General features: G+C 64.7%; 54 protein-coding genes and 1 pseudogene (2 of these 55 running past the window's edge). 12 read left to right on the top strand and 43 right to left on the bottom strand.

What is annotated here, in order from left to right; genetic code table 11:
• Positions 1-995, top strand: the 3' portion of a protein-coding gene (locus tag W911_RS18135; protein WP_023786928.1) for a DedA family protein. It extends 25 nt beyond the left edge of the window; the window shows 995 of its 1020 coding nt (coding positions 26-1020); the start codon falls outside the window, past its left edge; its stop codon occupies positions 993-995.
• Here W911_RS18135 and W911_RS07450 read toward each other — a convergent pair.
• The gene (locus W911_RS07450) at positions 992-1654 is read right to left on the bottom strand and encodes a class I SAM-dependent methyltransferase (protein ID WP_244438634.1); all 663 of its coding nucleotides are present in this window, start codon (positions 1652-1654) and stop codon (positions 992-994) included. The genes W911_RS18135 and W911_RS07450 overlap by 4 nt on opposite strands.
• A 4-nt stretch (positions 1655-1658) precedes the next feature.
• Positions 1659-2915 carry a BtaA family protein gene (locus W911_RS07445; protein WP_023786926.1) on the bottom strand — a complete coding sequence of 419 codons (1257 nt, stop codon included), beginning with the start codon at positions 2913-2915 and terminating at the stop codon, positions 1659-1661.
• A 197-nt stretch (positions 2916-3112) separates the two neighbouring features.
• Between W911_RS07445 and W911_RS18460 the strand changes: the two genes are divergently transcribed.
• Positions 3113-3280 carry a hypothetical protein gene (locus W911_RS18460; RefSeq protein ID WP_023786925.1) on the top strand — a complete coding sequence of 56 codons (168 nt, stop codon included), beginning with the start codon at positions 3113-3115 and terminating at the stop codon, positions 3278-3280.
• A 48-nt stretch (positions 3281-3328) separates the two neighbouring features.
• On the opposite strand, the gene W911_RS07440 is transcribed toward W911_RS18460, so the two are convergent.
• Together W911_RS07440 and W911_RS07435 are read right to left on the bottom strand one after the other, a co-directional pair.
• The gene (locus W911_RS07440) at positions 3329-4555 is read right to left on the bottom strand and encodes a class I SAM-dependent RNA methyltransferase (RefSeq protein WP_023786924.1); all 1227 of its coding nucleotides are present in this window, start codon (positions 4553-4555) and stop codon (positions 3329-3331) included.
• Positions 4548-5282, bottom strand: a complete 735-nt coding sequence (locus tag W911_RS07435; RefSeq protein ID WP_023786923.1) for a TlyA family RNA methyltransferase — start codon at positions 5280-5282, stop codon at positions 4548-4550. Before W911_RS07435 ends, W911_RS07440 begins: the two co-directional genes overlap by 8 nt.
• Positions 5283-5406: 124 nt before the next feature.
• On the opposite strand from W911_RS07435, the gene W911_RS07430 reads away from it, so the two are divergent.
• From W911_RS07430 to W911_RS07415, 4 genes are all read left to right on the top strand, one after another.
• Positions 5407-6147, top strand: a complete 741-nt coding sequence (locus W911_RS07430) for a superoxide dismutase (protein ID WP_023786922.1) — start codon at positions 5407-5409, stop codon at positions 6145-6147.
• A gap of 155 nt (positions 6148-6302) precedes the next feature.
• Positions 6303-6620 (top strand): DMT family protein, encoded by a 318-nt coding sequence (locus tag W911_RS07425; RefSeq protein ID WP_041317903.1) that lies wholly within the window; start codon positions 6303-6305, stop codon positions 6618-6620.
• A gap of 9 nt (positions 6621-6629) precedes the next feature.
• Complete coding sequence (locus W911_RS07420; RefSeq protein WP_023786920.1) at positions 6630-7226, top strand: DUF4202 domain-containing protein; 597 nt, start codon at positions 6630-6632, stop codon at positions 7224-7226.
• Entirely contained in the window at positions 7223-7960 is a 738-nt protein-coding gene (locus W911_RS07415; protein WP_023786919.1) for a sirohydrochlorin chelatase, read from the top strand. Before W911_RS07420 ends, W911_RS07415 begins: the two co-directional genes overlap by 4 nt.
• Here the strand turns inward: W911_RS07415 and W911_RS07410 are convergent.
• The 28 genes and pseudogenes from W911_RS07410 to W911_RS07275 form a co-directional block, all read right to left on the bottom strand.
• Positions 7948-8466 (bottom strand): GrpB family protein, encoded by a 519-nt coding sequence (locus W911_RS07410; protein ID WP_023786918.1) that lies wholly within the window; start codon positions 8464-8466, stop codon positions 7948-7950. The genes W911_RS07415 and W911_RS07410 overlap by 13 nt on opposite strands.
• A 65-nt stretch (positions 8467-8531) precedes the next feature.
• Positions 8532-10721: a polyribonucleotide nucleotidyltransferase gene (gene pnp, locus W911_RS07405; protein ID WP_023786917.1), complete on the bottom strand. Its 2190-nt coding sequence runs from the start codon at positions 10719-10721 to the stop codon at positions 8532-8534.
• Between the two features lie 157 nt (positions 10722-10878).
• Positions 10879-11148: a 30S ribosomal protein S15 gene (rpsO, locus tag W911_RS07400; RefSeq protein WP_023786916.1), complete on the bottom strand. Its 270-nt coding sequence runs from the start codon at positions 11146-11148 to the stop codon at positions 10879-10881.
• 245 nt (positions 11149-11393) lie between these two features.
• A pseudogene (gene truB, locus W911_RS07395) lies at positions 11394-12310 on the bottom strand (tRNA pseudouridine(55) synthase TruB).
• Position 12311: 1 nt separating this feature from the next.
• On the bottom strand, positions 12312-12899 hold the full coding sequence (locus W911_RS07390) for a hypothetical protein (protein ID WP_023786915.1): 588 nt from the start codon (positions 12897-12899) through the stop codon (positions 12312-12314).
• Between the two features lie 6 nt (positions 12900-12905).
• A complete protein-coding gene (gene rbfA, locus W911_RS07385) occupies positions 12906-13307 on the bottom strand; it encodes a 30S ribosome-binding factor RbfA (protein ID WP_023786914.1) in 402 nt (133 codons plus the stop codon).
• A 209-nt stretch (positions 13308-13516) separates the two neighbouring features.
• A complete protein-coding gene (gene infB, locus W911_RS07380) occupies positions 13517-16228 on the bottom strand; it encodes a translation initiation factor IF-2 (protein WP_023786913.1) in 2712 nt (903 codons plus the stop codon).
• 11 nt (positions 16229-16239) lie between these two features.
• Positions 16240-16956 carry an RNA-binding protein gene (locus W911_RS07375; RefSeq protein WP_023786912.1) on the bottom strand — a complete coding sequence of 239 codons (717 nt, stop codon included), beginning with the start codon at positions 16954-16956 and terminating at the stop codon, positions 16240-16242.
• A gap of 40 nt (positions 16957-16996) precedes the next feature.
• Complete coding sequence (gene nusA, locus W911_RS07370; protein WP_023786911.1) at positions 16997-18652, bottom strand: transcription termination factor NusA; 1656 nt, start codon at positions 18650-18652, stop codon at positions 16997-16999.
• 2 nt (positions 18653-18654) lie between these two features.
• Positions 18655-19284, bottom strand: a complete 630-nt coding sequence (rimP, locus tag W911_RS07365) for a ribosome maturation factor RimP (RefSeq protein ID WP_041316408.1) — start codon at positions 19282-19284, stop codon at positions 18655-18657.
• 215 nt (positions 19285-19499) lie between these two features.
• A complete protein-coding gene (gene trmB, locus W911_RS07360; RefSeq protein ID WP_144083554.1) occupies positions 19500-20210 on the bottom strand; it encodes a tRNA (guanosine(46)-N7)-methyltransferase TrmB in 711 nt (236 codons plus the stop codon).
• Between the two features lie 110 nt (positions 20211-20320).
• Entirely contained in the window at positions 20321-21523 is a 1203-nt protein-coding gene (gene metK / locus W911_RS07355) for a methionine adenosyltransferase (protein WP_023786908.1), read from the bottom strand.
• A 154-nt stretch (positions 21524-21677) separates the two neighbouring features.
• Complete coding sequence (locus tag W911_RS07350) at positions 21678-22142, bottom strand: helix-turn-helix domain-containing protein (protein ID WP_023786907.1); 465 nt, start codon at positions 22140-22142, stop codon at positions 21678-21680.
• Between the two features lie 212 nt (positions 22143-22354).
• The gene (lnt, locus tag W911_RS07345) at positions 22355-24025 is read right to left on the bottom strand and encodes an apolipoprotein N-acyltransferase (protein WP_023786906.1); all 1671 of its coding nucleotides are present in this window, start codon (positions 24023-24025) and stop codon (positions 22355-22357) included.
• Entirely contained in the window at positions 24012-25112 is a 1101-nt protein-coding gene (locus W911_RS07340) for a CBS domain-containing protein (RefSeq protein ID WP_023786905.1), read from the bottom strand. The genes lnt and W911_RS07340 overlap by 14 nt, the downstream gene beginning before the upstream one ends.
• Complete coding sequence (gene ybeY / locus W911_RS07335) at positions 25109-25669, bottom strand: rRNA maturation RNase YbeY (RefSeq protein ID WP_023786904.1); 561 nt, start codon at positions 25667-25669, stop codon at positions 25109-25111. Before ybeY ends, W911_RS07340 begins: the two co-directional genes overlap by 4 nt.
• Positions 25662-26669 (bottom strand): PhoH family protein, encoded by a 1008-nt coding sequence (locus W911_RS07330; protein ID WP_023786903.1) that lies wholly within the window; start codon positions 26667-26669, stop codon positions 25662-25664. The genes ybeY and W911_RS07330 overlap by 8 nt, the downstream gene beginning before the upstream one ends.
• A 130-nt stretch (positions 26670-26799) precedes the next feature.
• Positions 26800-28212, bottom strand: coding sequence for a tRNA (N6-isopentenyl adenosine(37)-C2)-methylthiotransferase MiaB (gene miaB / locus W911_RS07325; RefSeq protein WP_023786902.1), 1413 nt, complete (start codon positions 28210-28212; stop codon positions 26800-26802).
• 218 nt (positions 28213-28430) lie between these two features.
• Positions 28431-29318, bottom strand: coding sequence for a lyso-ornithine lipid O-acyltransferase (olsA, locus tag W911_RS07320; RefSeq protein WP_041316403.1), 888 nt, complete (start codon positions 29316-29318; stop codon positions 28431-28433).
• A gap of 107 nt (positions 29319-29425) precedes the next feature.
• Positions 29426-29911, bottom strand: a complete 486-nt coding sequence (rimI, locus tag W911_RS07315; RefSeq protein ID WP_023786900.1) for a ribosomal protein S18-alanine N-acetyltransferase — start codon at positions 29909-29911, stop codon at positions 29426-29428.
• The gene (gene tsaB, locus W911_RS07310; protein WP_023786899.1) at positions 29908-30606 is read right to left on the bottom strand and encodes a tRNA (adenosine(37)-N6)-threonylcarbamoyltransferase complex dimerization subunit type 1 TsaB; all 699 of its coding nucleotides are present in this window, start codon (positions 30604-30606) and stop codon (positions 29908-29910) included. The genes rimI and tsaB overlap by 4 nt, the downstream gene beginning before the upstream one ends.
• 153 nt (positions 30607-30759) lie before the next feature.
• Entirely contained in the window at positions 30760-31350 is a 591-nt protein-coding gene (locus W911_RS07305; protein WP_023786898.1) for a malonic semialdehyde reductase, read from the bottom strand.
• Between the two features lie 112 nt (positions 31351-31462).
• Positions 31463-32017, bottom strand: a complete 555-nt coding sequence (locus tag W911_RS07300) for a NifU family protein (RefSeq protein WP_023786897.1) — start codon at positions 32015-32017, stop codon at positions 31463-31465.
• Between the two features lie 154 nt (positions 32018-32171).
• On the bottom strand, positions 32172-32684 hold the full coding sequence (locus tag W911_RS07295; protein ID WP_023786896.1) for a universal stress protein: 513 nt from the start codon (positions 32682-32684) through the stop codon (positions 32172-32174).
• A 67-nt stretch (positions 32685-32751) separates the two neighbouring features.
• A complete protein-coding gene (trpS, locus tag W911_RS07290) occupies positions 32752-33810 on the bottom strand; it encodes a tryptophan--tRNA ligase (protein ID WP_023786895.1) in 1059 nt (352 codons plus the stop codon).
• An 87-nt stretch (positions 33811-33897) separates the two neighbouring features.
• A complete protein-coding gene (gene murJ, locus W911_RS07285) occupies positions 33898-35475 on the bottom strand; it encodes a murein biosynthesis integral membrane protein MurJ (protein ID WP_023786894.1) in 1578 nt (525 codons plus the stop codon).
• 82 nt (positions 35476-35557) lie between these two features.
• A complete protein-coding gene (locus W911_RS07280) occupies positions 35558-36682 on the bottom strand; it encodes a nickel/cobalt transporter (RefSeq protein ID WP_023786893.1) in 1125 nt (374 codons plus the stop codon).
• Complete coding sequence (locus tag W911_RS07275; protein WP_023786892.1) at positions 36682-37353, bottom strand: DUF1007 family protein; 672 nt, start codon at positions 37351-37353, stop codon at positions 36682-36684. Before W911_RS07275 ends, W911_RS07280 begins: the two co-directional genes overlap by 1 nt.
• Positions 37354-37608: 255 nt before the next feature.
• Between W911_RS07275 and W911_RS07270 the strand changes: the two genes are divergently transcribed.
• Positions 37609-38739 carry a zinc ABC transporter substrate-binding protein gene (locus W911_RS07270; RefSeq protein WP_023786891.1) on the top strand — a complete coding sequence of 377 codons (1131 nt, stop codon included), beginning with the start codon at positions 37609-37611 and terminating at the stop codon, positions 38737-38739.
• A 112-nt stretch (positions 38740-38851) separates the two neighbouring features.
• Here the strand turns inward: W911_RS07270 and W911_RS07265 are convergent, their stop codons facing one another.
• Entirely contained in the window at positions 38852-39739 is an 888-nt protein-coding gene (locus tag W911_RS07265) for a L,D-transpeptidase (RefSeq protein ID WP_023786890.1), read from the bottom strand.
• 810 nt (positions 39740-40549) lie between these two features.
• On the opposite strand from W911_RS07265, the gene ggt reads away from it, so the two are divergent.
• The 3 genes from ggt to ubiE all read left to right on the top strand — a co-directional run bounded on the left by ggt (position 40550) and on the right by ubiE (position 44206).
• Positions 40550-42325 (top strand): gamma-glutamyltransferase, encoded by a 1776-nt coding sequence (gene ggt / locus W911_RS07260; RefSeq protein ID WP_244438632.1) that lies wholly within the window; start codon positions 40550-40552, stop codon positions 42323-42325.
• Positions 42315-43349, top strand: coding sequence for an FAD-dependent oxidoreductase (locus W911_RS07255; RefSeq protein WP_244438630.1), 1035 nt, complete (start codon positions 42315-42317; stop codon positions 43347-43349). Before ggt ends, W911_RS07255 begins: the two co-directional genes overlap by 11 nt.
• Positions 43350-43423: 74 nt before the next feature.
• Complete coding sequence (gene ubiE, locus W911_RS07250) at positions 43424-44206, top strand: bifunctional demethylmenaquinone methyltransferase/2-methoxy-6-polyprenyl-1,4-benzoquinol methylase UbiE (RefSeq protein ID WP_023786887.1); 783 nt, start codon at positions 43424-43426, stop codon at positions 44204-44206.
• A 12-nt stretch (positions 44207-44218) separates the two neighbouring features.
• On the opposite strand, the gene W911_RS18330 is transcribed toward ubiE, so the two are convergent.
• Together W911_RS18330 and W911_RS18725 are read right to left on the bottom strand one after the other, a co-directional pair.
• Positions 44219-46159: a hypothetical protein gene (locus tag W911_RS18330; protein WP_023786886.1), complete on the bottom strand. Its 1941-nt coding sequence runs from the start codon at positions 46157-46159 to the stop codon at positions 44219-44221.
• Between the two features lie 175 nt (positions 46160-46334).
• Positions 46335-47936 (bottom strand): OmpA family protein, encoded by a 1602-nt coding sequence (locus tag W911_RS18725; RefSeq protein WP_023786884.1) that lies wholly within the window; start codon positions 47934-47936, stop codon positions 46335-46337.
• 362 nt (positions 47937-48298) lie between these two features.
• On the opposite strand from W911_RS18725, the gene W911_RS07235 reads away from it, so the two are divergent.
• Positions 48299-48988 (top strand): response regulator, encoded by a 690-nt coding sequence (locus tag W911_RS07235; RefSeq protein WP_023786883.1) that lies wholly within the window; start codon positions 48299-48301, stop codon positions 48986-48988.
• Between the two features lie 30 nt (positions 48989-49018).
• On the opposite strand, the gene W911_RS07230 is transcribed toward W911_RS07235, so the two are convergent.
• Positions 49019-50434: a hybrid sensor histidine kinase/response regulator gene (locus W911_RS07230; RefSeq protein ID WP_023786882.1), complete on the bottom strand. Its 1416-nt coding sequence runs from the start codon at positions 50432-50434 to the stop codon at positions 49019-49021.
• Positions 50431-51519, bottom strand: coding sequence for an FIST N-terminal domain-containing protein (locus tag W911_RS07225; RefSeq protein WP_244438628.1), 1089 nt, complete (start codon positions 51517-51519; stop codon positions 50431-50433). Before W911_RS07225 ends, W911_RS07230 begins: the two co-directional genes overlap by 4 nt.
• 225 nt (positions 51520-51744) lie before the next feature.
• Between W911_RS07225 and W911_RS07220 the strand changes: the two genes are divergently transcribed.
• A complete protein-coding gene (locus W911_RS07220; protein ID WP_023786880.1) occupies positions 51745-52737 on the top strand; it encodes a catalase family peroxidase in 993 nt (330 codons plus the stop codon).
• 20 nt (positions 52738-52757) lie between these two features.
• Here the strand turns inward: W911_RS07220 and W911_RS07215 are convergent, their stop codons facing one another.
• The 6 genes from W911_RS07215 to W911_RS07190 all read right to left on the bottom strand — a co-directional run.
• On the bottom strand, positions 52758-53441 hold the full coding sequence (locus W911_RS07215; protein ID WP_023786879.1) for a YiiX/YebB-like N1pC/P60 family cysteine hydrolase: 684 nt from the start codon (positions 53439-53441) through the stop codon (positions 52758-52760).
• Between the two features lie 153 nt (positions 53442-53594).
• Positions 53595-53849: a hypothetical protein gene (locus W911_RS07210; RefSeq protein WP_023786878.1), complete on the bottom strand. Its 255-nt coding sequence runs from the start codon at positions 53847-53849 to the stop codon at positions 53595-53597.
• A 2-nt stretch (positions 53850-53851) separates the two neighbouring features.
• The gene (locus W911_RS18555) at positions 53852-54115 is read right to left on the bottom strand and encodes a hypothetical protein (protein ID WP_023786877.1); all 264 of its coding nucleotides are present in this window, start codon (positions 54113-54115) and stop codon (positions 53852-53854) included.
• A gap of 4 nt (positions 54116-54119) precedes the next feature.
• Positions 54120-54698 (bottom strand): cytochrome c oxidase subunit 3, encoded by a 579-nt coding sequence (locus tag W911_RS07200; protein ID WP_023786876.1) that lies wholly within the window; start codon positions 54696-54698, stop codon positions 54120-54122.
• Positions 54695-56656 (bottom strand): nitric oxide reductase activation protein NorD, encoded by a 1962-nt coding sequence (locus W911_RS07195; RefSeq protein WP_023786875.1) that lies wholly within the window; start codon positions 56654-56656, stop codon positions 54695-54697. The genes W911_RS07200 and W911_RS07195 overlap by 4 nt, the downstream gene beginning before the upstream one ends.
• Positions 56657-56666: 10 nt before the next feature.
• Positions 56667-56753, bottom strand: the 3' portion of a protein-coding gene (locus tag W911_RS07190) for a CbbQ/NirQ/NorQ/GpvN family protein (RefSeq protein WP_023786874.1). Its footprint extends 720 nt past the window's final position; the window shows 87 of its 807 coding nt (coding positions 721-807); its start codon lies beyond the right edge, outside the window — the gene reads right to left on this strand; its stop codon occupies positions 56667-56669.

The following is a 56753-nucleotide window of genomic DNA, read 5'->3' as shown; positions in this document are numbered from 1 at the left end:
CCATCGTGACGTTCGTCCGCGATCACGAGGAGTGGACACCTTTCGTCGTGTTTCTGGTCGCCTTCGGGGAAAGCTTCGCATTCCTGTCGCTGATCGTGCCCGGCACGGCGATCCTGGCCGGTGTCGCAGCCCTGCTCGCGGCCAGCGGCGTCGAGATGCATATCGTTCTCCCCGCAATCCTCGCCGCCGGCTTCGGCGGCACGCTCGGCTACGCAATCTCGTTCTGGCTCGGACGCTATTTCAAAGACAGCGTTCCCCACATCTGGCCCTTCAAGACCCGGCCGCACCTCATCGCGCAGGGCGAAAAATTCTTCGAAACCTACGGCGCGCTCGGTGTGTTTTTCGGCCACTTCTTCGGCCCCGTGCGCGCCGTGATCCCGGTCGTCGCCGGTATGTTCCGGATGCGGGAAATCCCCTTCCAAATCGCCAACGTCGCCTCGGCATTCGTCTGGGCGGCGGGCGTCATCGCGCCTGCCTTCTTTCTCGTAACCTTCAAGGACGAAGTGCTCGGCTTCCTCGCCACGCACCACTATTGGGTCGCAGGTCTTCTGTTCCTGCTGGCATTGGCCAACAGCATTCCTCGTCCCATTATGTTCTGGCCGACGCTGATCCTCGTGATCGGCCTCGGCTCGATGATGGTGCTGGCCAACGGACATTTCACGTCGATCTGGCTCGCCGCCGCGGCGGGCGCCTTCGCGGGCGATCTCTACGCCTACTACAAGGGCGTCACCCACAAGCAGGATCGCTTGGCCACCTGGCCGTTCTCGGCCTCGCCCGAGCAGCACACCGAAGCCCTCGCGCTCGTCGAACGCCACGGGGCCCTGAGCCTGATCGTCAGCAAGTTCCAGGGCTTCAACCGCGGCCTCGTCCCGCTCGAAATCGGCATCCTCGAACGCCCGTTCGCGCCGTTCGCGATCCAGAGCGCGGCCTCGACGGTGGCCTGGGGCCTCGCCATTCTTCTGCCCGCTCTGATCCTTGGGCTCTTCCTGAATTAAGCGGCTGCCTGCCGCTTCAGAACGGCCCGGCACGCATAGTCCCGGAACGGCCGCGAAAACGTCAGCGCCGCCCCGCTCTCGGCCGCAAGCCGCCGAAGCTCGTCCTCAAGATCCGCCCGCGGCTCGACCGAGAATTTCGCGAGCCACGCCCGAAGGCCGGCACGGAACACCTGCGGCAATCCCTCCTGCTCGCCGAAATCGACGATGTAGAGCGCGCCACCGGGAGCCACCGCGGCGAACGCATGCGCAAGCGCCTCCCGCCATGGCGGGATCATCGAGAGCGCGTAAGAAACGAACACGCGGTCGAACGATGCGGCGCCGAACAACGCCTCCGTGTCGAGCCGAGCCGCATCCGCCTGCCCAAACTGGATACAGTGACCGAGCCCTGCCTTTTCGACGGAGGCTTGAGCCGTCTCCAGCATGGCGGCCGACACGTCGACCCCGTAAAACATCGCCGACGGATAGCGATGCGCGGCGCAGATCAGATTGCGCCCCGTCCCGCATCCGATTTCCAGCACCGTCTCGCCCGCCATCGGCTGAAGCGCATCGATCAATCCATCGCGCCCCAGCAGGTAGTATTTGCGCGACGCATCGTAGATGTGACGCTGCACGCGATAGATGCTGTCCATGTGCTGGGCGGGGTCGTGCTCCACCGTCACGGTGTCACCCTTCGAGCGTGTAGAGATGGAAGCCGCCGTACACCGACGAGCGATCCCGCGCCGCAAACGCGCGCCCCTCGTCGGCATCGTAGCGGAAGCGGCTGAGGATGGTCTCCGGCAGACGGCCCGGCAGAATGGTGTCCTCGCCTGCCGTGCGGAAAATAACGCGCGCACCCGGCTTTGCGGTTGCCAGGATGCCGTCCCACAGCGCCGTCAACTGCGCATCCGTCATCCAATCCTGCGCATCGAGCAGCACGTAAGCGTCATAGGTCGGCGCACCGAGGCTCGGCAGATGCTCCGTGAACGAGGCGTGGACCACATCGACATTCTGCGCGCGCTGCTGAAGAACGTCCCAGTTGCTCCGTTCCAGATACGGCGGCAACGCGCCCTTGTCTCCATACGACCGGCCGAACGCCTGCCGGGCGAAATAATTGTCATCGAGATCGAAACCGTACGCGAGCTTGCCAAGACGCGCCTTCAGCACGTCCGCCATATGCTGTTGCCCCTTGAGTTCGTCGAACTGCGACGGCGGAATGCCGAGACCGAACAGCGAAGCTGGCCGCTCCATCATCCAGCGCAAATGGCGCATCTCGAACAGCGGCGCCAGCTCTTCGTTGAAGATCCGCTCCTGCTCCGCCTGCGAGCGCGCGTGAAGCATCTTTGCGGGATTGCGCCCGTGCAGCCGCGCAACGAGGTGGCCTGCGGTGATAAAGCGGCCGAGCAGGCCCTGCCGGTAGAAATTGCGGCGAAAGCGCGAGATGCGCCTGCGGCCCAGCGCATCCCGTCCGTCCCAGTAAGCGCGCGTGGCGCTGTCGAGGTGCGGCGCGACGAGATCGTCGTAGATTTCGACAGCCCGGCGATCACTGATCGAGAGAAACAGCCGCGCGAAAGTCTCGTAGTCCGGCAAGCGCTGCGCCGCCGTCACCTTGAGCTTGTTGAGCGCCACATGCGCCGGGTTGAGGTCGATGGCCGTCACCCCGACGTCTTCCGAAGCTACATAGGAGAGAACGTTGCAGCCGCCGGACGCGATTGCGGCCACCCGCTCGCCGGGCTTCAATGCCATCGCTTCGAGGTCGACAATTGGATCTTCCCAGATCTGCGGATAAACCAGCCCCGAAAAAACGAGCGTGAAAAAGCGCTCCTCAAGCCCCTTGCGGCTCACCGCCCCATACCGATGAACCGCCTCGGCAAGGCGCCGATTCCGGCTGGCGCCGAGATACGCGCTCTCTTCCTCGACGCACGCCTCAGTCGCTCGGCTCATTGGGTCCTCCCGGAATATGCTTATGCATCCGGGCCCACCTAACGAGTTCGTGTTGCGGTCCTGTGACAGTCTCCACGACGAGGGGCGTGCGGCTTGCCACCGGGCGCAAGATCGCCTAGACGAGGCGGCACGGATCAAAAAACGAGCGGGCCCAGCGCCGGCTTTAGCGTGCCCCGCTCCCAAAGGATGTTTTAACCATGGCCGCCCTCCATCACCGCAAGGTCGAGACGAAGAAGAAGAAAGCCCGCCGCGCCATTCCGCGCCCGGCCGTCACACGCAACCAGGGCAACACGGCTGCGGCCCGCACGCGCCTGAAGAAGGCGTCCGGCCAGGCCCGCACCGCGAAGGCCAAGGCCTCCGCTTAAGCGAAAAGACGGCCCCGCGGCCGTCCCAGCCTGAAAGCCTTGAGCGTCCTAGCGCCTGAACACGGCGACGGCCTCGACGTGCGCCGAATAGAGGAACTGATCGACCGGCGTCACCTGCCCCATGGTGTATCCGCCGTCGATCAGCGTCCGCGCATCCCGCGCCAGCGTCGCCGGGCTGCACGAGACCGCAATCACAACAGGCACCTTCGAAGCAGCCAGCCGCTCCGCCTGATCGGCCGCACCGGCGCGCGGCGGATCGAACACCGCCGCATCGAAACCTTGCAGCTCCCTCGCCGAGAGCGGCTCGCGAAAGAGATCGCGGACGCGCGCCGTCACCGGCTTGATGCCCTGCGCATGGCGCACCGCATTGGATAGCGCCGCAATCGCCCGCTTGTCGCTATCGAGCGCCATAACCTGTACCCGCCGCGCCAACGGGAACGTCAGCGTCCCCACGCCCGAGAAGAGATCGACGACGGTCTTCGCCCGCCTGGGCAGCGAGTTGACACAGAGATCGGCAATAACGCGCTCGGCTTCCGGCACCGCCTGCAGGAAAATGCCGGGCTCGACCGCAATCGCAACGCCGCCGAGGGTGACGGTCGCGGTCCCTGCGGACGCAATCGGCTCTTTGCCGACCGTGAGCCGCAACAAGCCCATCTCGCGCGCCTGACGCGCAAGCTCCGCCCGCTCGTCCGCCGAGAAATCGCGCCGCTCGGCGTCGAGCGAAACGTCGAGCCCGTGATCCAACCGGGTGACCACCAGCCGCCCCGTCTCGCCCTCCTTCAGCACAAGACGAGCAAGCGTCCTCAGACCGGGGAACGCGGCAACGATGACGGGATCCAGCACCGGGCATTCGGCAAGATCCACGAGCTTGTGCTGCCCTTCCTCGCGAAACCCGAGCGTAACCTCGCCCCCACGCCGCACGACGCCCAGCACCGCACGCCGCCGTGACCCTGCAGCCACGACCACGACCGGCGCCACATCGGCTTCGATGCCCCGATGGCCGAACGCCTCCACCACAAGCCCGCGTTTCCAGGCGCGATAGACGTCGCCTGGCATGTGCTGCGCAACACAGCCGCCGCAGCGGAGGAAATGACGGCAGATCGGCTCGGCCCGCGCCGGACCATCGGCCACGCGCGCCGCCCCATCTTCGCCGTCGAGACGCCACCGCTCGCCCGGCAGCGCGAACGGCACGTAAACCGGCGCGCCGTCGCGCATCGCCACGCCGTCGCCACGAGCGCCGATGCGCGCGATCTCGACTTCCACGCCGTCAACCATCGAACACTGCCCCGATCAAAAATTCCCGGTTGCCTGAGCCCCCTGCGACCGGCGATGGGATGACGCCCACCACCCGCCATCCCGCAAGCCCTGCGATCCACATCGCGATCTTGTCCGCTTGTGCGTCGCGCACCGCCGCGTCCCGCACAATGCCGCCTTTGCCCACGGAATCGCGCCCAGCCTCGAACTGCGGCTTGATGAGCGCCGCGAGCCAGGCTCCTGGCGCGGCCAGCGCAAGCGCGGCCGGGAGCGCCTTTTCGAGCGAAATGAAACTCACGTCCGCCACGATGGCCTCGACGGGTGCACCAACGTCTTCCGGCCCGAGCGTCCGCGCATCGCGCCCCTCGTGCTGCGTGACGCGCGGATCGTCCGCCAACTTCGGATGGAGTTGCCCATGCCCCACGTCCACGGCCGTCACATGCGCGGCCCCCCGCCGCAGAAGAACCTCGGTGAACCCGCCCGTCGAAGCGCCGACGTCCAAAGCGCCACGTCCGGCGGGATCGAACCCGAATGCATCGAGGGCAGCGATAAGCTTGAGGCTCCCCCGCGAGACGTAGTCGGCATCCTCCGAAAGTGCGATTGGCGCGTCCTCGCGGATCAGTGTCCCCGGCTTCGTCTCGACCGCGCCATCGACGGTCACGACTCCGCGCACGATGAGATCCCGCGCCCGCGAGCGGGTGCCCACGAGCCGTCGCGAAACAAGCACTTTGTCGAGCCGGAGCCCCATGCACGCGATCCCTGCCGAACCTTCTCATGGCCCTTAGCGTTGCCGTAGCCAGACGCTATATATCGTTTCGCCCCCACGATCCGAGGCGACAACAGTTTTTTCCAATCTACGACGGAGACCGCCGATGCTCACACCCAATCGCCGAGGCTTCCTTTTCGCGGCCGGCGCCGCCACGATCGCGACCGCCGTATCGGCGGGGCCGTTTTTCGGCCAGGTCTTCGCGGACACGCCGGCAGGCCCGTTTGAGCTTCCGGCTCTCCCCTACGACCCTGCGGCGCTGGAGCCGCATATCGACGCCGCCACGATGAACCTGCATCACGGCAAGCACCATCAGGCCTATGTCACCAACCTGAACAAGGCCCTCGCCGACCACGGCGACCTCGCCAAGCAGCCCCTTGAGGAACTTCTGGCCAAACTCAACGATGTGCCGGAGAGCATCCGCACGACCGTTCGCAACAACGGCGGCGGCCACGCCAATCACTCCATGTTCTGGCAGATCATGGGCGCACCCGGTGGCACCAGCCCCGAGGGCGAGTTGAAGGATGCCATCGACCGGGACCTCGGCGGTCTCGACAAACTCCAGACGGATTTCAACGCCGCTGGCGGCCGTGTGTTCGGCTCCGGCTGGGTGTTCGTCACCGTCGACAAGGACGGTAAGCTCGCGCTCACATCCAAGCCGAACCAGGACACCCCGCTCATGGACGGCGGCCGCGTTCTCTTCGGCAACGACGTCTGGGAACATGCCTATTACCTGAAATACCAGAACAAGCGCGCCGATTACCTGAAAGCCTGGTGGAACGTGGTGAACTGGAACGCCGTGGCCGAGCGCTACGCGGCCGCAAAGGCCGGCACGCTGAAGATCTAGTCGGACCGACAAACAGGCGTCCCGCAGCGATGCGGGTGCGCGAACGTTACCGGCGGCGGGCAGAAGCTCGCCGCCGTTCTCTATGTCCAAGCCATCGGTCGGAGGACGCCCCCGTGTCGAGCGTCACGTCGCCCACCTTTTTCCTACCCATTCTGATGCTGTTCGTGTCGAACATCTTCATGACGTTTGCCTGGTACGGGCATCTCAATTACAAATCCACGCCACTCTGGATCGCCGTCCTGGTCAGCTGGGGCATCGCGTTTTTCGAGTATTGCCTCGTCGTCCCCGCCAATCGTATGGGCCATTCCGTTTACTCGGCGGCGGAGCTGAAGACGATCCAGGAGGTCGTCACACTGATCGTGTTCGCAGGCTTTTCCATTTGGTTCTTGAAAGAACCACTCACGATCAACCACGCGATAGGCTTTCTGCTCATCCTCGCGGGCGCCTATTTCATCTTCAAAGGGCCGCTGTAGAATGCGCTCATGACACGCTTGAGCACAGCCCTCGCAGGCATAGACGCCGCCAACGGCGACGATCCGAACACGATCGAAGTGGACGGCGCACACGTCCCCGCCGAACTCCTCTACGGAGAGCGCATGTCGGCCATGCTGGCGCGCGTTTATCCGGACGCATCCGAGCTTCTTCAACTTGCCGTGCGCGCCCAGCACATCCGCCGCTGGGAAATCCCGCGCGACAGCTATCCGATGGACCGCCCCGGCTATCTGCGCTGGCGCAAGGAACTCGGCCGCAAGCACGCCGAATGGGCGGGAGAGATCCTCGAAACCGCAGGCTACGACAAAGAAGAGATCGCGCGCGTCGGCGCGCTTCTGCGCAAGGAAAACCTGCGCCGAGACGCCGAGACGCAAGCGCTAGAAGACGTGGCGGCTCTCGTCTTCCTCGCGCACTACGCGGACGATTTCGCAGCCAAGCATCCGCCCGAGAAAGTCGTCGCGATCCTCGTCAAGACTCTCGCCAAGATGTCTGCGCACGGCCAGGAAGCAGCCGGATCTCTCAGTCTTTCGCCGGGCGTGCAGGCGGCCCTCGAAGCTGCCATCGCCCAAGCATCCGCCACGTCATGACAGACCACAAAACGCACGCCGCCGTCCTCGTCGCACACGGCGACCGTGGCGGCCCTGCGCCAAACGCAGCCCTCCGCGCCCAGGCGGAAGCCGTGCGTGCCTTGATCGGCCTCCCCATCGTCGCGCCAGGCGTCCTCAAGGGCCAGCCCACGCTGGAAGACGCTCTGGCGCAAGCCGCAGCCACCGGCGCAACACGGATCGCCGTCTATCCGCTCTTCATGGCGGACGGCTATTTCATGCGCAAAGTCCGCGAGCGCGTCGAAGCCACTGGCATCTCGCCCGCGCCAAGCATCCTCGCTCCCCTGGGCCTCGATGCGGCCTTGCCGGAGATTCTCGTTCGAGAAGCCGCGAGCACGGCGGAGACGAGGGAATTCGAACCCATTACCTCCCGCCTCCTCATCGTCGGCCACGGCTCGAAGCTCGGCCCCGCGTCCGCAACCGCAACGCGCAAGGCCGCCGCCCGCGCCGCCCTTGCGCGGCGCTTCGCCAGCGTCACCACCGCGTTCCTGGAAGAAGAACCCTTCTTGGACGATGCCCTTGCCGCAGGCCGGCAAACGCCAACCGTCGTCGCAGGCTTCTTCTTCGGCGATGGAATGCACGGCGGAGAAGACGTGCCGGACGCCATCGCGGAAACGGGCGCGAACGCCATCTACACCGGCGCCATCGGAAACAGCGCAGCCGTCGCGCCGCTCATCGCAGCCGCCCTCACCGCGAGCTTCGCTCAAATCCCCTGATCGGCAAGCACATCGCGAATGAACGCGCCCTTCGCCTCGCGATAAGCTTCCATCGGCTCCCCATCGAACCGCCGCTTGAGCGCGTTGTACGCTTCGACCAGCGCAGGATCTGCGCTCAGCGCATCGGTCAGCAAATGAAAACAGTCGTCCGCGCCGCCTTGCACCGTGAGCTGGATGCCGAGATGCGGAACCGTCCCGCTATCTTCAAAAGAGGAAAAGCACGCCGTGCGTTTCGACCCCTCGTTGCGCGCAAACCTCGCAGCCAGCGCGCGGTCCGCATCCGCGAATGCATCCGCTTCCACGCGCACGACCACATCGAGATCGCCCTTCGTCAGGCAAGCGGCCACAGCCGTCGCACCGACGTGACGGACGTCGGCGGACGCAGGCAACAACGCTCTCAAATCCTTCTCGACGCACTCGAAAAGACGCACGGCCGCATGCCGCGCCACACCCTGATCCGGATGCAGCCGGAACACCACTTGGCCAGGAAGATCCGGACGCTCCATCGCATCCCTCCAAAGAGAAACGGCGGCGAAAGGTTCGCCGCCGTTCCAAATGTCAACGCAGAGAATTAATCCCGGCGGCGGCGAGGACCGCCCTCGCGGTCGCGGCGCGGCGGACGCTCGGCCGAGAACACTTCCTCGGGCTCGCCTTCCGCACGCGGGATTTCCTTGCCCGTCTCCTGATCGACGATCTTCATCGAGAGGCGAACCTTGCCGCGGTCGTCGAAGCCGAGAAGCTTCACGAACACTTCCTGCCCTTCCTTCACGACCTCGCCGACCGTCTGCGGACGGCCCTGCGAAAGCTGCGAGATATGCACCAGGCCGTCCTTCGCGCCGAAGAAGTTCACGAACGCGCCGAACTCCATGATCTTCACGACCTTGCCCTTGTAGATCTGGCCGACCTCGGGCTCCGTCGTGATGGAGCGGATACGCTCAAGCGCTGCTTCGATGCTCTCGCGCTTGGCGGCAGCGACCTTCACCGTGCCGTCGTCGTTGATGTCGATCTTGGCACCGCTCTCTTCCACGATCGAGCGGATGACCGAGCCGCCCGAACCGATCACTTCCCGGATCTTGTCGGTCGGAATCTTGATCGTCTCGATGCGCGGCGCATACTCGCCAAGCTCTTCGCGGGCGCCCGTCAGCGCCTTCGACATCTCGCCGAGGATGTGCAGACGGCCCTTGTTCGCCTGCGCGAGGGCGATCTTCATGATCTCCTCGGTGATGCCGGTGATCTTGATGTCCATCTGCAGCGCGGTGACGCCGTTCTCGGTGCCCGCAACCTTGAAGTCCATGTCGCCGAGGTGATCCTCGTCACCGAGAATGTCGGAGAGAACGGCGAAGTCGTCGCCCTCCTTGATGAGGCCCATCGCGATGCCCGCAACCGGCGACTTCAAGGGAACGCCGGCGTCCATCAGCGCAAGCGAGGTGCCGCACACCGTCGCCATCGACGACGAGCCGTTGCTCTCGGTGATCTCCGAGACCACGCGCAGCGTGTACGGGAACTCGTCGTTCTTCGGCAGCAGCGGACGCACGGCGCGCCAGGCAAGCTTGCCGTGGCCGATCTCGCGGCGGCCGGGCGAACCCATGCGGCCCGTCTCGCCGACCGAGTAGGGCGGGAAGTTGTAGTGCAGCAGGAAGCGTTCCTTGCGGGTGCCTTCCAGCGCATCGACGTACTGCTCGTCCTCGCCCGTGCCGAGCGTCGCGACGACAAGCGCCTGCGTCTCGCCACGCGTGAACAGCGCCGAGCCGTGCGTGCGCGGCAGCACGTGCACTTCGGACACGATCGGACGCACGGTTTCGAGATCGCGCCCGTCGATGCGCCGCTTCGTCTTCAGGACGTCGCCGCGCATGATGTCCATTTCGAGCGCCTTGAAGGCGTCGGTCAGCAGAACCTTCTCGGCCGGATCGTCCGGCAGCTGGATGCCTTCGACGATCTTCTTCTTGGCTTCGGTAACGAGGTCCTGACGCTTGCCCTTCTCCTTGGTGGAGAACGCCGTCTTGAGCAGGTCGCCGGCGAGCGCGGTCACCTGATCCTTGTACTTCGTCTTGTCGGGGATCTGGATGTCCCAGGGCTCCTTGGCGGCCTTCTCTGCAAGCTTGATGATCGCCTGGATGACCGACTGGGAATGCTTGTGGCCGAACATCACGGCTTCGAGCATCTTGTCTTCGGAAAGCTCCTTCGCCTCGCTCTCGACCATCATCACGGCATCCTGCGTGCCCGCGATCACGAGATCGAGATCGCTCTCGGTCATTTCGTCGATCATCGGGTTCAGCACGCACTCGCCGCCGATGACGCCCACGCGGGCAGCCGCGATGGGCCCAAGGAACGGCAGGCCGGAAAGCGTCAGTGCAGCCGAAGCCGCAACCATGCCGACGATGTCGGGATCGTTTTCGAGGTCATGCGAAAGCACGGTCACCACGACCTGCACTTCGTTCTTGAAACCCGCGACGAACAGCGGACGGATCGGGCGGTCGATGAGACGGCTGGTCAGCGTCTCCTTCTCGGTCGGGCGGCCCTCGCGCTTGAAGTAGCCGCCCGGGATCTTGCCGGCGGCGTAGGTGCGCTCCTGATAGTTCACGGTCAGCGGGAAGAAGTCGATGCCAGGCTTCGGGCTCTTGGCGCCAACGACGGTCGCGAGCACGCTGGTCTCGCCGTACTGGGCATAAACGGCGGCGTCGGCCTGCCGGGCCATATGCCCGGTCTCAAGCTTGAGCGTACGCCCGCCCCATTCAATCTCCACACGATGAATATCGAACATGTGCGTTCTTTCGTTCTATCTCTGTTTCATGTCTTTTTGATGCGCGGCTTCCTTAGCACGAATGCGGACAGCGCCGCGAACCCAAAAAGGCTTGCGGCGCCGCGCGGTCACGACATTCGTAAAAAGATCAATACCCTAGGCTCCAAGCCATCGGCGCTTAACGGCGGATGCCGAGCTTCTCGATGATCTTCTGGTAGCGCGCTTCATCCTTGCCCTTGACGTAGTCGAGCAACTGCCTGCGCTGGCTCACCATCTTGAGCAGACCGCGGCGCGAGTGGTTGTCTTTCTTGTGCGCCTTGAAATGCTCGGTGAGGCCGTTGATGCGCTCGGTGAGGATGGCCACCTGGACTTCCGGCGAGCCGGTGTCGTTCGCCTTGGTAGCGTTGTCCTTGATGATCTTGGTCTTGTGTTCCAGCGTCAGCGACATCGGGATCTCCTTGTCTGTTGGAGGGCAGCACGGCGCTGCCTGAGAAGCGGCCATGGCCGGGATGTCGTCCAGCAAGGTCGCAAACAAAAAAGCCCGCCCACACCGGAGGCGCAGGCGGATCGGCGCTTTATACACACTCCCGCGACGGGGGCGAGGAAAAGTTGCGAAAAACGCAACGAGGCCCTGCCGGGAGTTGCATATCATGCAACCGGATTAGAGCTAGCTAAGCCACGAAAAAACAAGCGTTATCCGCCGAAATTGAACACCCGTGTCGGATGCAAAGCGCCCTTTTCGATCTCGCCGAGCGCGATGATCCGCCCCTTCGACATCGCATACGCCGCCCCGCCCAGGATCGGCGCGTCCCGCCCACGGATCAGGATGCTGCGCCCTTGCGCGAGATCCGCCGCATCCTGGGGGCTGACATTGAGTTCGAGCACCTCGCCCAGCGCCATCTCGACCGGCTGAAGAAACGTGGTCAGGTCCTCGCCCGCGTCCGCCGCATCCTCGATCTCTTCGAGGCTCACGGCATTCTCCTCGCTGAACGGGCCGACGCGCGTGCGCCGCAACGCGATCACATGCCCTCGGCAACCGAGCGCACGCCCCATGTCACGCGCGATTGCGCGCACATACGTCCCCTTCCCGCAGCGCGCCTCGAAAACGGCCGTATCGTCGTTCGGCACATCGATCAGCCGCAACTCGTCGATCACCACCGGACGCGGATCGAGCACCACGTCCTCACCGTCGCGCGCCAGCGCATACGCCCGCTCGCCGTCCACCTTGATCGCCGAGAATTTCGGCGGCACCTGCATGATCTCGCCGGTGAATTGCGGAAGAAGCGCCTCGATGTCTTCCACCGTCGGCCGCGCATCGCCCGTCGCGACGACGTCGCCTTCCGCATCGTCCGTCGCCGTCTCGGCCCCCACCGCACGGTAAAGCGATAGACCTTCTCACCCTCGACGGCGAACGGCACGGTCTTCGTCGCTTCCCCGAACGCAATCGGGAGGATTCCCGTCGCGAGCGGATCGAGCGTGCCCGCGTGCCCAACCTTCTGCGCGAAATAGAGCCGCTTCAGAATGCCGACAGCCCGCGTCGACGTCATCTCGAACGGCTTGTCGAGCACCAGCCACCCGTGAACCGGATTACCCTTCTTGCGTCGTGCCACGTTAAGTCCTTGTCGTGCTGGACGCCGCGTCGAGCAGAGGGCGAATGAATGGCTCGCTCCTCTCGATCGCGGCCTCGTTCAAACGTCCATAAACATCCCTGACGAATGCGTCGCGCTCGCCTCGACCGGCGAACGCCGTGTCCGGGACCAAGAAAAACAGCGAACCGTGCGAGACGACCACACCGTCGTGCATCGTCATCATCTGGCTGATGCCGTCCCACTTAATGAAATATTCGATTTCAGGCGTCGCAAAGCGGAGACCCTCAGCCTCCTGTCGCAATGTGACGGTGCTGTCGTAGTCCGCGCGCGCTTTGGCCTGCTTCTGCCCGTGACGCCGTAAGAGCAGCAGCCCGCCAATCAGAATTCCGCCCAGCACCACCATCCACGACCACCGCGGGATGCCTGCTTCGCGCTGCAGGCGGCCGATCGTGTCGGCAAATAAGAGCATTCCGCCAAGAAGCGAAAAGTAGACGGCGAAAAGGCCCCACATCAAATACCAGGAACTCGAAAACGCCTTGCGGCTCGCCGCACGACTGAGCTTCGCCAGCCGCTCGAAAGGCATCTGGTAGCGGAGTTCTCGGTCGAGCATGGCACCCTACTCGTCCTTCTCGACGTCCCGGCGCACGCGTTCGCTGTGGAGCAACTGGTCGATCCGGCGAACCTCCTCGAAGGTCTCGTCCTCACGGAAGCGGATCTCCGGCGCCGAGCGCAGATCGAGCGTATGCGCGACCTCTCCGCGAATGAAACGGCTGTTCCGGGTCAGCGCCTCGATGACGGCCTTCGTATCCTTGCCGCCAAGCGGCATCACGTACGCCGTCGCAAGCCTGAGGTCCGGCGCCATCCGCACTTCCGAAATCGTCACGACGTGCGAAGCGAGCACGTCGTCGTGAATCTCGCCCCGCGCGAGCAACTCTGCAAGCTTGTGCCGAACGAGTTCGCCGACACGCAATTGCCGCTGCGATGGGCCTTTGCCCTGCTGTGTTTTTTGCTTGGCCATATCCTGATCCTGCCGGGCTCGAACCGGCCAAGGTCATATGATGATAAATGTAAGTTCCGGCTGCGAAGCAGCCCGGGAGCATCTTGGCGGAGCCAAGCTCCGCTTGGACGCGACCCGGCGGTCATGGCGGAGCCATGCTCCGCATGGACTGCGCCGCCCCCGCGGAGGCTGCCCGCTCGCGTAGCGAGCGGTACAGCAGCCGTGAGCGATTAGAGACTTCTTTTGATCGTCTCCACCTGGAAGCACTCGATCTCGTCGCCCTCGCGGATATCCTGATAGTTCGCGAACGCCATGCCGCACTCTTGTCCGACGGGAACTTCCTTCACGTCGTCCTTGAAGCGCTTGAGGATCGACAGCGTGCCTTCGTGGATGACGACCTTGTCTCGCAACAGGCGCACCTTCGCGCCGCGCTCGACGCGGCCTTCCGTGACCAGGCAACCCGCGACCTTGCCGACCTTCGAGACGTTGAAGACCTGCTTGATCGTCGCGTAGCCGAGGAAGTTCTCGCGCACCGTCGGCGCAAGCAGCCCCGACATGGCCGCTTTCACGTCGTCCACGAGATCGTAGATGATGCTGTAGTAGCGGATCTCGATGCCCTGGCTGTCGGCAACCTGCTTCGCCTGCGCGTTGGCGCGGACGTTGAAGCCCACCACGACGGCCTTCGACGCACCCGCGAGCGCAATATCGGATTCGGTGATGCCACCGACGCCCGAGTGCACGACACGCGCCTCGACCTCGTCCGTGCCGAGCTTCTTCAGAGAGCCCTGGATCGCCTCAAGCGAACCCTGAACGTCGCCCTTGATCAAAAGGGTGAAATCCTTCTTGCCCGCCGAATCCTTCAGCGTCTGCATCATCTGCTCAAGCGTGCGCGGCGTCCCGGCCGATCCCAGCGTCTCGCGACGCTTGCGGATGCGGTAGTCGGTGATTTCACGCGCGCGCGCTTCGTTCTCGACGACGGCGATCTGATCGCCCGCCTCGGGGGCGGAATCGAACCCCAGCACCTCGACCGGGAACGACGGCCCCGCCGCGTCCACGTTCTTGCCCTGGTCGTCGATCAGCGCGCGAACGCGGCCCCAGGCGGTGCCCGCAACCACGATATCGCCCACGCGCAGCGTACCGCGCTGCACGAGCACGGTGCCCACCGGGCCCCGGCCACGCTCAAGCTTGGCTTCGATGACGATGCCTTCCGCCGACCGATCGGGGTTGGCTTTGAGATCGAGAACCTCGGCCTGCAAATGGATCGTCTCAAGCAGCTTGTCGAGGTTCGTGCCCTTCAGCGCCGAGACCGGAACTTCCAGCGTCTCGCCGCCCATGCTTTCGACCACGATCTCGTGCGAGAGGAGATCGGTCTGCACGCGCTTCGGATCGGCCGCCGGCTTGTCGATCTTGTTGATCGCCACGATGATCGGCACGTTCGCCGCCTTGGCGTGATTGATGGCTTCCGCGGTCTGCGGCATGACGCCGTCGTCCGCCGCCACCACCAGCACCACGATATCCGTCACCTTCGCGCCGCGCGCACGCATCGCGGTGAACGCGGCGTGGCCCGGCGTGTCGATGAACGTCACCTTGCCGCCCGAAGGCGTCGTCACCTGATAGGCGCCGATGTGCTGCGTGATGCCGCCGGCCTCGCCCGAGACCACGTTGGTCTTGCGGATGGCGTCGAGCAGCGACGTCTTGCCGTGATCGACGTGCCCCATGATCGTGACGACGGGCGCCCGCGGCTTCTGCGCTTCTTCCGCGTCCTTCTCGCCGATGAACCCGGTCTCGACGTCGGCTTCCGAAACGCGCTTCGGCGTATGACCGAACTCCTGGACGATCAACTCCGCCGTATCCGCATCGATCACGTCCGTGATCTTATGCATGGCGCCTTCCTTCATCAGGAACCTGATGACGTCGACGCCCCGCTCGGTCATGCGGTTGGAGAGTTCCTGGATCGTGATCGCCTCGGGGATAGTCACTTCGCGCACAATCTTGTCCCGTGGCTGCTGAATGCCCATCGCCTTGAGCTTTTCACGCTCACGCTTGCGCTTGAGAGACGCGAGCGAACGCTCGCGCTGCTGCTCGTCAAGGGCATTGTTGATCGTGAGCTTGCCGCGCTCGCGCTTGGTATCGGTCGTCGGAGCTTTCACCGGGACGCGGACCAGCTTACCGCCGCGCTTGATGGCCCGGCTCTCGTCGTCGTCCGACGTCTGCACGGGGCGGGGAGCCCGCACATCCTTGACGATCTTCGTTACTTCGCCGGCAGTGCGGTCGGCGGCAGGCGCGGCACTCGGCGGCCGCGGAATCTCGATCTGCATCGGCCGGCCGCCCTCGCGCGGCGCAAACCGCGTATCGTTGGAGCCGGGAGAGCGCGAGCGAATCGGCGGGCGCGACGCCCCCCGGTCGCCCGCAGGCTGACGCGCCGCAGGGGCGGCGGACGGAGCAGGCGCGGCACGCGCGGCGGGAGCCGGCGCGGGCGCAGCAGCGGGCTCGGCCTTCGCAGCGGGAGCTTCCACTACGGGCGTCGGAGCTTCAGGCGGCGGCGGCGGAGCGTTACGGCGCTCCTCTTCGGCGCGCTGTGCATCCTCGACCGCCCTCTTGCGGGCTTCCGCCAGGGCGCGCGCCCGCGCGTCGCGCTCTTCCGGCCTCAGGAGATCTGACTTGCCGGCGTCTCCCCTCGCCTCGCTGGCGGGGCGGCTCGGCGCCTTGGGCGCGGCAGCAGGCGCGGGCGCTGCGGCGGCAGGTTGCCCAGCCTCCCGCTCGGCCGGCGCTCCAGGCGTGGCGAGTTTGCGTGTTTTACGCTTCTCGACCACCACCGACTTCGAGCGCCCATGGCTGAAGCTCTGCCGAACGTGTCCCGATTCGACGGTACGCTGCAGCGACAGCGGTTTGCGTCCGCCCGGCGTCAACGGCTTGTCGGCAGTGTCCTTGGTTTCGCTCATTCCGTATCCGTTCAAACCTCTAGATTCTGGGCATTTTTCGGCTCTGCAGAAACGGCAGAGCCCGACCGGTAGCGCATCATTCGCTCGGCCTCGGTCAGGAACCGCTGCGCGGCTCCACCATGTATGAGGGCAGCATGTACCACATTTGACCGCCCCATGGCCAAGCTCAATTGTTCGGTGGATAGACTGGTTACCAAAGCAGGCTCAAGGCCCTTCGCGCGCGCGATGGCGGCAAACTTCCGCGTGAGCTTTTCCCGTCCGCCCTCGGACGCGTCGTGAGCTTGAATTAGCACCAGCGCGCTGTCCGCCGCGATCAGCGTCTCCACTTTCTGGAAGCCAATTGTCACCAGCCCGGCCTTATTGGCCAGCGCCAGCGCCTCCAGGACACGCTTCTCGATGAGACCGTCGACCCGTTCCGCCAGCGCGGGATCCACGCGGACCGCCCGCTTGAGACTGCGGGCAAAGGCATTGATGCGAGCCGCCTCGGCAACCGAGGCCTTGTCCGCCGTCACCCAGACGCCACGGCCGGGAAGACGCCGCGCCAGATCCGGTACGATCTCGCCCTCCGGATCGACAACGAAACGGATCAGATGATCCGGGTCGCAAACCTCGCGCCTGAGGACGCAGCGCCGCTCGCCATCCTCGCCACGGCGCGGCCGTGCGCGTGCAGCACCGGGCCCATTACGGCCCGGTTCGGCATCGTCGGAATGGCTGAGACGGTTGGCCAAAGGCCTTCATCCTCCAAAACTGGTGCGCAGTAAAACACCCTCAGGCGTCCGTTGCGGGTTCGGCGGCGGCATCCTCGGCGCCGTCCTCCGCACCGTCTTCGGCTTCAGCCTCCGGCCCCGCAAGCTCCTCGGCCGTGATCCAGCCGGCAAGCACGCGCGCCGACATGATCATGTCCTCGGCGTCCTTGCGTGACACCTCGAAGCCGTCGAGCACGCCCTTGTGGCGCACCGGCTCCACGTCCTTGTCCTTCGAGCGCTCCGTCCAGCCGACCAGATCGTCGGTGGCACAATCCGCGAGGTCCTCCAGCGTCTTGAGGCCGTTCTCGCCGAAAGCGACCAGCATCGCCGTGTTCACGCCCTCGACACCCGCCAACTCGTCGGCAACGCCAAGCTCGCGACGCCGCGCATCGCGCTCGGCCTCCTGCTTTTCCAGGTATTCGCGGGCGCGGGTCTGAATTTCTTCCGCCGTGCTCTCGTCGAAGCCCTCGATATGGGCGATTTCGGAGAGCTCAACATAAGCCACTTCCTCCACCGAGGCGAAGCCTTCCGTCACGAGCAACTGCGCGATCACTTCGTCTACGTCGAGCGTGTCCATGAACACCTGGCTGCGCTCCGCGAATTCCTTCTGACGCCGTTCGCTCTCTTCCTGCTCGGTCAGGATGTCGATGTCCCAGCCCGTGAGCTGCGAGGCAAGCCGCACGTTCTGACCGCGCCGGCCGATGGCGAGCGAAAGCTGGCTCTCCGGCACCACCACTTCGATGCGGTTCGAATCTTCGTCGAGAACGACCTTGGTCACCTCGGCGGGCGCCAGCGCGTTGACGATGAAGCTCGCCGCATCCGGGTTCCACTGGATGATGTCGACCTTCTCGCCCTGCAACTCGTTGACCACGGCCTGCACGCGCGCACCCCTCATGCCGACGCACGCGCCGACGGGATCGATCGAGCTATCGCGCGAGATGACGGCGATCTTGGCGCGCGAGCCCGGGTCGCGGGCCACCGACTTGATCTCGACGACGCCGTCGTAGATCTCCGGCACTTCCTGCGCGAACAGCTTGCTCATGAACTCGGGGCGTCCGCGCGACAGGAAGATCTGCGGACCCCGCTGCTCGCGGCGCACGTCGTAGATGTAGGCGCGGATGCGGTCGCCATAGCGTACGTTCTCGCGCGGGATCATCTCGTCGCGGCGGATGATCCCCTCCGCCCGGCCGAGATCGACGATCACGTTGCCGTATTCGGCGCGCTTCACGGTGCCGTTCACGATCTCGCCGACGCGATCCTTGTACTCGCCGAACTGCCGGTCGCGCTCGGCTTCGCGCACCTTCTGCACGATCACCTGCTTGGCGTTCTGCGCGGCCACGCGGCCGAAATCGAGCGGCGGCAAGCTTTCCGCGATCAGGTCGCCCACCTTCGCGTCCGGGTTCCGGCGCTTGGCATCGTCGACGGTGATCTGCGTAGATTCGTTTTCGACATCGTCGACCACCGCCAGCACACGCGAAAGACGCGTTTCGCCGGTCTTGGGGTCGATCTCGCAGCGGATGTCGTTCTCGGCGCCGTAACGCGATTTGGCGGCCTTCTGGATCGCGTCTTCCATGGCCTGGATGACGATTTTGCGATCGATCGTCTTCTCGCGCGCGACGGCATCCGCAATCTGCAGAAGCTCCAGCCTGTTCGCACTGATTCCGGCGATACCTGCCATCTTCAGAGATCCTCCACGTCGTCGGTCTTTAGATCGTCCGGATCGGCTTCGACGCCATCTCCGAACTGTTGCTCGTTGCCCTTGGCTTTCGCCCGGGAAAGCGCCTCGCGGACCAAGTCGTCCGTCAGCACCAGCCGGGCGCTTGCGATCATGCCGACCGCAAGCCCGATAATCTTTTGTCCTTCTTCGCCGAGATCGGCTTCGATCAGGATCTCGCCGTCCTCGAAACCTTCGAGGCGTCCGCGGAAGCGCTTGCGCCCTTCGACAGGCTGCGCCAGCTCGATCTTGGCTTCCGAACCGGCCCAATCCACGAAATCGGACGGGCGCACGAGCGGGCGGTCGATTCCGGGCGACGAAACTTCGAGCCGATAGGCGTTGCTCACGAGGTCGGCCACATCGAGCACCGGGGACACGGCGCGCGAGATCGCCTCGCAATCCTCAATGCTGATCGTGCCGTCCGGCCGCTCGGCCATCACTTGCACGGTCTGTCCGTCGCGTCCCGACACCTCGACGCGCACGAGTCGAAAGCCGAGACTGTCGAGCACAGGCTCGACAAGCTCGGCCAGGTCCGCAGCAAGACCTGTCTCCCGAATGAAGCGGTCGCGCGATACGACCTCGTGCTCGCTTTGCATAAGTCGAAACTTCTGGCCGCCGCCTGCCGCCTTCGATGGCGGGAGCGAGGGTTTTGCCAAAACAAAAAGAGCGGACCCTTGTGGGGCCCACTCAATGAGTTGAGATGATCATGAGCAGCTGAATACTACGTGAAGATGACAGGCGTTGCAAGGGCGTTTGCGCCATTTTCAGGCACTCATCTGGGCAGATGAAGCCTTACCGGCAATAGTTCGGGTCAACGCCGGGCAAATCGGAAGTAATAACGTCGGCGCCCTTCACGCACGGCTTTGGCTTCATACCGCGTCCCCGGCCAGTCGTCGGGCCGCACCCGCCAATCGTCCGGGTTTTCCGCAGTCCACTTAAACACGGGCGTCTCGGCCACCGCCAAAAGCGCCGTTCGCGCATAATCGCCGATGTCGGTCGCAAGGCGAAGCTCCGCCCCCGGCAGCATCACGCGCGCGAGTTCGGTCAGCAAAGACGCCGAAAACAGCCGCCGCTTCTGATGGCGCGCCTTTGGCCACGGGTCGGGAAAAAGCATGAACACCCGCCCGAGCGAGGCGTCCGGCAACCACCGCAGCAAGGGTCGCACATCGTCGCCCCAGAGCTTCAGGTTGCCGATGCCATCGGCATCGATGGCCGTCAGCGCTTTCACGATCCCGTCCTCGAACGGCTCGCATCCGATGAAGCCGACGTTCGGGTTCGCACGCGCCTGCCAGATAAGATGCTCGGCGCCGCCAAACCCGATCTCCAGCCAAACCGCCGACGTTCCCGGCGAAAAGAGCTGCGTGGGGTCGGCAGGCGCCGGCTGACCGAGATCGACCGAAACCCGCGGCAGCAGGTCGGTAAGCAGCGACGCCTGACGCCCGCTGAGCTTACGCCCCCGCCGCCGCCCGAAGGATCGGATATCGGCAAACTGGACTTCCGGCGGGACGTCGCGCTCGCTCATGGCCATTGTGGGCTCGCATCAAGCCGCCCCCTTACTTTTCCCCTGTGGGGAGAGGTCGGACGCGACCGGCAGATCGCGTCCAGGTGAGGGGGCGACGCGCCCAGCTCTCCTCAGACCGCCTTCTTGATGGCGTCCGCGAGATCCGTCTTCTCCCACGAGAAGCCGCCGTCGTTGTCCGGCTTGCGGCCGAAATGACCGTAAGCCGAGGTCCGGGCAAAGATCGGCTTGTTGAGGTCGAGGTGCTGGCGAATGCCGCGCGGCGTCAGATCCATGGACTTTGCAAGCGCGGCCTCGATGGCAGCCTCGTCCACCTTGCCGGTGCCGTGGGTGTCCACGTAGATCGAGAGCGGACGCGCAACGCCGATGGCGTACGAAAGCTGGATCGTACAGCGGTCCGCAAGACCGGCCGCCACAACGTTCTTCGCGAGATAGCGCGCGGCATACGCGGCCGAACGGTCCACCTTCGTCGGGTCCTTGCCGGAGAACGCGCCGCCGCCGTGGGGCGCAGCACCACCATAGGTGTCCACGATGATCTTACGGCCCGTAAGCCCGGTATCCCCGTCGGGCCCGCCGATGAAGAACTTGCCCGTCGGGTTGATGTGCCAGATCGTGTCGCGGCTGATCCAGCCCTCGGGAAGGGCTTCGCGCACGAACGGCTCGATGATGCCACGCACGTCGTTGGACGAAAGATTCTCGACGACATGCTGATGCGAAACGACGATCTGCGTCACGCCGACGGGTTTTCCGTTCTCGTAACGCACCGTCACCTGGCTCTTCGAATCGGGCCCGAGCTTCGCCGCGTCGCCGTTGCGCGCCTTCCGGGCGACCGCGAGGTCTTCCAGGATCTTGTGGCTGTAATAGATCGGAGCCGGCATCAGCTCGGGCGTTTCCTGGCACGCATAGCCGAACATGATGCCCTGGTCGCCCGCGCCTTCTTCCTGATTGGCCGGCTGCTGGGCATCCACGCCCTGCGCGATGTCCGCGGACTGCGGGTGGAGCAGCACTTCGATGTCGGCCGTTTCCCAGTGGAAACCGTCCTGCTCATAGCCGATGTCGCGGATGGCCATGCGCGCCACGTGCGCGATCCAATCCTTCGTCACGGTATTGGGCCCACGGGTCTCGCCCGCGATCACCACCTTGTTGGTTGTGGCGAGAGTTTCGCACGCAGCGCGGATGATCCACGGATCGAGGCCGGCCTTGGGCCCTTCGCGATAAAACAGATCGACGATCTCGTCGGAGATACGATCGCAGACTTTATCCGGATGCCCCTCGGAAACGGACTCGCTCGTGAACAGAAACGACTGGCGTGCCACCCTGGCCCCCTTCGATCTCGCGCTAATGCCTGAAATTCGGGCCGTGTGTTACAGTTTTGGCAAGGCGGGTCAAGGCCGCGGGGGTGAAAAGCTTAGATGAAACAGCGCAAGCCGCGAAAATTGCGCTACGATTCCGTCAGCCTATAAACGCGCCTCAACCGTAATCTTCCTCGCCTCCCAGCGAACGCACGAGATCGACGACAGACCGTCGCACCTTCGAGTCCGCGATCTTCACGAACGCCTTGTTGAGCTCAAGGCCCTCACGCGTTGAAAGAAATTCGAGGACGTAACTTTCCGTCGGCTGTTCGGCGAAACCCGGAGCCGGTCCGGCATCGACCGCATCCGCAGGTGCCTGATCGTAGAAGAACTGCACCGGAACGCCGAGCACACGCGCCAAATCGAACAGCCGGCTCGCCCCAATCCGATTGACGCCCTTTTCGTATTTTTGAACCTGCTGGAACGTGAGCCCAAGATGCTCGCCGAGCTTTTCCTGGCTCATGCCGAGCAGCATACGCCTGAGCCGCACGCGCGTTCCGACATGCGCATCGATTGGGTTCGGCTTGCGAGAGCTGCGCTCAATATCACCCTCGTCGTCCCCACCCTGACCGTACTTTGCCATACTTTTACGCGCTCCCATGTCCTTTCAGCCCGTCTTGGACGCACTGTCACTGCGTATTCAAACCCAATCAAGACGGCCAACTTTGACCCGCATGAAAGTTATTTTACGCAATCTTAGGATGAAAGCATCGAACAAACAGGTCAGTCACGAGACGTCGCGACAGGATGTCCCGGGTGGGAACCTCGTAAGCAAGACCCCGTACTGAACACGGCTCAACGCCGGACCGCTTTTAATGAGGGCGCAAGTGTAGCAGCCAGCAACAACCCAGCGACAAGAAAAATAATGTCGCCCCACATGGCATAGAGTGGGCGGTTATGCGCGCGTGGGAGGGAACTGTCCAACGTGCCTCTCTCGTTGAGACCAAGCCGCGCGACGATCCGCCCGTTCGCATCGATCACCGCCGAAATCCCGTTGTTGGCCGCCCGGATCAGCGGCAACCCCTCTTCGACGGCCCGCACCCGCGCCTGATGGAAGTGCTGATAGGGGCCGGTCGTACTGCCGAACCACCCGTCGTTGGTCACGTTGAGCAGCAGGCCGGGCCGCTCCGTGCTCTTCCGCCCGACACCGGGGAAAATCGCCTCGTAGCAGATGAGCCCGCCCACCACCGGCAGTCCCGGCACATCAAGCGCCGGCCGCGGTGTTGACCCTTCCGTAAATCCCCCGCGCATCCGCGTGAGCTGCTCCAGACCGATGGCCTCAAGCGTAGCTTGCCAGGGCAGGTACTCCCCGAAAGGAACCAGATGCGTCTTGTCGTAGAGACCGGCAAGCGCGCCGTCACCGTCGAACACCATCAGACTGTTGAACGCACGGAAGGGATGCCCGCGCACATCGCCCACGCCGTCTTCGGCCGGCTCGCGCCGAAGCGCACCCGTCAAGAGATGCACACCGTCGGGCAGCATGTCGCCGATCGCAGCCAGCGCCTCGGGACGTTCGAGCGGCAGAAACGGCATGGCAGCCTCGGGCCACACGACATGCGTCACGCCCACGAGATCGTCCCGCTTGCCCGCAGGATCGGTCAACGACAGATCGAGATGATCCTTGAAGATGACCGCTTGCTTGTCGGCCTGCCATTTCTCGCGTTGCGGAACGCTCGGTTGCACGATGCGAAGCACGACGCCCTCGACACGATCCGAAGGCGCCGTCGCAAGCCGCACGGTGCCGTAAGCAGCCAGCAGCGCAAGCGGCACCGCCGTAATCAGAAGCGCACGAAAGCCCGCCCGGCGGCGCGGCACGCCCGCGATTGCATCCGCCGCCATGACCAGCGGGGCGGCAAACACCAAGACGGCCAGAAGCGTCAGCGTGTAAATGCCGACGAGTCCCGCGCTCTGCATCATCGAGAGCGGCCACGTCAGCGCATAGCCGAGCACGTTCCACGGAAAGCCCGTGAGGATATGCCCCCTCAGCCACTCGACGATCCCAAGCGAGAGCGCCAGCAAGACGAGCCGCACCGCACCGGGACGCCAGAACACACGCGCAGCGGCAGCGGCAGCGGCCCAGAACAGCGCGAGGCCCGCAGGCATCAGCGTGACGGCGAACGGCAGCATCCAGCCGAAGGTATCGGCTTCGACCAGAAACGCTTCGCCGATCCAGAACAGACCGAACAGGAAATAGCCGAAGCCGAACCACCAGCCCGCGCGCGCGGCAGCGAACAGAGCGGCCCGCGTGCCGCGCTCCGCATCCGTTGCGCCGTCGATCAGCCAGACGAGAACGGGAAGCGTCAGAAACAGCACCGGCGCCAGAAAGAACGGCGCCATGGCGAGGTTCGAAAGCCCACCCGCCACGAACGCGAGCGCGGGCCGTCTCCACCCCGTTGCGTGGATCACCGCTTCGCGCCATCCGCCGAGGCGATCTCCCGCGGCCGCGTGAGCGTCAGCCGGCCGCATGACCGTTGTCGGATGGCGGCGTGGGAGGAACGTGGATCTTGAGCCGCTTGACGCGCCGGGGATCGGCGTCCAGCACTTCGAACTCGACGCCCGACGAATGACGGATCAACTCACCGCGCGCTGGCACCCGCCCGACGATGGAGAACACGAGCCCGCCGAGCGTGTCGATCTCCGCCTCCTCTTCGGCCGTCAGAAACTTGAAGCCAAGCCGCTCTTCGAGATCTTCGACCGGAGCTCGGCCCGATGCCACGAGCCCGAGCCTCGGATCCTCCAGAATGAGATCCGCCTCTTCTTCGTCGTGCTCGTCCTCGATGTCGCCCACGATCTGCTCGACCAGGTCCTCGATGGTCACGAGGCCGTCGGTCCCGCCGTACTCGTCCACGACGAGAGCCATGTGAATCCGCGTAGCCTGCATCCGCACGAGAAGGTTCATGGCGGGCATCGAGGGCGGCACGTAAAGCACCGGCTTCTTGAGCTTGAGCACCGCGATGGGGCGCGACATGTCGAGACGGCTCAAATCCGGCTTCGCCGGCTCGCCCTGCGTTGTCGCGTCCTGTACGGCATCGTCCTTGGCATCGCCGTCCGCCAGCGCATCTCCTGCAAGCGCGCCTTCGGGTTCCCCGCTCCGCTGCTTCGTCGGCGCGCGCAATGCCCGGCCCGCAACCTCGGCCGAAACCCAGCGAAACAGATCCTTGATGTGGATCATGCCGCGCGGATCGTCGAGCGTCTCGTGATAGATCGGAATACGCGAAACGCCCGACTCCTCGAACAGCAGGATCAGATCGCCAAGCGATTGCATTTCCTCGATGGCCACGATGTCGGTGCGCGGCACCATCACCTCGTCCACGCGCGACCCGCCGAACCGCAGCAACCCGCCAAGCATGTTGAGCTCTTCGGGCGAGAACTCTCCCGTGACCTTCGCCTCTTCCTTCAGCAGCACTTCGAGCTTCTCGCGCAGCGAGAGCTGCTCCCCGAGCCCGAGCCGGGCCCAGATCTGATGCAGCCATCCGCTCGCGCTTTCGCGCATGGAAGGTCGATCGCCGGAAAGCGTTGCGGCGTCGTCGGTCTGTTCGTCGTTACTGGTCATGATGCAATCGGGTTTGTTTCATCTAGATAGGGATTGGGAATGCCGAGACTGGCGAGTATCTCCACCTCCATCGCTTCCATCTCCTCCGCTTGCCGCTCCGTTTCGTGATCGTAGCCGAGCAGATGCAGAAGGCCGTGGATGACGAGGTGTTGCAGGTGATGCGCAAGCGGAATGCCCTGCTCGGCGGCCTCGCGCACGAGCGTCTCATGCGCAAGCACGAGATCGCCCAGCGCACGCGGCGCCACATCCTCCGATGGATGGCCCATCGGAGTGGCCGGGAACGAGAGAACGTTGGTCGGCTTGTCCTTGCCGCGATAGCGAAGATTGAGTTCGTGCACAGCGGCATCGTCGGCAAGCGCGATACAGGCTTCCGCGGGCGTGAAATGCGAGAAACGCGGTGCGGCCGCAAGCGCGCGCCCCGCCTCCTCGATCAGCGGCTCTAGGCCGTCGACACTGCCCCAGCTTTCCGCTTCGTGAACGATGTCGAGCGAGAGCCAGAGAGCAGCGCCGGGCGTACTCTCGGTGAGACTTCGTCGACTGTCAGGTTCGTCAGGCATGGGGCGGCTTCCCCGGCCCGGCGCGGTCGTAGGCCGCCACAATGCGCGCGACCAGATCGCGGCGCACCACGTCCTGGTTCCGGAAACGCACGGCCGTAATGCCGGGCACGCCGTCGAGCAGCGCCACGGCTTCCTCCAACCCAGACGTCATTCCCGGCGGCAAATCGATCTGCGAAGGATCTCCGGTGATGATCATCTTCGAGTTTTCGCCGAGACGCGTCAGAAACATTTTCATCTGCATCGACGTCGTGTTCTGCGCTTCGTCCAGAATGACGAAGGCGTTGGCGAGCGTACGCCCGCGCATGAAGGCAAGCGGCGCAATCTCGATGACGCCCTGTTCGAGATCGCGCTCCACCTTTTCGGGAGAAAGCACGTCGTACAGCGCATCGTAAAGCGGCCGCAAATAAGGATCGACCTTCTCGCGCATATCTCCGGGCAGGAAGCCGAGACGCTCGCCCGCCTCCACCGCAGGGCGCGAAAGGATAATACGCTCGACGAGCCCGCGCTCCAGGCACTGCGCCGCGAACGCGACGGCGAGATAGGTCTTGCCCGTGCCCGCCGGACCGATGCCGAACACGAGATCGGTGTCTTCGAGCGCGCGGATATAGGTGCTCTGCGTCGGCGTCCGCGCCTTGACGACACGCCGGCGCGTCGCGATCTGCGCCTGCCCGTCGGACGACGGCCCCTCCTGCCGGGAATGACGGATCAGCCCGTCGAAATCGCCAGCCCCCACCGCCTCGCCGCGCGACACGCGTTCGTAAAGTTGTTCCAGAACGCTGCGCGCGATGTCGCACGAGCCCTCGGGACCCGAGAGGATCACGACATTCCCGTGCGCATGCGCTTCGATCCCCAGCCGATCCTCGACAAGCGCCAGATTGGCATCGAACTCGCCGAGCAGCCGGGTGAGAAAACGGTTGTCCTCGAACGGGACGACAACCCTTTTGGTTGGGATCTGGGGTTTGGACACTCGCTTCCGACCTATGGCCGCCTGGCCGCGCATTGCTGTCAAGCGTCGCGTCTCCTGAGACTGGAGAGAACCCGAATCGCAGGTCCCCTCGGAATGGACCCTAGAATAAGGCCGCCGGGCGTCGAATCAACGCCAGACGACAACACTCGTGCGCATACCCGGTTCATTCTGACGTACCGATGACACCAGACAGACTGTTCGCACGTGCAGCGCGGATCTCCACATTCACCATCTGCCCGATCAATTCCGGGCCTGCATCGGCATGAACGAGCTGAAGATAAGGCGAGCGCCCAACAAGTTGGCCCTCGCGCCGGCCCGGCTTCTCGAACACCACCGGAAGCGTGCGTCCCACCGATGCGAGGTTGAACGCGGCATGCCCCTGGTCGATCGCGTCCTGAAGCCGTTCGAGCCGCTCGCGCTTGGCCTCTTCCGGAACCTGCCCATCCATCGTGGACGCAGGCGTGCCGGGACGCGGACTGTATTTGAACGAGAACGCATGTGCGAACTTGACGTCCCGCACGACGGCAAGCGTCTCCTCGAACTCCTCGTCCGTCTCGCCGGGAAAGCCCACGATGATGTCGGTCGAGAGCGCGATGTCGGGCCGCGCATCGCGGACGCGCTGAATGAGTTCGAGGTACTCGCGCACCGTGTGTTTGCGGTTCATGGCTGCGAGAATGCGATCCGAACCGGCCTGGAACGGCAGATGCAGATATGGCATCAGCTTGTCCACGTCGCGATGCGCCGCGATGAGATCGTCGCTCATGTCGCGCGGATGGCTCGTCGTGTAGCGAATGCGCCAGAGCCCGTCGATAGCCGCAAGCTCATGGATCAGCCGCGCAAGCGTCGCCGGGCCTCCGTCCGCTCCTTCGCCGTGATAGCCGTTGACGTTCTGTCCGAGCAGCGTGACGTCGCGAACGCCGCGCTCGACAAGGCGTTTCGCCTCGTCCACGAGGCTCGCAACGGGCCGCGAGAACTCCATGCCGCGCGTATAGGGCACGACGCAGAACGTACAGAACTTGTCGCAACCTTCCTGCACCGTGAGGAAAGCCGAAACCGACGCCGCCGGCCGGCGGCTCGGCAGCGCTTTGAACTTATCCTCGTCGGGAAACTCCGTCTCGACGAGCCCGCCTTCGCCACTTCGAACCCGGGTCAGAAGCTCCGGTAGCCGGTGATAGCTCTGCGGCCCGATGACGAGATCGACGGCCGGCTGGCGGGCGACGATTTCCGCACCCTCCGCCTGCGCCACGCATCCCGTGACCGCGATGCGCGTTTCCTTACCCTCGCCGGCCCGCGCGCTCTTGATGTCGCGCAGCCGGCCGAGATCGGAATAGACTTTTTCCGCCGCCTTCTCGCGGATGTGGCACGTATTCAGTATGGCGAGATCGGCGTCCGCCGGATTCTCGGTTGCGACATATCCCTCGGCCGCCAGCGCCTCCCCCATCCGTTCGGAATCGTAGACGTTCATCTGGCAGCCGAATGTCTTGATGAACACGCGCTTCGCAGGCGCGGGCTCACCGTCGGCGGCCCCGGCCTGGGGCGCCGTCTCGGCGTAAGGCGATGAGTCTAGATCTTCCAACGGGTCCCTGCGTCTCGACGCTTTCGAAGCCTGCCTCGCGGTAACACATTTTGGGCGCAACCGCACCCCCGCGTTACTGCATTGCAGCATTGCCATACCGCGTTGTCCAGCAGCCGCAGTATATTGTGCAGGAAGGCTTAGAGCTTGCTTGAGAAAAACATCTGGCGTTTTAGCGTTAACGGCGCCTCGAAATCCCGTGGGCTGGCCCCCGGGCCGACTCAGCGGAATACGGAGCGTCCCCCGGAGGCGGAAGCCGCGGCAAACCCGCCTGCTGGCCGCGTCACCGCGATCTCGGCGTCGCGCGGGTAGCTCCTCAGAATCTGCACCACATTCCGGCGGATCTCGTCCTCGCTGCGCCGCGCCAGATCCTTGCGGTCGGCGAACGCTTCGAGCGGGATGGGCGCACCGATCCGGATCGAGACGTCGAGCGGCCCGGCCTTGAGCAGCGCCCAGGCGTGCGACTGCATCTCCATGTCGCCATACCAGCCGACGAGGGGGCGCGCGGCCCGATTGATCGGCACCCCGTGCAACCGCGTATAGACGAGCGAAAGCGTCTGCACCACGACGTCGGAGCCCGCCTGCGCAGAAGGCCGCTCACCCGCCCTCGCAGGCGGCTTGGCCGCCGCAAAGAGCGAGGTCTTGAACGGCAGCACGCGGTTGCCGTCGCTCGACGTGCCCTCCGCGAACAGCACCACCGCATCGCCCGCCGCAAGCCGCGCCGTCATTTCATTGGTGGTCTCGCCGACCGCGCTCCGCCGCTCGCGATCCACGAATACCGTCCGCTGCAGTTTCGCGAGGGTCGAGACGAACGGCCAGCGCGCCACGTCCTTTTTCGCGACGAACGACAGCGGCGCCACCGCCGACAGCACGGGAATATCGAGCCACGACGTGTGGTTGGCCACCACCAGCACCGGCCTATCTGGCGAGATTTCGCCCTCGATATGGAGCCGCACGCCCAGCAACCGGCACACCTGGCGATGATACCAGTTGGGAAACTGCCGCGCGCCGCGCGGCGAGACGCGCAAGAGCGCCGCCTGTACCGGCATCAGCGGCACAGTCAGCGTAAAAAAACCGCCGAGAATGGCTGCTGCTCTGAGCGTGCCCATTGAAAACCGACCCGAAGTTCTTCGGCCCCGCGCCGAAAAGAGGCGCACGATAGCAAGGAAATCTAACCCTTTCGCGACGGTGTTTTTCTGGCGGCTGGCGGCGCGGCCTAAAGCTTGAGCGCCAGCGTCACGGCATCGACGGGCGCTTGCCCGGTACGCTCATAGTAGCCGCGTCGAAGGCCGGTGCCGAGAAATCCCGCGCGAGTATAAAGCTCGATCGCTGCATCGTTGTCGGCCGCCACTTCGAGAAAGAGCGTCTTAGCTTCCGCCCGCTGCACGGCACGCGCGACACCGTCGATCAGGCGGCGCCCGATCCCCTTGCGTTGCCAGTCGGGAAGCACACCGACCGAAAGGATCTCGGCCTCGTCTGCGGCAAGCTGCGCCATGACGAAACCAACCGTTGTCTTGGGTTGCCCCCCGAGCACGGCGAGAAACGCCGTCGAAGCCGGATGATCCAGCAGGCCGCGCACGCTCTCCTCGCTCCAGGGCGGCGAGAACAACTGCGCATGGATGCCCGCAATCTCCGCGGCTTGCTCCGGCGCAGCCCATAAAAGCGAAACGTACTTGGCATCGAAAGGCGCTGCGTCCGTCATGGCACCCTCGCGAGCGATTTTCCGTCCTGCGGTTTCGCATCGGGCGGCCGGAGATAGAGCGGCTTTGGCGGCATCTTGGACAGCACGATGGCCGCCTCCGGAACAAAACGGATGTCCGGTTCGAGCGCCGCGAGCCGCGCCGCAACGGCAACGCCGGCGTTGCGCCCCGCCTCCGCGAGCAATCCCGCACCCGAGCCGACCGCGAGCACGTCACGGCCTTCGAGCATGCGCACGGCCACATCGGGCGTGAGCAGGGCTGGGGCATCGAGCGCAGTCCATTCCGGCCCCGCAAACGCCTGGACATAGATCTCATCGCGCCGCGCATCGACGGCAGCGGCCAGCGTCTTTCCCGTAGCCTCCGCCCCAAGTTCGTGCGCCGCCGTGTGAGCCATGACCTCAAGGCTCGACAGCGGCGCGACCGGCGCACCTGTAGCAAGCGAAAAGGCACGCGCGGCCGCGATCCCGACACGCTGGCCGGTGAATGTTCCAGGCCCCGTCGTCACCACGATGCGCTCGATTTCGGAAAAGGCGAACGGCGCCTCCGCCATCGCTTCGGCCACCATCGGCAGCAAGCGCTCGGCATGCCCTCGCACCATCCGCTCGAAGCGAAAGGCGCGGCCCACACCCTCAGGCAAGGACCAGGTTGCAGCCACCGAGCAGGCGCCGAAGCAGGTGTCGAAAGCGAGCGTATTCATGGGCGGCCAGCCTACACCTTATGCTCATGCGCGCAACGCAAGGATGATCGGAACAGATCGCAGTCGGAAAAAACAGGGCGCCTACGGAGCCCGTGCACCGCAGCAGAACGCCCTGCCCTCCCCTGGCCTCGGCTGGATCGAACGCGCCGCCGCTCAGATCACCGTCGCGATCTCGTCGAACGAGAAGCGCGGATGGCGCGGCAGAAGCTTAGACGGATCGCCATAGCCAATGTTGCAGAGGAAATTCGCTTCGACCTTGGTGCCGGCAAAGAACTCTTTCGTCACGCCGTCCTTGTCGAAGCCGGACATCGCCCCCGTATCGAGCCCCAGCGCGCGCGCCGCGAGAATGAGATAGGCCCCCTGCAGCGTGCCGTTACGGAACGCGGTCTCGCGAGCATGCTCGGGCTTGCCGGTGAACCAGCTCTTCGCATCCGTATGCGGAAAGAGCTTCGGCAGATGCTCGTAGAATTCGAGATCGTTGCCGATGATCGCCGTCACCGGCGCGGTCATTGTCTTTTCGAGATTTCCGGCCGACAGGAACGGCTTCAGACGCTCTTTCGCCTCGGCGCTTTTCACGAACACGAACCGCGCCGGAGAGCAGTTGGCGCTGGTCGGCCCCATCTTCAGCACATCGACCAGCCGGACGAGCAGACTGTCGGGCACGTCCTTCTGCTGCCAAGCATTGTGCGTGCGGGCTTCGAGAAAGAGCTGCGCGAGAGCGGCATCGTCCAGAGCGTGCGACATGGGAGAGACGTCCTTTAGTTGGCGGGTTTGCTAGCGTAAGTGGGCATACGATACGCAAAAAAGAACCCCGCCGGAAAGGCGGGGTTCTCATGGAGCTCTCCAGCGCGAAGGCTCAGACGGCCTGCACCTCTTCGACCTCGGGGCAGAAGTGCCGAAGCAGGTTCTCGATTCCGTGCCGCAGCGTCGCCGTCGATGAAGGGCAGCCCGCGCACGCGCCGCGCATATGGAGATAGACCGTCCCGTCGCGGAAGCCCGCAAACGTGATGTCGCCGCCGTCCTGCGCCACGGCCGGACGAACGCGAGTTTCCAGCAGTTCCTTGATGGTGGCGACGACGTCCGCATCCTCGGCGTCGTAGGCACCCTCCGCTTCGTCGTTCGCGCCATCGGCGTCCACGACCTCGTCGCCCGACATGTAGTGCTCCATGATCGCGCCGAGGATCATGGGCTTCAGGTGCTGCCACTCGGCCTCGCCCTTCGTCACCGAGATGAAGTCGGAACCGAGGAACACGCCCGCAACGCCGTCGATGTCGAACAGCCGGCTCGCGAGCGGCGACGCCCCGGCGTCGGCTTTGGCGCGGAAATCGGCTGTGCCGTCCGCCAGCACGGGCTTTCCGGGAATGAATTTCAGGGTCTGCGGGTTCGGAGTGGCTTCCGTCTGGATAAACATGATGTCGTCTCCTCGAAGCCGCGGCGTTCGCGGCCATAGATCGAGCTTTTTTAGAATTGTTCCAGTAAATAAGATGCGCTTGGCGAATTGTCTAGCTTGGACGTCGGGCATCTCACAATGATTTATGGTAAGCGCCGTCGCATTCGAAGACGGCTCAGGCCAGCGCTATGATGTCGTCGAAGGCAAGGTTTCCAGGAACCACCGTAATCGGGATCGGAAAAGCACCGGCCCCCGTCCCGGCCGCGAGTGTCGAAACCAGCGGCCCCGGCCCCTTGGGGTCCGTGGAGGCCCCCAGCACCAGGATCGAAACATCCTCGTCCTCGGCGATCGTCTTCATGATCTCCTCGCCTTTGAGCCCCTCGCGGACGAGTTCTTCAACCAGGATATTCTCGAAGCCGACCTGATGAAGCTTGCGCTTGAGCAAACGGAACAGCGCCCGCGCCTTCAGCGTCTCTTCCTCGATCTGCACCTGCTTGACGCCCGCCCAATGCTGGAACTCCTGCGGCTCGATCACGTAGAGCATCGTGATCATTCCCGAAGAGCGCACGACACGCGCCGCCGCATAGTAGAGCGCGCGCTCGACCTCGGGGCTGTCGTCGATGACGAGCAGGAACTTGCGGGCATGCCCCGGCTCGAACGCACGCCGTTTTTTGAATTCGACCGTCATGGAGGCGATGCTGCCACGTGCCGCGCACGTTCACAACGGATGCGTAAGCGCGAAACGCTGGCCACCCTCACGAACGGATGAGCCCGACAATATCTTTGACGTCCGCCAGGATCGGAACCGCGATGGCGCGAGCCCGCGCCGAGCCGTCGGCCAGCACGCGGTCGATCTCCGCCGGATCGTCCATCAGGCGCACGATCTCGGCACGGATGGGCCCGAGCTTCTCGACCGCAACCTCGGTCAGCACGCGCTTGAGCCCCGTAAAGATGCTCGGACCCTCGCTCGCAGTATCCTGCAGCGCCTTCAGGCCCTCTTCTTTCGAGATCCCAGCCAGAGCGGCGTAAATGCCGACGAGATTGTCGATTTCTGGCCGCGCCTTCAGCGCTTCGATATCCGTAGGCGGCGCGGGCTCCATGTCCGTCTTCGCGCGCTTGATCTTGTCGGCGATCTTGTCCGTGTCATCCATCAGGTTGATGCGGCTCATGTCGGACGGCTCCGACTTCGACATCTTCTTCGTGCCGTCGCGCAGGCTCATCACGCGCGTGGCAGGACCCGTGATCACCGGCTCCGGCTGCGGGAAGAACACGCCGTCCTCATGTCCCGCGGCCACGATTTGCTCGCGGAAATCGTTGTTGAACTTCTGCGCGATATCGCGCGCCAGTTCGAGGTGCTGCTTCTGATCCTCGCCGACAGGCACGTGCGTCGCGCGATAGGCGAGAATGTCCGCCGCCATCAGGTTCGGATAGGCATATAGACCGACGGATGCGTTCTCGCGGTCCTTGCCCGCCTTCTCCTTGAACTGCGTCATGCGGTTGAGCCAGCCGAGGCGGGCCACGCAATTGAAGATCCACGCCAGCTCCGCGTGCGCAGACACCTGGCTCTGGTTGAACAGAATGCTCTTCTTGGGATCGAGACCGGACGCGATATAGGCCGCCGTCACCTGACGGATGGCGTGCCGAAGCTCCTTCGGCTCCTGCCACACCGTGATCGCATGAAGATCGACGACGCAGTAGATGCACTCGTGCGTCTCCTGCATCTGGATCCACTGCACCATCGCCCCGAGATAGTTGCCGAGGTGCAGGCTGCCGGTCGGCTGCATGCCGGAGAAAACGCGTTCCTTGATCGTCATAGTTCCTCGTCCCGCACCAATCGGCCGTCTCGGCGCGAGGTTATGGCCCGCGGCACGCCGTCGCGCAAGACGCTTACTGGCCCGCGATCAGCCCCGCCGCAGCGCTTTCCGCAATTGCCCGATCCTGAGCGCGCCAGTTGCCAGAACGGCCAGGGCGTACACGGCAAAACCCGCCGCGATCAGGCTTGCGAGGCCGCCCATGTGCGTCAGGAAGCTCCGATCGCGTCCAAACCAATCGGCAAGAAATTCCGCTGCAACGAAGAGAGCGACCCCCATCGCCGCACTTGCAAACGCGATCTTGGCGATGGAAAGGATCATCGGCCGGTCGAGCATAAAATGCCCCCGCTTGATCAGCGTGACCCAGAGGAGTGCCGCGTTGAGCCATCCGCCAATCGCCGTCGCCACCGCAATGCCGAGATGCGGCAGCCACCCCAGGCTGCGAAACCAGAAGAACAACGCAATCGAGCCCAGCGTATTCGCCGTCAGGCTGATGACGGCATATCGCATCGGCGTTTTCGTATCCTCGCGCGCAAAGTAGGCGGGCGAGAGAACCTTGATCAGCACGAACGCCGGCAGCCCCAGCGCGAACACGGCGAGAACGGCCGACGTGTTCGCCGTATCCGACGCCGTGAACGCCCCGCGCTCGAACAGCACCTGCACGATCTCGCCCGGCACCACGGCAAGCGCTACCGCCGCAGGCACCGTCAGCAGCATCGCGAATTCGAGCGCCCGGTTCTGGCTCTCGACCGCGCCGGTCTCGTTGCCCGCCCGGAGCTGACGCGCCACGTCCGGCAGCAGCACGACGCCGACAGCGATGCCGACGATGGCAAGCGGAAGCTCATACAGCCTGTCCGCGTAGAAAAGCTGCGAGACGGCGCCCGGCTGCATCGAGGCGATGATCGTGCCGATCATGATGTTGAGCTGCGTCACGCCTCCCGCGATCACACCGGGGATACCGAGCGTGACGAGGCGGCGCATTCCGGGCGTCATGCGCGGCCGGCGCAGCTTGAGCGAAAAGTTGTTGCGCCGCAGACCGTCGATCAGCAGCCAGAGCTGCAGCACGCCGGCAACGAACACCGCAATCGCCTGTACGATTCCGCCCTCAGGACTATCCAGATAGCCGAGCCAGTACGATACGAGAATGCCTGCGAGCAGCGTGCCGTTGAGCACGATGGACACCGCCGAGCTTTCGACGAACTTTCCGAACGTGTTGAGCACGCCCGAGAACAGGGCAACCAGCGACATGCAGAGCAGATACGGGAACGTGATCTGCGTCATCAGGACGGCGAGATCGAACTTCTCCGGTGTCGCGCTAAAGCCCGGCGCGAGCAGGTACATCAGCCACGGCATGGCAACGATGGCGACGATCGTGAGCGCCACCAGCACCGCCGCCAATCCTGCAAGTGCTTCTTCCGCAAAACTGCGCGCAGCGTCCCGCCCGTTGCCTTCGAGCTCCTTGGCGAACAATGGAATGAACGCGGAGTTGAACGCGCCCTCGCCGAACAGCCGCCGGAAGAGATTGGGAAACCGGAAGGCGACCGCGAACGCATCCGCCACCATGCCCGCACCGAACCCCCACGCGAAGGCGATGTCGCGCAGAAACCCGAGGACACGCGAGGCGAGGGTCAAGCCGCCGACGGTAGCGAAGGCGCGATAGAGCTTCATGAAACACCCCAAGGCGGGCGGAGACGACGCGCCAACCTTTAAAACGCCCAACCTTTAGAACGCAACGGAACCGTCGAAAAGGCTAAAGCGGCCCACCCGGTCCGAGGGAGCCGACGAAGAAGCTTGCGCCGAGCACGAACACGAGCGCGGCTCCGCCGATACCGATGCCGGACGTCACGAAGCCCGCTAAACGCCCGTCGCCACCGGCCATGCGCTTTGCAAGTTCACGCGAGCCGACGGCCAGCGCCGCCAGAACCGACACCGTGATCGCCGTGCCGAACGCCATCGCAAACGTTGCGAACACGCCCGCGAGCAGCAGTCCCTGGCTCAGCGCAAAAACGAGGATCAGGATGGCGCCCGTGCAAGGCCGGATCCCGACCGAGAATGCAATCGCCAGCGCCTTACTCCAGGACATCGGCCCCCTGAGCTGGGTGGGATCGGGGATATGGGCATGTCCGCAGGTCTCGCACGCCGCGTGAGCGTCCTGGGATTTGTGAGTGTGCTCGTGATCGTGGGCATGGCGATGCCCATGGTCGTGTCTGTGGTCATGCTCGTGATCGTGATCGTGCCCGCAGCACGACGCACCGTGCGTATGCGTATGCGCAGTGCTCGCTACAGCCTGCCGCTCGGAGCGGCGGCGCACGAGGGCCGCGATCTGGCTGTAGAGCAGCCACGCCCCGATCAGCGCGACGAACGCCCAACTGATCGTCTCGATCCAACCCTCCGCCGCGTTGATCTCCACACGCGTGGCGTTGAGCGCGACCGCCAGCAGCCCGACGATGGCTATAGCCGACAGCGCCTGGATGAAGGCCGCCAGGAACGACAGCAGAATTCCGCGCCGCACCGTCTCGTGATTGGCCAGCACATAGGACGAGATCACCGCCTTCCCGTGCCCAGGCCCGGCCGCATGCAGCACACCATAAGAGAACCCGATGAACGCCAGCAGCAGCGTCGCATCGAGCACGCTGCCGGATTTCATCTGGCGCACGGCGGCAGCCATCTCGCGGTTGAGCCGTTGCTGTTGCATGAGCAGCCAAGACCACGCATCGCGCAACACGCTCCGCTCCGCCGTTTGCGGCGACTGGCCCTGCGCCTGTCCCGGCACAGGGATGCCGAACGGCGACGGCCGCGTGTCCGACTGCGCAAGCGCACTCCAGGACACGGCGAGGCAGACGAAAAGCGCCCCGATGAGAGACTGAATTCGCATCATGATTTCTTGCAGCCGAGCGTAACGGTGCGCGCGTAACCGAGCCCCATGCCCTGGTTTGCATCGCCTGCCGAAAGAGCGCCTCCGAACGCATCGTTGAGGGCTTTGAACTCGATCAGTTCGTTTTCCGGCACGCCAATGCTGGCCTCGCATCCTTCGGGCGCGCCCGCACTCAGCTTCACCGGCTCGTTCTCCCTGAAGTCGAAGGCGATGAAGAAGCTTTCGTCGAACACCGAGAAGCTGAACCCTTGGGCGTCCGCCATAACGGGCTGATCGAGTGGAAGCGTAAAGTGCAGCGCAAGCTCGTCGTCCTTGTGCTCAAGGTAGTAATCGACCGGATCTTTGTGCGCGAGCCGCGTCTCGCCCAGCTTCGAATAGGTGAAGTATTGAAATTCCTTGAGGCCGTCGATGTTGACCTGCGCAAGCTCGGCAAGCTCTTCCCGCGAGTAAACGCCGTCGCCGTCGGCATCGAGCCCTTGGATCGCCATGGCGGCGTAAAGCTCGTCGAACACCCAACGGTGCCGGAGGCCAGAGATACGCCCGTCCTCGTAGACGACGGTCGTCTCGACCGTAACCCACACGTGAGGATGCGCCGCCGAGGGAGAAGCTCCGAGCAGAAACGCCAGCCCGAGCGCCAGCGCGCCAGCCGCCGCTGACCAGAATGAATGCACCTCAAGCCTCCTCGTGCGGTCAGAAAAACACCGGCATCGAATACCGACACTATGTTTAGCACATCTCCCCGCGCTTCAAGACGCGGGCACCCGCCTTACCGCGCAATACCGGCGATGAACGTCAAACCCAGCTAGGTGCCGGCCCGGGAGACGAGCCCTAGAATGGAGCAGAAGCAAGGCGGCCTTGCCTCTGTTGCGCCGAAATGGATGTTATAGTATCCGTTCCGATCTTAAGCCGTAAGGGAGCAGCCGTCCGTGATCGTCACCCCGCCAAACTCCGAAACGAGGCTCGCTCGTGCATCCCGCACGGCAACGGCCCTCGCCCTGCTCGTCGGCACGCTCCTGAGCGGAACCGCCGCCATCGCCGATGAGCTGAAAGTGACCGCGACCATCAAACCGATCCACGCGCTTGTCGCGCAGGTCATGGAAGGCGTCGGCGCGCCAAGCCTCCTCGTCCGGGGTGCGGCCTCGCCCCACACCTACGCGCTGAAACCATCCGACGCGCGCGCGCTGCACCAGGCCGACGTCTTTTTCCGCGTGTCCGAAACCGTCGAACCCTTCACGAGCAAGATTGTCGAAGCGCTCCCAGAAAGCGTGCGCGTCGTCACGCTGGCCGACTCGCCCGGCATCGAACTCCTCCCCATCCGCCGCGGGGAAACCTTCGAGGCGCACGATCACGACCACAGCCACGGGGCCGATCACAAACATGATCATCACGATCATGGAAAGAAGAAGCACGGCGGTCATGACCATAAGCACGGTCACGGGCACAAGCACGATCATGACCACGACCATAAGGCCGCCGACCACGCTCATCACGATCATGACCATGATCACGCCGAGCCGCACGCCCACGCGGCGCACGAAATCGACGGCCACGTCTGGCTCGACCCGCAAAACGCCCGCAAGATGCTGACCGAAATCGCGCGCGCACTCTCGGAGGCCGCACCCGATCATGCCGATACGTTTCGCGCCAATGCCAACCGCGCCGCCGCCGCTTTGGATACGCTCGAAGCCGAGATCGCACGCGATTTGGCGCCCGTAAAAGGCAAGCCCTACGTTGTCTTCCACGACGCCTATCAATATTTCGAGCGCCGGTTCGACCTTGCGCCGGTGGGCTCGATCACACTGAGCCCCGAGGTTCGCCCGTCCGCAAAGCGCCTGACCGAGATTCGCCAGCGGCTCGGAGCGCTGGAAGCGAGTTGCGTGTTCGCGGAACCGCAGTTCCAGCCGCGTCTCGTGGAGGCGGTCATCGAAGGGACGACCGCCCGCGCGGGCACCCTGGACCCGGAAGGCGCCCTGCTGGAACCCGGCCCGGCCGCCTACGAAACGCTCCTTCGCAATCTCACGTCCGGCCTCAAGGCCTGCCTCGCCCCGCAGAGCTGACACCAGCGCGCGCTCCGCGCGGATCGCGAGCGGCAAGACAATCTCCAAAAGAAAACGGGCGGCCACGCACTTCGCGGCCGCCCGTTTCGATTTCAAAGCTGAAGTGTGCGCCTTAGCGGACCGGCTCAAGTTCCGATGTCTCGACCGTCTGCGACGCGCGCGAGATCGCCCCGCCGCCGACGTTCCGGTTGTAGCGCGTGACCATGCCCTCTTCCGGACGAACCGGGTTCGCCTCATCCTCGGGAACGATGAAGAAGCCAGCCTTGCGCGGGCCCGGGCGGTCGCGGCTCGGGGCTTCAGACGTCCTCCGGGCCGGACGGGCCGCCGGACGCTGGTAGGCGCGACCGCGCGGACGAGCCCGCGTCTCGTTCGGCGCAGCAGCCGTCTGAACGCCGTCGGTCTTGAAGCGCTCCCAGGTCACCGTCACGGTCGTGCCGGTCGGCACGCGCGGATAAAGGTCCAGCACGTCCTCATTGAACATGCGGATGCAGCCTTTCGAAACCGCCTGACCGATCGTCCACGGCGCGTCGGTACCGTGAATGCGATAGAGGCTCGAACCGAGATAGAGCGCGCGCACGCCGAGCGGGTTCATCGGATGCCCGCCGGGCACCCAGCTCGGCAACCGGGGGTTTTCCTTGAGCATCGTGGGGGTCGGACGCCAATCGGGGTTCTCGCGCTTCGACGAAACCGTCGTGCGGCCTTCCCAGCGGCTCTGCTCGCGAGGGATCGCAATCGGATAGCTCAGCGCCGTGCCCGGCTTGGTGATCAGATAAAGGCGGCGATCGCCGAAGCTGACGATGATCTGCCCGGCCTTGTATTCGGGATTGAACGTGACCGTCTGCCGGCCGCCGCCAAATTCCGGCTCCCCGCCCCAGAGCAGATCCGCAAGCCCGCCGTTGCCGCCGGCCTGCGCGTGGGCCACGCCAGGAGATCCCGCCAGGGCGGCCACTGCGACCACCGCTGCAACGAACCCGCCGACTTTCGCCATCGACAACACCATGTACTCCAACTCCCGCTGAATAAGCCGCGTTACGCCAGGCCGGTTCCCTCTCCGGGCCATCGCAGCATGTTGGGCCAGATTTGATAACAGGACGTATAGCTGAGCCGAAAAAACCGCGGCAGAGCAGGGCAGTCACACCGGCCGTCTTATTCTCGACGCCAGCCCACTTGTTTGACGACCGATGCAGCCGTGCAACGCTTGCTGATTTGCTAAGCAGTTCCGGCAGTTGGCCCTCCGGTAGATCCTCTATGGGATAGAACCTGAGAGCGGGAATATTTGAGAACAAAAAAAGAACAAAATCGCCCGTCATAACGTTCTGGTGAGCGCGTCGCCGTCCCCCGGCTGCTCTAAATGCCTCAGTTGAATACCTGATGTTGCGTACCGATCGGATTCGCCTGCGTTGCGTCCCCAGTGCCGGTCGGAATGTTGCGTCCCAGTTGAGTTCGTTGCGTCTCGTTTGTGTTGCGTCTGCGTCCTGGTGTTGCCGTCGCCCTGTCTTCGCCGTGCCTCTCCCCTCATTCAGGAGGCCGCCTCCCCCGAAGGCTGCTTGCGTCCCCTCACCTTCGTGTCCCTTGGGTGCCGTCCGCGTACCCGTGATGCGTCGTGTCTGGACATGCCCCCGCGGCCGGAATGGATTCCCCCCATTCCGGCCGTTTTTTCGTCGCCCGAGCGCGGTCTCGCCGGTGACGCCCGCCCGCGTCTCTGCAATGACGGAGGTTCCAAGCGAACGTTCGCGCCTATAGAACGGGAATCGGAATTGGCGAGGCCGGAGAATGAGCTGATGGAGACTCGAGCAGTGAAATGGCGCCGATGAGAGGTTCCAAAGGAGCGGGAATCGCCGCGCTCATGCTCGCCCTCTGCGCCGCCCCGGCAGGCGTCCTGCACGCAGAGCACACCGTCCCGCGTCAGCAGCTCGAACCGGAAGCGCACACGGGGCGGACCGAAAAATCGGTCGCCCACGCCAAGAGCTACATGATTTCGACCGCGAATCGGCACGCGTCGGAGGCCGGACGCGAAATGCTGGCGGCAGGAGGTTCGGCGACGGACGCGGCCATAGCGGCGCAACTTATGCTCGGCTTGGTGGAGCCCCAGTCGTCGGGCCTTGGCGGGGGCGCGTTCCTCCTCCATTGGGACGAGACCGCGAAGAAACTCGCAGCTTACGACGGCCGTGAAACCGCCCCGGCGACCGCGCAGCCTGATCGCTTCATGAAGGACGGCGCGCCGATCTCCTGGCCCGCCGCAGCCCACTCCGGCCTCAGCATCGGCACACCGGGCCTCGTCCGTCTGCTTGAGCACACCCATAGAAAGCACGGCAAGTTGCCATGGGCCAAGCTGTTCGATCCGGCGATCCGGCTGGCACGCGATGGGTTCGAAGTCTCCCAGCGGCTCTACTTCATGCTGCGCTGGTTCGGGGCCGACATGTTCGCGCCCGCCGCGCGCACCTATTTCTTCGATTCGACCGGAAGTCCGCGCCCCATCGGCCATCGCCTGCGGAACCCCGATTACGCAGCCACACTCCAAGCATTGGCCGAACAGGGCGCGGAGGCATTTTACGCGGGCGCGATTGCAGACGCCGTCGTCACGGCCGCGCGCGAAGCCCCAAAGGCGGCAAGCGACCTCACCCGCGATGACCTCTCAAATTACCAGGTCGTGGAACGGGACCCGCTCTGCGCCGTCTATCGCGGCTACCGCATCTGTTCCATGGGCCCGCCCTCATCGGGCGGTCTCGCCGTCGTGCAAACCCTCAAGATGGTCGAGCGCTTCGATCTCGGACGCGGACCCGACGCCGCCGCGAACGTGCCGGCGATGCATCTCATCGCGGAGGCCGAGCGGCTGGCCTACGCCGACCGCGCCCGCTATGCCGCCGACCCGGCGTTCGTCCCGGTTCCCGTTTCCGGCCTGCTCGATCCCGGCTATCTCGACGCGCGAAGCGCGCTGATCGACCCGGATCGCGCCATGGAACGCGCCGAGCCGGGCGACCCGCCGGGTGCCGACCGCGCCGCTCTGGGCCTCGATCCCTCGCTCGATGCGACGGGAACGAGCCATCTTTCCGTGATCGACGCGGAGGGCCACACCGTCTCTCTCACGACCACAATCGAAGGCGCCTTCGGCTCGGGCGTGTACGCGGCAGGCTTCCTGCTCAACAACCAGTTGACCGACTTCTCCTTCCGCCCGTCCGACGCCGAAGGCCGTCCGATCGCCAACCGCGTCGAAGGCGGAAAACGGCCGCGGTCCACCATGGCCCCCATCGTCATGTTCGACGCCGACGGAAACCTGTTCGCCACACTCGGCTCGCCGGGCGGCGACCGCATCATTCTCTACGTCGTCAAAACCCTCATCGGCCTTGTCGACTGGGAACTGGACGCACAAGCCGCAATCGACCTCCCCAATTTCGGCAGCACCGGCGAGGCGATGCAGCTCGAATACGGCATGTCGGCCGTGTGGAAGGGGCTGATGCTGAAGAGCTATGGTCACAAAATCGCGCCCGACCTGATGAACTCCGGGCTTCATGCCATCGCACGCCGCACAGGCGGCCTCGAAGGCGCCGCCGATCCACGGCGCGAGGGAGTGGCCCTTGGCGACTGACGAGCCTCAACACGCGGCGCGGAAATCCGCTCGGACAATTACGGTTATCGGAGCGGGCATTTTCGGCGTATGGCAGGCGCTCACTCTGGCACGCGCGGGCCATCGGGTGCGCCTCGTCGAGCAAAGCGCGGAGCCTTTCACCGCGAGCGCGAGCCGCCTTGCAGGCGTCATGCTTTCGCCGGGTTGCGAAAGCGAAGCCGAGCCGCGCATCCGCACGCTCGGGTGGCAGGGGCTGGACCTGTGGCGTGCCACGTATCCTGGTCTCGTGAACAGCGGCAGCCTCGTCGTTGCCGCGCCTCGCGATCACGCCGAGTTCGCGCGCTTTGCAACCGCCACGGCACCGTCCCGAACGCTTGACTCAAAAGGCTTGGGCGCACTCGAACCGGATCTCTCGGGCCGCTTCGCATCCGCGCTCTACTTCCCGGACGAAGCGCATTTCGCGCCCGGCGCGGCGCTTCGCTTTCTCCTCGATGCCGCACGAAACGCGGGGGCCATCGTCGAGCTCGGCACGCACTGGACGCCGTCCGGCACGGACCGGGACGACATCGTCGTCGACTGCCGCGGCTACGCAGCCGCAAGCGCACTGCCCGATCTGCGCGGCGTGCGCGGCGAACGCCTCGTGATCCGCACCGACGAGATCCGCCTGTCCCGCCCCGTGCGTCTCCTGCATCCCCAGCACCCGCTCTACGTCGTTCCGTGGCCGGACGGCCACTTCCTGATCGGCGCAACCGTCATCGAGAGCGAGGATACGGGCCCCATCACCGTCCGATCCGCACTCGCCCTGCTCGGCGCGGCCTACACGCTCCACCCGGCCTTCGGCGAAGCAGCCATCGTCGAGACGGGCGCCGGCCTGCGCCCGGCATTCCCCGACAACATGCCGCGCGCCGAAATCCTGGACGCGGGCCGCCGGATCGTCGTGAACGGCGCCTTCCGCCACGGCTTCCTGCTCGCGCCCGTACTCGCAACCGCGGTGGCCGAATACCTTGCAACCGAAGCCCGACACGAGTTGCTGGTCGGCGCTTGATGCGTCTGCGGCGCAATCGCCCTCTTCCGAAAAGCCCGCTTTGATCGCGGACCAAAGGGCTCTAAAATCCGGCCATGTCGAACGAACCCAATTCGCCCCCGCACACCGGCACCGCCAACACATTCGGGTTCCGCACCGTCCCCGAAACCGAGCGGCAAGGCCTCGTCAACGCCGTCTTTTCGTCGGTGGCGTCGCGCTACGATCTGATGAACGACCTGATGTCGGGCGGCCTGCATCGGCTTTGGAAGGCCGACTTCGTGAGCATGATCGGCGCGCCGAAGACCGGGCGCGCCTTCCAGCTTTTGGACGTGGCAGGCGGCACCGGCGACATCGCCATTCGCTATGCCGAAGCCTCCGGCCCCAACGCCACGGCCGTGCTGTGCGACATCAGCCCCGAGATGCTGGCGGAAGGACAAACGAAGGTTGCGGCCAAAGGCCTCGATCATCGCATCCGCCTTACGCAGGGCAACGCCGAAGCGCTTCCCTTTCCGAACGGCACCTTCGACGCCTATACGATCGCGTTCGGTATTCGAAACGTCACGCACATCGAGCAGGCGCTTGCCGAAGCCCACCGCATCCTGAAGATCGGGGGCCGTTTTCTGTGCCTCGAATTCTCCGAGTGTCAGGTGCCGCTGCTCGACCGGCTCTACGACTTCCACTCGTTCGAAATCATCCCGCGCCTCGGCGCGATGACCGCAGGCTCGGCCGAGCCCTACCGCTATCTCGTCGAAAGCATCCGCCGCTTCCCGAACCAGGACGCGTTCGCGGACATGATCCGTGGCGCAGGCTTCGAGCGCGTCTCCGTGCGCAATCTCACGGGCGGCATCGCGGCGATCCACTCCGGCTGGAAAATTTGACCCTCGGCGAAGCTACACTTCGCCCCGGTCGACCCGGCGGGAAAATTCCGTTTGTCCGCCGGATGCCAGAATGCGCGCCTGCTCGATCCAGTTCTCTCGCTCGATACGGCCTTTGAAATCGAGCAACTGACTGATCCGATCGATGTCCTCTCCGGTCCAGTTCGCGACCTGCTCGTAGCTGATCACACCGAGCGAATGCAGCTTTTTCTCGATCAGCACCCCAATCCCGCGGATACGCTTGAGATCGTCCACGTCTCCCGTGACCGGCGTTCCGAACCCGCTTCCCGAACCTCGCAGCGCCTCGGAGCGCACCGACCGCAAGCCCGCGACCGCTTCGCTCCGGGGACCGGAGAAAGCCGCAGCCGGATCGGAGCCCTCCGTTTCGCCAGCCGCCGCTTCAGCGGATGGAGCATCGGCCTCGTCTTCGACGGCGACAGTGTCGTCCGTTTCGGATGCTGGCTCGGCCTCGACCTCGGATGGAATAGCGGCCACCACCGCGGCCGCAGCAGCCGCGCCGGCGAGCGGCGCGGAAACGCTTTCGATGGCGCTTGCGACACTCGAACCGCGCGTGAGGAATCGGGCCTGCTCGACCCAGTTCTCGCGACCGATACGCCCCGGGGCACCGAGCGCATCTTCGTAAAGGAAAATATCGTCCTCGGTCCAAGCGGCGATCTCGGTGAGTCGCGTCACCCCGTTTTCGCGCAGAACAGCTTCAGACTCGGGATCGATCCCGATGATGCGATGAAGCCGCTCGCCGTCGGCCGGCAAGGCCGCCTTCTCCGTAACGTCGGAGCCGCGCCCGCGCCCATAATCGGTGACGCCGCCGCTCGCGAGCACCTGGGCCTGACCGACCCAGTTCTCCTGCTCGATACGGCCCGGAACGACGCCGAGGCTTTGACTGAAGTGGGTGAGGTCCGAAGCCGACCACCCGCCGATCTCGGCAAAACGGGTTACGCCGAGGCGATTGAGCCGCCCCCTCAAACCCGCGTCGATGGAGCGAATGCGCGTGAGATCGTCGCCCTCGGTGGCGAGCACGGCTGGCGGCGTATCCGCATCGGGAAGCAGATCATCGACCTCGGAAACATCGGCCGTATCGTCCGCCGCTTCGCTGTTATCGTCGTTTGCCGCGATGTGTGCGCCAGCCGCAGCCGCGAGACCTGCGCCTGCGATTGCAATTTCTGTGTAGCTCGGCCCGTCGAATTTATCCGGCTCGGAACCCAGATCTGCAACGGCAGCGGGCTCGACCTGAGCCGCATCGTCGCGCGCTTCGCTCTCGTCCGGTCGCGCCGAGCGCGCGACCTCTGCAAAATCGGACGCATCGACGCCCGAAGGCTCTCCGGACGCGATTTCGGTGTACGTGTTGAGATCGGCGCCGTCGACATCGGCCCTGGTACCCGCAAAAGCGGCGGCGACCGCCGTATCGTCTGCCGAAGGTTCCTTCGCTTGCGAAGCGAGCCCCCCGGCCGCCGCGGCAGCGGCCGCACCGGCGGCCACGGCCAGCGCCACCTGCGTATAACTCTGCCCTGCGCTCGCCTCCTCGGGCTCGGACGCCGGGACAGGCTCTGGCTGAGGTGCGGCTTCGACAGCAGGTTCGGGCGCAGCCGCAACCGGCGCCGCCGGCGTCTCGGCAGGCGGAGCGGGAACATCGACAGGCTCGATCAACGGCGAAACGCGCACCGGCGGTCGCGGCTGGACTTCGATTACAGGCCCCGTAGCGGGCTGCAACGGCGCGGCCTCGTACCCGCCGGTCAGCGCGCGGCCGAAGCGGTCTGCGTCGCCAGCGTGGACCACCGCCTGAGAGGCTGGAGCGGCAGCGTAACCCGGCGATCCGCCAACGATGACGGGTTCCGGCTGTCGGCCGGCGAAAGCGCGGCGGACAAGGCAAGCGAGCGAGGCGCCGAGCAGAAAGGCCCCCAGCAGCAAGAGGAAAGTCTGCACCAGCAAAATCGTCATACGCCCCAACTCCCTTTCAAAGACCGCGCCGAGAGGCCCGGCTCAGTCTTCGACCCGACCGCAGCTGATCCATCCCACGACCAGCCCGATGGCGAACGCCGCCGCCAGATACCAGAACAATTTTACGACCAGGTATTCCATCTCACGCTCCCCCGGCTATGGCCCCGTCGCGGGCTCAATCAATAAACACCCTGAACTCGATACGCCGGTTCTTGGCCCGGCCCGCCTGCGTGTCGTTGGTGGCGACCGGCCGCTCCGCGGCATAACCGACCGAGGTCAGGCGCTCGGCGGGCACACCTGCTGCCACCAGACCGTCGACAACTGCTTGGGCACGCCGCTCCGAGAGCGGCTGGTTGCGCTCGGGGATACCCTCGGCATCGGTATGCCCCTCCACTTCGACGCGCGAACCCGGACACGAAACGATGATCTCCGCGAGACGGCCAATCGTGCGCGCGCTCTTGCGGTCGATCTCGTCACTCGCCCAGTCGAACAGGATAACGCCCCGTTGAGCAGCATCGGCGAGACGCTTCTCGCAGGCCTTCGTTTCCTCGGTCGTCTTACGGGCGGCGCGCTCGGCCTCTTCCCGCGCTTTCTTTGCGGCGGCAGCTTCAGCTTCCTGGCGCGCTTTATCGGCGGCCGCAGCGGCTTCGGCTTCTTGGCGAGCCGTCTCAGCCGCAGCCTCAGCCTGCCGACGCGCGGTCTCCTCAGCAGCAGCCGCTTCCGCCTCCTGGCGGGCTTTGTCGGCAGCCGCCTTTGCGGCCGCCTCCGCGCGAAGCCGATCGGCCTCCCGCGCCAGAGCCTCTAGGCGGGCCTTCTGCTCAGCATCCTCCTGGGCTTTCCGCTTCGCTGTCGCCTCGGCTTCGGCACGCAGTCGATCGGCCTCTCGGCCCAGCGCTTCGAGCCGGGCCTTCTGTTCGGCATCCTCTTGGGACGGCGCTACGGCGGCCGCACCCGCCTCCGCTTCCCGCTGGGCCTCAAGCGCCGCCTGCGTCGCTCGCTGCGCCCGTCGGGCAGCGGCCGCATCGGCCTCCTGCTTGGCTTTGATCTGGGCATCGGCGTCGGCCACATCGCGTGCGGCGATAGCCTCCTCGCGAGCGGCTTTCTCTTCGGCCGCTCTCTGAGCCTGCAACTCCGCGGCTTCCGCGTCGCGTTGCGCTTTCAGCGCAGCCTGCGTCATGTCGCGCGCGCGTTGCGCGGCGGCAGCTTCAGCCTCTCGGCGCGCTTTTTCCTCGGCTTCGCGAGCGGCAAGCTCGACCGCTGCCGCCTCCTTTGCCCGCAGCGCCTCGGCTTCCTCTTGGGCAACGCGCGCGGCCTCCGCCTCCTGGCGTGCCTTCAGCTCCGAAGCGTCCGCCTGCGCCTGACGCAAGGCTTCGCGCTCGGCATCCGCTTGACGGATCGCATCGACGCCCGCGTTTTCGATGGCCTTAGGCGCAACCCCGCGCGCGAACTCCCGCTCGGCACCCGGACCGACGCCGAACGAAGGGGTCGGCGCGCCGGCAAGATCCGTCTTGAGCTGAACGGTGCGAATACCCCAAACCGCGCGCACGGCATCGAGAGCAGCCTTGGCCTCGCCGTCCTTTTGGGCACGTCCTGTGATAATGGCATCGCGTCCGTTGAGACGCACGCTGGCCCAGGATTGGCCAGCCACGCTCAGCGCGTCTTCGGCGCGCGCCGTTAGATCGGTCTCGACGTTGGGGCGCTCACGAAAAAACGTCCCCCAGGTCAGCATGGCGATCGGAATAAGACCCCAAAGCCACCGCGAAGGATTGCACTTCATCCCCCCAAAGCCCCCTCATCAACGCGCGACACGATGCCAAGCCCGCAGAACCTTCGCCACCCCGAACCCGGTTCCCAGTTAGCCTTGGCGCAGCGCACTATAGACAAGCATTCCCGTGTTTCCAAGTTGGACCGCGGGATGAAGCGAGCACAAGTAACCCGCTCAAACCATTGCAGCCTCGATGGGCCGCCAGCTCCAAAATTAATCATGCGCTGCCCCCCGATTGGGCGTCTCGGCGGGGAAATGTCGCCCCTCGACCTTTTTACCCTTGCGAAGCGGCCTTGACGCGCTCCAATCTGACCCTCCGAGGAGAACCAGATCTCTCCGGGCCACCGAGACCAGCCACAAGGAATTCGAAACGCATGGCGGTCAGATTTTTGATCGTCGACGATCATCCCCTGTTTCGCGATGCCCTCGCCGTCGCGATCCAATCGGCCTATCCGGAGGCCGAGATCGTCGAAGCCTCCTCCATCTCCGCCGCCCGCGAGGTGCTCCAAAGCGGAGAACCTTTCGATCTCCTGCTGCTCGATCTCTCGATGCCGGGCACGCGCGGCTTCGATGGCCTGATCGAGTTGCGCGCCGCGCGCCCGAAGCAGCCGATCCTCGTGGTCTCCGCCCATGAAGACCCACGCATCATCCATGAGGCGATGACGTGCGGCGCGGCAGGCTACATCTCGAAGTCGGTCAAGAAGGCCGACCTTTCGGAAGCGATCCAGGACGTGATGGCCGGGCTCGTCGTGCTACCCAAGGGCTATGAGCCTCCGACCGCCGATGCGCCTTCCCGCGACACCGATCTCGCAGCCCGCGTTGCCTCCCTCACCCGCCAGCAACTGCGCGTGTTACAGATGGTGCGCCAGGGCAAGCTCAACAAACAGATCGCGCACGAGCTTGGCGTCGGCGAAACGACGGTCAAGGCGCACGTCTCAGAGATCATGCGCAAGCTCAACGTGGTCTCCCGCACGCAGGCGGTGATTGAAGTTGCCCGCCTCGATTATGATGCCATCCTGGCAACGGCGGTCGCCCGCGACGACAAGGATGGCGCGCGCTCCTAGTCCTGATGACGCATAAAGATGCGTCGGCATCTACCCAAGAAGATGCGTGATCAGCGCCCGAAGCTCGGCGGGCTTCACGGGCTTACGCAAGATTTCACACCCTGCGGCACCCACGGCATCCGACACTTCGGTTGAATGATCGGCCGTGATCACGACAGCCGGAATGGGAACGCCACGCACCTCGCGCAAGCGCGCGACCGCGGCAAGGCCCGACTGCCCATCGTCCAGATGGAAATCCGCCAGAACGATGTCAGGCGTGAACGCGGGCTCCGACCCGAGCAGCGTTTCGATCTCGTCGAGACCCGCGAAAAGACGCGATTCACAACCCCAACGGTCCAGCAGTGCACCCATGGCCTGGCGCACGGCAAGATCGTTGTCGATCACGAGCACTTTCAGCGCTCCCAGCCCATAAATGCGCGACGCGGCTTCCTGGCGTGCACCACCCGTCAGCACGCGCGCAACGACGGCGTCGGCTGGCGCGAGGGGAACGGAGACGGAAAAACGCGTGCCGCGACCGGGCTCCGAGCACAGCTCGATTTTGTGCCCCAGCGCCTCGATCATGCGCGAAATGATCGCGAGCCCGATCCCGAAACCTCCGCCATGCGACCGCTCGCCGGCCGCGCCGCGCTGGAACTCTTCGAAAATCTTGGACTGCTCGGCGGCCGCGATCCCAGGCCCGGTATCCCACACATCGATGCGCACCTCCCCGCCGCGCCGGCGCGCGGTGAGCAGAACGCGCCCCTCATCCGTATATTGTACGGCATTTGCGAGCAGATTTTGCAGGATCCGCCGCATCATGAGCGGATCGGAGATAACCGCGGCGTCCGGCGCGCGGATTGACAAAGCGATACCCTTCTCGCGCGCAATGGGGGCCATGTCGAGCAGGACCGATTGCAGGAGATCCTTGATGCCGACAGCCTGAAGCGACGGCCGGAACGCTCCGGATTCGAGCTTCGAGAGATCGAGGATGGTGCGGAGCAGTTCCTCGATCGTCGAGAGCGAATGATCGACCTGCCCGATCAGCCGCGCATAAGGAGAGACACCGCTCTCGGCGAGCGCCGAAAGCGAAAGGCGCGCAGCATGCAGCGGCTGCAAGAGATCGTGGCCGACGGCAGTGAAAAAGCGCGTCTTAAAGCGATTGGCGCGCTCGGCGGCATCGCGCGCGGTGCGCAACGCATCGTTCGTGCGTTCGAGCCGGTCGAGCGCCGCCTTGAGTTCGTCGGTACGCGCCCGCACCTGGGTTTCGAGCCCGATCGCAGTCTGGAACATGGAATAGGCGTTCGCCTGATAATCCATGGATCGCTCGACACGCTGCATGAGCGCCGCGTTGATTTTTGCGAGTTTGCGATTTTGCCGTTCAAGTTCGGCGATCGTCCTGTCACGGGCGTCCAAGTCGCGCACATCCGATCCCGACGGGTCTGCCACGGTTTGGTTTGGCTGTGTCACCCGGCACCTCGCCGCGCTCCGAAAGCGACACCCGTCAACGTCTGATTGAGGTGCATCGCGTTGAGCTGCTCGCCGTAAGTGTGAAAGCCCACGACACCGTAGCTCCTGTAAAGATCCTCCATCTTCCTGCGGATCTGCCGGTTCTGGGCATCGAGCCGCCTCAGGACGCAATCGAAGCCGAGCACCAGGTCGACGCCTCCGAGACTTCGATCCAGATCTGCGAGAGTTCTGGCGGTTGCGCTCAGCATATCCTCCGGCCGGGCCACCGTGAATACGAGACCTTCGTCTATGGCGCAAAAGAACGAGAGACTGCCATCCGGATTCATGTTGCGGATCGAGCGGCAATAATAGTCGCCACCGACTTTGACGACCAAAGGATAGGACGCGAAGCTGAAGGGCCCGAGGTCGTCCAGCATCAGCCCGATTGCGGACGCATATTCGCGTGCGGCAGGCTCGGCGTTGAGTTCGTGAACGGTCCGCGTCTCGGTATCCGCGGCCGTCACCACAAGCTTGATGTCCGTTGGTTCGAAATTCGAAGTTTTGAAGATGCGGAACGGAAAGTCGCTCTCGATCATCATCAGGATCGCCGCACGATCCAGCAAGCGGCCTTCGTGAATGAGCGACGTGCCGTCGAAGGAGAGCCCGTCGCCCGCCGAACCGCCGATGAGCTGCATGTCGCCGCATGCCCAATGCACGGCGGCAAGCAACGGCTCTTCCGCGTTGGAAAGCCCGTCTACCAGCATAACGCCGAACACGCGCTCCGCGATGGGACTGTCGCTGTTGAGGCCGACCTGCGCCTTGAGCCCACGCACGATCTCGCTTGCCCGCTCGACGCTGAACGCGCCCACATCCTCGATCACGCCGGTATGGATACGAAATCCATCGCGCGGAAACGCGATCAGAAGCACCCCGCTTTCCATGAGGCCCTCGGGGCCGATCCCACCCGCCGTCGAGCACCCGCTGACGGCGATCTGCGGAAACGCGTCTCCGAGCGCGGTTGCAAGCGCGGCTGCATCGTAGTCGGCCGAGAAAAACGCGATGATGTGCTGGAAATCGCCGGATAGCGCCGCCTTGAGCTCGGACACGGCCTCGCCGACAGCCGTAGCAGCGGTACTGGCGACCCCAATCCCACAGGCGGTCTCAGACGTCGATGCACGCCCCACGCTCGTCCTCCCTCGCACGCTCCTTGACGCAAGTCCCATTAGAGCGTGATTGTTTTTATAATCTTGGGACGGAAGCTGCCACAGGTCCGCCAAGCCGGCAAACGCCGAACGGATCTTGGGTAACCGATCAGAGCGAGGGAGGAAAATATGGACCTGAAAACCTACCGATTGACCGGAGCCTTTTTGGCCTCAACGTTGGCCGTCGCGGCCCTATCGCCAGCCGCGGCGGAGGAAGAACCCGATGGAGAAGCCCTCGTCAACGCGCTCAACGGCGTGTTCGGTGATCACAAAATGCGGGCGAGCCACGCGAAGGGCCACTGCATCACAGGAAGTTTTACGCCTGCCGAGGAGGCGCCCAGCCTCTCTGAGGCTGCGATCTTTTCTGTACCGTCCTCCGTCATCGGCCGCTTCTCGATCGGGGGCGGAAACCCCAAGGCCTCGGACGCGGCCAAGGGCGCACGGGGCCTCGCCTTCCGGTTAACCGCAGGAGACGGCGACAGCGCCGACTTCGTCACGCTCTCCGTCCCGATGTTTTTCGCGCGCACGCCCGCTCAGGTCGTAGGATTTCTCGAAGCGCGCTTCCCGGGAGAGGGTGGCAAGCCGAACCCGGAAAAGATCAAGGCGTTCGCCGACGCTAACCCAGAGACGACGCACCAGGGCGCATGGATTGCGAGCCATCCGGTCCCCGCGAGCTATGCGAGCACGAATTACTGGGCCATCCACGCCTATACGCTCACCAATGCCGAAGACACGACGACGACCGTCAAGCTCAAGCTCCTGCCGAAAGCTGGGGAAGTTGGGCTCACAGACGAGGAGGCCGCAGCCAAATCCGCAGACTTCTATAGCGAGGAGCTGAGATCGCGGCTCGCCAACGCGCCTGCCGAGTTCGAACTCGTGGCCATCATCGGTGAGGAAAGCGACCCGACCGACGATCCGACCGCGCGTTGGCCGGAGGAGGAGCGCCAGTCCGTGCCGCTCGGCACGCTGGAGATCGGCTCGCTCGAAGACGACGCAACGTGCGACGCGACGATGTTCGATCCGACGAACCTGCCCAAGGGCATCGCCGGGCCCGATAAGGATCAGATCTTCCCGGCCAGAACGCCGGCCTACGCCGTCTCGTTCTCGAAACGCGCCAACTGATCGGGCCGCCGCCCGCTATTCTATTCCGCGCCGAACCCGAAATTGGAGTAGACAAGCTCCAGTTTCGGATCGCGCGCGATGCTGGCGGGCGTCACGACCGTTTGTTCCAGGATCAGTTCGTAGCAAGCATCGAAGGTGCGGGCGCCTTCCGTCTTGCAGAGCGGATGCGATTTCCAGCGTTGCTGGATCAGCTTGCGCGCGGCAGGCGTCCGGATGTTGAGGTCGCCCATCCGCTCCACCGTGCCGACGTCGATGTTCGGCCCTTCCTTGAAGGCGGCATAGACAAGCTCGCTGCAATAGATCTGATCGCGCGTTTCATAGAAGTAGTGATCGTACGGGCGGCCCAGGTAATAGCGGGCGCGTTCGAGCGCTTGCTTCGCGTCGCCGTCATCCAGATCGCGGACACGCTTCACGGTCACGCGCCCGCCGCTGCCGTTGCCGATCCATTTGTCGAGCGGCACGACGCGCACCGGCCCGACGGCCTCGATCACCTGCGCGCGGCCTTTCGCGTCGATCTCGACGATCCCCATGTGCGTGTACTCGGTGCCGGACGCGAGCATGATCGCCTGCTGGGCGGCGTTGGTCGTGTTCTGGAACACGATGTCGCCGTTTTGTAGCGCCGGCAGCTCGGCATCTGCCGTGGCCGCGAAAAGACCGAATCCGGCAAGCGGCACGAGCGTAAGGAGAGCGAGGATTTTCTTCATGTCGGGATGCCGTGCCTCCGGGCAGGGTTGAGCGGAGCCGCGTAGGCGGCACCCAACACGTAGAATGACCGCGCCGGATGCTCAACAGCCCGATGGAAGCGAACGGGCCCCGTCCACGCCTATCGGGGCATTCCAATCGAAGGGGGCGCCCGCCTAATCCTCGCGAATGCCCTCGTGGATGCGGCGCGCAAGCCACAATGCCGGGAAAATCCCGAACACCGACCCGATCAGCCCAACGATGACCAGGCCCTGCACGCCGTAGGGCGCCATGGCCGGGATGGCGAGGGCGACGAACGCCGAGTTGATGGCGAAAGCGGGCCCCATCAGCGCAAAACAGAACGCGAGAAGCCCGCGAGGAACAGGAGGCGCCTCGACGTTGCCGGAAAGGTTACCGTGACGGTCCGACATCCTCACCTCCCAGAGCCAAACAGATAGAGCGCATAGGCCGCGGCCAGAAAAATCCCGATCACGAGATCGAACACGCGCATCCAGAACCGCGAAGCCGAAAGCCCGAGATACCGCGCCAAAATCACCCGCGCCTTGAGGCCGGCCAGCACCAGAACACCACCAGCCATCCAAGCCGACCCCTGCGTGCCGTTCGAGGCGATGAGAACGGTCCCGTAACTCAGAAGCAGCAGCGCCAGCCAGGCATGAACGAGTTCGCGCGTCGGCATGGCGTCACCTCAGCACGTAGACGATCGGAAAGAGCAGCACCCAGACGAGATCGACGAGGTGCCAGAAGGCCACCGCCGCTTCCATGTTGCGCACGCTGTCCGCCCACGCCACGACCGCGAGGAGCACGACCCCCGCCACGACATGCAGCGCATGAAATCCCGTGATCAGAAAATAGAACATGAAAAACGGGTTGGTATCGATACCGATCCCGAGCGACGCCTTGCTCGCATACTCGAACCCTTTGATGACGAGAAATACGATGCCAAGCCCGCCGGCCACGAACAGCCAGCGGCGCGCCACGTTACGAGACCCGGCTTCTCGCGCGCGCACGGCCGCTGCCGCACAGAGCCCGCTCGTCACGAGCACGAGCGTGTTGACGGCCGCCGCGGTTTGGTCGAGCAGCGCCTGACTGGCCGCAAACCCCGCAGGATCGCTCACGCGCACAGCGAGAAAAGCCATGAGCGCCGCGCCGAACACGAGGATCTCGCTCGCGATCAGCACCCACATCATGAGTTCGCCCGGAAGCTCCGAGAGAACGTCGGAGCTGGCCCTTTGTGGCCCCGTGCGTGTCCCGTGGTTCATCCGCTGACCAGGTGGCGATAGAGGTGCGGCAACGCCGCGACGAGTTTCTCTGGGTCCGGGATCACCACATATCCGCCCTTGCCAAAAATCCGGCTGAACGTCGCCTGCGATTTGGTATCGATGGTGACCCCGAACACCGACTGCCCCCGCCGCCGTGCCTCCCGCACCGCCATGTGCGTGTCTTCTATTCCGTATCGGCCTTCGTAATGGTCTGTGTCGTTCGGCTTTCCGTCGGTCAGAACAAGCAGCAGACGGCGCTGCCGCGGCCGCTCCGCGAGCTGGGTGGAGACATGCCGGATGGCCGTGCCGAGCCGCGTGTAATATCCCGGCCGAAGCCCTGCAATGCGGGCTTCGATGGCCGAGCTCATCGGCTCGTCGAAACTCTTGTAGCTATGAAGAAACACGCGATCGCGCCGCAACGAGGAGAACGTGTCGATGGCCGTATCGTCGCCGCAGGCGTCGAGCCCCCACGCCAGCGCGATCAGCGCTTCGCGCGCAATATCGATGACCTGCCGCCCAGCCACATAGGCTTCCGTCGAACGTGACGCATCGAGCAGGATGGAGACGGCAAGATCGCGTTCCTGAGTACGCGTTGCGAGATAGACGCGGTCGGAATGCTCGCCCGTCGTCACGAGATCGACGCGTGCTTCCACCGCGGCCTCGATATCGATGTCGTGCCCTTCGACCTGTCGCGTAAGCTGCACACGCTTCGGCCGAAGCGTCTCGAATTGCCGGCGCACACTACGAATCCGCCGGCGTGAGCGCGCATCGTCCAGCGTCTCGACCACCTCCCCCTCGCGAGCGGGCGGCGGCGTCGCCTTGCCCGCGAGCACGCGGCAATAATCCGGTAGATACGTTTTCCGCCTGTGATCCCATTCCGGATAGACGTGTTGCCCCGCAAGCTGCTCGAACTCGACGTCTTCCGGCGAGAGATCGAGGTGCAATCTCAAGCGTGTCTTCGCACGCTGCGGAACATTCGCAAGGCCGATTTCGTCCTGGTCGTCCGTGGCCTTGCGCGCGTTCTCTTCGTCGTCGTCGTCGATGCGGCGATTGATGTTGAGAAGCTCCGCCCACGAAAGAATGGCCTCGAATTTGTGCAGGATGAGGCTGTCCTTACGCGTGGCCTGATCCGACGGCTTGCGCGTGCCTTTGAACGTGCCGGGCTCCGCGTTGGGAGGCGTATCGCCCTCCTCGTGCGGCCCGTCCTCGCGAACGGGCTGCACCCGCTGGGCCAACGGCCGCAGATCCGGCCAAAGCTGGACGGGAAGAAACGGCTTGTATCCTCTGGGCGCAACGAATGCGGAAAGATCTTCGGCCTGGCTTCGCACCGCAGCCGAAATCGTCGCGGCCAGAGCGTTCTTCGGAGGCCCGGCGCCGAGCAGATGCTGAATAGCCAGCTCGACCGCGGTCTCCACCTCAGGGAGACGCCGCTCGGGACGGCACGCGCGGATCTCGACGGCAAGTGCGGCGTAAGCCCGCTTGAGGCCCGGACATTCCCCAAGCGTATCGCGCGTCATCCGTTGCGCCGCCTGTAGCGCACGGATATCGGCCCGAAGTGGGTCGGTTTCTGCAGCTGGACAATGCGAAAACACCGTAGAAGCCGCGAGCCAGACATAGAGGGCGACGTTTGCCTCGCGCTCGGCGAACACCGAAATGCGCTCCGGAAGACGCAGCGTTTCGCCGTCGAAGCTCGTGACGGCGAGCCGCTCGGCACCCTGCCCCATCGCGCGCTGCCACGACAGACGATGCGGAGAGACCTCGGGCTTCGCGACCTTTATCTCGACGTCGCGCGCGCCGCCGAGACCCCGAAAGAGAACGCCAAGCCGTCCCCGTGTTTCTTCGAGCGTCGCCGCCGCATCTTCGAACGCGCCCGGAGCGTCGAGCGTCTGGACAAACGAATGCCACAGCTTGCCGACGCTTTCCTCCGGCTCCCAAGGCTCGAAGTCGATTGCGGCCATGCCGACACGCCTACCCGTAGACCGTTGCGACGAGATCGCGAAGCCCCTGCTTGATGTCCGCATCGTCGCTCAGCGGCTCGATCAGAGCCGCCTCGAC

The sequence above is a fragment of the Hyphomicrobium nitrativorans NL23 genome (genome assembly GCF_000503895.1).
GTDB lineage: Bacteria > Pseudomonadota > Alphaproteobacteria > Rhizobiales > Hyphomicrobiaceae > Hyphomicrobium_C > Hyphomicrobium_C nitrativorans.
Note: the sequence above shows the minus strand (reverse complement) of the source record. Positions and strands in the feature narration are given on the sequence as shown.

Coding starts and splice junctions, on each gene's coding strand:
- W911_RS07445 (WP_023786926.1), bottom strand. CDS start 2,915: ATGAGCCGAGCGACTGAGGCGTGCGTCGAGGAAGAGAGCGCGTATCTC.
- W911_RS18460 (WP_023786925.1), top strand. CDS start 3,113: ATGGCCGCCCTCCATCACCGCAAGGTCGAGACGAAGAAGAAGAAAGCC.
- W911_RS07440 (WP_023786924.1), bottom strand. CDS start 4,555: ATGGTTGACGGCGTGGAAGTCGAGATCGCGCGCATCGGCGCTCGTGGC.
- W911_RS07435 (WP_023786923.1), bottom strand. CDS start 5,282: ATGGGGCTCCGGCTCGACAAAGTGCTTGTTTCGCGACGGCTCGTGGGC.
- W911_RS07430 (WP_023786922.1), top strand. CDS start 5,407: ATGCTCACACCCAATCGCCGAGGCTTCCTTTTCGCGGCCGGCGCCGCC.
- W911_RS07425 (WP_041317903.1), top strand. CDS start 6,303: ATGCTGTTCGTGTCGAACATCTTCATGACGTTTGCCTGGTACGGGCAT.
- W911_RS07420 (WP_023786920.1), top strand. CDS start 6,630: ATGACACGCTTGAGCACAGCCCTCGCAGGCATAGACGCCGCCAACGGC.
- W911_RS07415 (WP_023786919.1), top strand. CDS start 7,223: ATGACAGACCACAAAACGCACGCCGCCGTCCTCGTCGCACACGGCGAC.
- W911_RS07410 (WP_023786918.1), bottom strand. CDS start 8,466: ATGGAGCGTCCGGATCTTCCTGGCCAAGTGGTGTTCCGGCTGCATCCG.
- pnp (WP_023786917.1), bottom strand. CDS start 10,721: ATGTTCGATATTCATCGTGTGGAGATTGAATGGGGCGGGCGTACGCTC.
- rpsO (WP_023786916.1), bottom strand. CDS start 11,148: ATGTCGCTGACGCTGGAACACAAGACCAAGATCATCAAGGACAACGCT.
- W911_RS07390 (WP_023786915.1), bottom strand. CDS start 12,899: ATGCTCGACCGAGAACTCCGCTACCAGATGCCTTTCGAGCGGCTGGCG.
- rbfA (WP_023786914.1), bottom strand. CDS start 13,307: ATGGCCAAGCAAAAAACACAGCAGGGCAAAGGCCCATCGCAGCGGCAA.
- infB (WP_023786913.1), bottom strand. CDS start 16,228: ATGAGCGAAACCAAGGACACTGCCGACAAGCCGTTGACGCCGGGCGGA.
- nusA (WP_023786911.1), bottom strand. CDS start 18,652: ATGGCAGGTATCGCCGGAATCAGTGCGAACAGGCTGGAGCTTCTGCAG.
- rimP (WP_041316408.1), bottom strand. CDS start 19,284: ATGCAAAGCGAGCACGAGGTCGTATCGCGCGACCGCTTCATTCGGGAG.
- trmB (WP_144083554.1), bottom strand. CDS start 20,210: ATGAGCGAGCGCGACGTCCCGCCGGAAGTCCAGTTTGCCGATATCCGA.
- W911_RS07350 (WP_023786907.1), bottom strand. CDS start 22,142: ATGGCAAAGTACGGTCAGGGTGGGGACGACGAGGGTGATATTGAGCGC.
- lnt (WP_023786906.1), bottom strand. CDS start 24,025: ATGCGGCCGGCTGACGCTCACGCGGCCGCGGGAGATCGCCTCGGCGGA.
- W911_RS07340 (WP_023786905.1), bottom strand. CDS start 25,112: ATGACCAGTAACGACGAACAGACCGACGACGCCGCAACGCTTTCCGGC.
- ybeY (WP_023786904.1), bottom strand. CDS start 25,669: ATGCCTGACGAACCTGACAGTCGACGAAGTCTCACCGAGAGTACGCCC.
- W911_RS07330 (WP_023786903.1), bottom strand. CDS start 26,669: ATGCGCGGCCAGGCGGCCATAGGTCGGAAGCGAGTGTCCAAACCCCAG.
- olsA (WP_041316403.1), bottom strand. CDS start 29,318: ATGGGCACGCTCAGAGCAGCAGCCATTCTCGGCGGTTTTTTTACGCTG.
- rimI (WP_023786900.1), bottom strand. CDS start 29,911: ATGACGGACGCAGCGCCTTTCGATGCCAAGTACGTTTCGCTTTTATGG.
- tsaB (WP_023786899.1), bottom strand. CDS start 30,606: ATGAATACGCTCGCTTTCGACACCTGCTTCGGCGCCTGCTCGGTGGCT.
- W911_RS07305 (WP_023786898.1), bottom strand. CDS start 31,350: ATGTCGCACGCTCTGGACGATGCCGCTCTCGCGCAGCTCTTTCTCGAA.
- W911_RS07300 (WP_023786897.1), bottom strand. CDS start 32,017: ATGTTTATCCAGACGGAAGCCACTCCGAACCCGCAGACCCTGAAATTC.
- W911_RS07295 (WP_023786896.1), bottom strand. CDS start 32,684: ATGACGGTCGAATTCAAAAAACGGCGTGCGTTCGAGCCGGGGCATGCC.
- trpS (WP_023786895.1), bottom strand. CDS start 33,810: ATGACGATCAAGGAACGCGTTTTCTCCGGCATGCAGCCGACCGGCAGC.
- murJ (WP_023786894.1), bottom strand. CDS start 35,475: ATGAAGCTCTATCGCGCCTTCGCTACCGTCGGCGGCTTGACCCTCGCC.
- W911_RS07280 (WP_023786893.1), bottom strand. CDS start 36,682: ATGCGAATTCAGTCTCTCATCGGGGCGCTTTTCGTCTGCCTCGCCGTG.
- W911_RS07265 (WP_023786890.1), bottom strand. CDS start 39,739: ATGGTGTTGTCGATGGCGAAAGTCGGCGGGTTCGTTGCAGCGGTGGTC.
- ggt (WP_244438632.1), top strand. CDS start 40,550: ATGAGAGGTTCCAAAGGAGCGGGAATCGCCGCGCTCATGCTCGCCCTC.
- ubiE (WP_023786887.1), top strand. CDS start 43,424: ATGTCGAACGAACCCAATTCGCCCCCGCACACCGGCACCGCCAACACA.
- W911_RS18330 (WP_023786886.1), bottom strand. CDS start 46,159: ATGACGATTTTGCTGGTGCAGACTTTCCTCTTGCTGCTGGGGGCCTTT.
- W911_RS18725 (WP_023786884.1), bottom strand. CDS start 47,936: ATGAAGTGCAATCCTTCGCGGTGGCTTTGGGGTCTTATTCCGATCGCC.
- W911_RS07235 (WP_023786883.1), top strand. CDS start 48,299: ATGGCGGTCAGATTTTTGATCGTCGACGATCATCCCCTGTTTCGCGAT.
- W911_RS07220 (WP_023786880.1), top strand. CDS start 51,745: ATGGACCTGAAAACCTACCGATTGACCGGAGCCTTTTTGGCCTCAACG.
- W911_RS07215 (WP_023786879.1), bottom strand. CDS start 53,441: ATGAAGAAAATCCTCGCTCTCCTTACGCTCGTGCCGCTTGCCGGATTC.
- W911_RS07210 (WP_023786878.1), bottom strand. CDS start 53,849: ATGTCGGACCGTCACGGTAACCTTTCCGGCAACGTCGAGGCGCCTCCT.
- W911_RS18555 (WP_023786877.1), bottom strand. CDS start 54,115: ATGCCGACGCGCGAACTCGTTCATGCCTGGCTGGCGCTGCTGCTTCTG.
- W911_RS07200 (WP_023786876.1), bottom strand. CDS start 54,698: ATGAACCACGGGACACGCACGGGGCCACAAAGGGCCAGCTCCGACGTT.
- W911_RS07195 (WP_023786875.1), bottom strand. CDS start 56,656: ATGGCCGCAATCGACTTCGAGCCTTGGGAGCCGGAGGAAAGCGTCGGC.